Raw genomic sequence first — 57,671 nt, forward strand, 5'->3', positions numbered from 1 at the left:
CAACGAACATGGTCTAGATATTCCGCTGCTTTTATCAATAAAGGATGCAAAAGGAAATATTGACCGTTCAAAATTACCTGAAAGTTACGAAGAAAAGCCAAACGCATTTTGGATGAGTAAACACGTTGATATTTTGATACCTGCAGCAGTGGCAGATGTTATTACTATCGACAATGCGTCCAACGTGCAAGCACGTATGATTGTAGAAGGTGCCAACATACCGGTTACTACAGAAGCTGAAGAATACTTAAGTAAAAAAGGAATCTTTGTTATTCCCGATTTTATTGCAAACAGCGGAGGAGCTGCATTATTCACATCCATTTTATTCAACAGAATTTCGCCAGATGCAACCAGTATATTTTCGTTTTTGGACCAACAACTCTCAAAAACTATTGCGCAGTTATTAGAAATCGCAAAAGAAAAGAAGATTACGCCACGAGAGGCTGCTTATCTAACATTAGAAAAAGAAACCAGTCAAGTCAATTGATAGGGTTGTTCAATTTGAGTGGTGAATCGAGGGTACTTCAAAAATATCAAGATAAAACCTTGTTGTATAATCGAGTTTGAAATGTCAATCTTAGAACATATACGGTAGTTTTAAAATAGATTTTTAGTTTAACTTGAATTTGTAAAAGACACATTCTTAGAAGTTCACAAGAATAAGTACTGGTTTTTCTTGTCAAAACATACTTCCATGATCCACTTAGAAAATCAGGGTATCTTACACCCAAATTTTCTAAGTGGATTTAAGCTTATTAAATCATAATGATAATAGGGAGAATCATTGGTCTTCTTTTTGTACGCGTGTATATATATTGTCCTACTGCTTTTTTTATATTCTGCTTCATAACATTCCATTTGTGTATGTTCTCTTCTTGCAAATCGGTAACTGTTCTTTTGGTAAGACGATTCACTTCTTTAAGAAGAGTATCCGATTCCTTAGCAAACACAAAACCACGAGAAATAGTATCCGGTCCTGACACAATCTTACCCTCTGTTTTATTAATTGTAATAACAATCACCAGCATTCCATCTTCAGCAAGCTGCTTTCGGTCACGTAATACAATCTCTCCGACATCTCCAACACTTGTCCCGTCAACATACGTATCTCCTGAAGGAACCTTTCGTGTTTGATAGGCAACTGAGTTTTCTATATCGACGACATCTCCATTTCGAAGGATGAACGTGTTTCCTTTCTCTATTCCGACTGATTCAGCTAACAAGCGGTGATGGTGCAGCATTCTATATTCACCGTGAATGGGAATAAAATATGTAGGCTTCATTAATGTCAGCATGAGCTTTAAGTCTTCCTGATAGCCATGTCCAGAAACATGCATTCCTGTTGTACTTCCGGAACCATAAATCACCTTGGCTCCTAGTTGAAATAAGTTATCTATAATACGTGAAACATCTCTTTCATTCCCAGGAATTGGAGATGCTGCCAAAATAACAGTATCACCAGGTAATATGGCTACATCTCGATGGTTTGCACTAGCTAGTCGGGCAAGAGCAGCCATGGGCTCACCTTGGCTTCCAGTACACAAAATAGCTACCTTCTCAGGCTCCATTTGATCGACTTCATGCGCCTCGATGATCATTCCCTCCGGAATCGTGAGATAACCACGTTCGATAGCAACCGATACAACATTCACCATGCTTCGGCCAAGTAACGCGAGCTTTCGATTTGTCTTCACTGCAGCATCGACCACTTGCTGTACACGATTAACATTAGAGGCGAAGGTAGAGACGATAACTTTCCCTTGCGCTTTTATGAAGGCTTCATCCATATGATTCCCTACCATGCGCTCTGTTGGTGTTAACCCCGTACGTTCTGCATTCGTACTTTCAGATAATAAAACTAACACACCTTGACTACCAATTTCGGCCATTTTATGAATATCGGAATATTGATTATTCACGGGTGTTAAATCAAATTTGAAATCCCCCGTATGGACGACATTCCCTTCAGGTGTATGGAAGACTATACCTAAACAATCAGGAATGCTGTGGCTCGTTCTAAAGAAGGATACCTGCATTTCACCTAGCTCAAGCTTGGAATCTGAGTCAACCTGAATGAGTGTCGTATCTCTGTTCAATTTATGCTCTTCTAATTTCAATTCAATCAAACCTAATGTAAAACGTGTAGCGTAAATAGGTACATTTAATTTTTTTAAGAAGTAAGGAATTCCGCCTATATGATCCTCATGCCCGTGTGTCACAAGTAAAGCGCGGATGTGATCTTGATTCTTTTCTAAGTAGGTAATATCCGGAATAATTAAATCAATTCCTAATAAACTCTCATCTGGAAACTTCCCGCCACAGTCAATGATAACGATGTCATTGGAATATTGAACCGCATACATGTTTTTACCGATTTCATTTATGCCGCCTAGGGCGAAAATGGATAATGTATTTTCATTGGCTCTCAATATTATATCCTCCCAAATACAAGTAGATATTGTTAGTATTCCCTTTTGAAATTTCTTTATTTAGATGAAGCCTTTGGACAGTGAACAGGCGGAACCAGAAATATGTTATATCATACATACTTCCTAATAATTACTTGTACAAAAAATATGTTTGTGAATAAATAGTGTCAATCAATAATTCCTTTCATTTTTTATGTTACAATCTTTTGGTGAAGTTATTGTATAAGCTCCTTATCATGTAAATAAAAGGCTGTTAAGGTTTCATATATATGTTAGAAAGAAGACAGGGGATGAAATTTGACTGCTATCTATGATGTCCTTTTGATAGGAGTCGTGTGATATCGAATGAGAGTGTCAGTAGTAAGATCAAATCATCATTTTATATAGTATATTCAGTTTAAAATGTAACGGAGTTGATGAAATATGACATGGGAAGTCTTGGTTCCTATGATTCTGATAAGCATTGTTAAAATATTGATGACCTCTCTTCCAAACAGCACTGTGAGGTGGCTAATCAGTAAATTTGAAATTCATTCGAAGCTTAGAGACGAGGATACCATCGTCACTTTTGAAGGAAAGCACTTGGAAGGTGAAGACAAAATTCAAGTCATGAATTATTTTAATGAAGCGATATTTTTAAAACGATATTATATTTTTTCAGGGAATGAGCACCTATATTTGCAGCCAGAAAACAGTGGCACTCCATTAATCATAGATACTAAAAGAGAGAAAAAGGTTGTTAGGTTATTTGTGTTTATTTACAATGATCATGTCGATGTAGTTAAACAATGTAAGAAGAAAGTAGTCGCATATAAGTTGCTTTCCGACAACCTTCAAAAAACAAGCTATGTATGTAAAAGGGATTTAGCTTAAAAGGTTCATACTTGATTATGAACCTTTGTGAAGATGTAAAATGGGTCTAGATATTTCTAAATCTCCTTCACAACAATAGAAATTCTATGCCCAACAGTGCATTTTTTTGTTTGAAAATGGAATGGAAGCATGCTATTTCTGATGTAGTAAAATTATTTACCTATAAAAAACAGGCTCTTCAAGAAAGAAGAGCCTGTTTTCGTTAACTGCGCAATTGTTGTTCTGCCATTGCAACGAGACGTTTGGTCATTTCTCCTCCAACTGAACCGTTGGCGCGAGCCGTCGCATCAGCACCCAAATGAACACCAAATTCTTGCGCGATTTCAGCCTTCATTTGATCTAACGCAGATGCAGCACCAGGAACCACTAATTTGTTACGGTTTACCATGATAGTTCACCTCGTTGTTAGATTCAGCCGAATGGCTGTACTCCTAGTATGCCCTCAAATTTAAAATAAATATAATGGTATTTATGAGATTCAGCATGTAATAATTACCAATTATAATTTTATTCATTTATTGATGAGTGGTACAGCGAATTAAAAAATAAAAACCCTGTAAAAGGACAGTCAAATGAGGTAGCCGATGGGGTTCGTGTATTGAGTGTGGCGGATCCTGATGGGAATCAACTTCGTTTTATCAGTAATACAGAAAAATAGTAAATGCAGGAAACCTTCAATGTTATAGTATCCTATCGTCGAATGAATTCTTTTTGTATAAAAGAGAAGCTCCACCTTTGGAGATAACAAGCAAAAATAACTCAGAAGAAACTACATTTTTAAATCAAAGGCTAAATTCCTAATTCGTTAGAAATTTAGCCTTTTTCATTTCATAATTTTAACTCATCCTCATAACATTTTCCCACTCGTGAGAGAAGAGAGTGTTGATATACAGGATACAACTTAATAGCCTTTTGTTTCTCTTTTCACATCCGAGGAGAAAAACTAGTTCCGATTGCGAATCGCAGCAATTACTATTGCGATGGTTACAATTGCTATAGCTGCTGTAACAATAAAAGCCAATGTTACCATAGCAAGCCCTCCTTTTTTTGCCCTTGTTTCACCATATACAAGGGGGTTATTTGGTATGCATAAAATTGAAACTAATTCCAATGATTCAAATAAAATTGTTCAGTGTTGCTTATATATTGCATTAAGCAAGTAGCCTTCAACTTTTTCTCAAATCGAAAAACTTCGTTAAAACTAGGCTTCAGAGTGAGAGGAATTGAATGCGTGAGTGAAACAGATGATACTAAAGTAAATAACTTGCCAATACGATAAGAAATGAAAGAGAAACGCTAAAAGAGCTTCAATGATTGTAAGCGCTGTATTAACAATGAAATAATAGATAGAATTATGAAGGGATTTACATTATAATTATTCGGTATGTGATTTTAATCAACATATGGGGAATGAGACAAAGCAGTAATTAGAGGCTTTTACATGTACAGCATATGTAGAAAGCTTGAGACTCATTTGCCACTATAAAAGTTATGCAATAAATCGATTAAATTCGTGTAAACCAAAGTTTCCAAAGAAAAGAAGCTATTTTATTTGAGGTGAAAGAGAACATGGTAAGAGTGTTAGGTGATATTTTCGAAAAAGAGGCAGCTCATATCGCAATGATATATAAGGATAAAAAAATCAATTATGCTGAGCTTCAAAAGAACGTAGATAAATATGCCGTTTATTTGAAACAATTAGGAGTAAGAAAAGGAGATTGTGTAGCACTGAGTTGTCAGAACTCACCTGAGTTTGTATATAGCTATTTTGGTGTAACTCAAGCAGGAGCTACAGTCATTCCGATGAACTTAATGCTCACTCTAAAAGAAATTGAATATATCTTTAGTGATGCAAAGGTGAAAACATGGATTATTCATCGAAACATTTTTGAGAAAATCAACATTCCTGAAGAAAAAGTGATAGCAGCTCTAGATTTAGAAACCTTAATAGTGGTTGATGAAGAGTTTACAGACTCCATCGCGTCAAACAAACAAGCTTTAGAAGTTCAAATGTATGAAGATGATGTATGTACCATTCTTTATACTTCTGGAACAACTGGCAAACCAAAAGGAGTTATGCTTACACATAAGAACCTACTATCCAATGCAGATTCTCTTATTGAGCTATTCCACGTAAATCAGGAAGACAAATTCTTGTGCGTCCTTCCTTTTTTTCATACATTCGGATTTACAGTAACGATTCTAGCACCACTACTTGCAGGTGCTACACTGGTGATTTCAGAAACATTTAACCCTAAAGAAGTGATAAATAATCTAAATGAAGAAAAAATCACGATATTTAGTGGTGTGCCTTCGATGTATGTCTTACTCTGCAAGCACATTCAAAAGCATAAGCTGAAATTTCCACACATTCGTCACGGGGTATCCGCGGGTGCTTCTCTTCCAATGGAGATAGGGAGAGCGTTTTTAGATATTTTCCCTATAGCAGAAGGATATGGGTTGACTGAAACTGCTCCTACTGTCACTGTTAATTGTTCAAATGATGTAAATAAGCTAGGCTCTGTCGGTTTGCCTATCCCTGGTGTAGAAGTGAAAATTGTGGATGATAGGGGAAAGGCGCTACCTACTGGAATCGTAGGTGAACTTGTCGTCAAAGGCCCTAATGTGATGAAAGGATATCTAAATCAACCAGAAGCTACAGAAGAAGCGCTCGTGAATGGTTGGCTGTATACAGGAGATTTAGCTAGAGTAGATAAGGATGGTTTCATCTACATTGTAGATCGTAAAAAGGATTTAATTATTACAAGTGGGTTAAATGTCTATCCAAGAGAAGTAGAAGAAGTAATCTACGAACATCCTGATGTATTTGAATGTGCAGTTGTCGGTGTTGATGAAGGGACTAGAGGAGAAGTTGTGAAAGCGTTTATCGTCCCGAAGGAAGAAAAAACGATTACAAAAGAAGACATGTTAGGTTTCTTAAAAGACAAGCTAGCAAGCTATAAAGTTCCAAGAATCATTGAGTTTACGGATTCACTTCCTAAAAACGCAACAGGAAAAATTTTAAAACGTAAAATTAAAGATGTTGGATAATTGAGGATAATACCAACCCGTTCCTGAGCGCATAAATGCGGGGAGCGGGTTGGTATTTTTGTTTGCTATCGTTAGTCACGTCATATAAAGATACAATAGTCATCATGAATAAAACGGATGGTTTTTAAGAAACTAAACAAAGAAAAATCAGCTTTTTCGTATTAAAATCAGATCAGACAAGGAGAATTCTGTCTGTAGGTGCTTGAAAATAAATTCAAATTGCAGTAATATTATTTATATACGAATATTAATTTTAAAAACTTCGTAAACATTCGTTTTTTCTTGGAGGTATTTATTTTGGATAATGTATTTGACTATGAAGATATTCAACTTATTCCCGCTAAATGTGTGGTGAGCAGCCGTTCTGAGTGCGACACAACTGTAGCGCTTGGAAATCATACATTTAAATTACCGGTAGTTCCTGCTAACATGCAGACAATCATAGATGAAAAAATCGCGGTTTATCTAGCTGAAAATAACTATTTTTATATTATGCATCGTTTCGAACCAGAAACAAGAATTGCTTTTATTAAAATGATGCAAGAGCGTAATTTGATAGCTTCTATTAGCGTAGGGGTAAAAGATGAAGAATATGATTTCGTAAAGGAATTAGCAAACGAAGGACTTTTACCTGAATTCATCACCATTGATATTGCACACGGCCATTCTAACGCTGTCATCAAGATGATCCAGCATATTAAGGCACATCTACCATCCAGTTTTGTGATCGCTGGGAATGTAGGCACACCAGAAGCGGTAAGAGAGTTAGAAAATGCAGGTGCTGATGCTACTAAAGTAGGAATTGGTCCTGGTAAAGTATGTATTACTAAAATCAAAACCGGATTCGGTACAGGAGGTTGGCAGCTAGCAGCTCTACGTTGGTGTGCAAAGGCAGCAAGCAAGCCTGTTATCGCTGACGGCGGTATTCGTACTCATGGTGATATTGCTAAATCGATTCGTTTTGGAGCTACTATGGTAATGGTTGGCTCATTATTTGCGGGTCACGAGGAATCACCTGGAGTAACTGTACATAAAGACGGTAAGCTCTACAAAGAGTATTTCGGCTCTGCTTCAGAATTTCAAAAGGGCGAAAAGAAAAACGTAGAAGGTAAGAAAATGTTTGTAGAGTATAAAGGGTCTCTGCAAGACACGTTGACTGAAATGGAACAAGACCTGCAATCTTCTATTTCCTATGCAGGAGGAACTAATTTAGGAGCTATTCGCCACGTTGATTATGTTATTGTTAAAAACTCCATCTTTAACGGCGATAAAGTATATTAATAAGTAAAAGAAAAGGTGAGTGAGTTGCTTAAATGTAACCGCTCACTTTTTCGTTTAGGAGCAGTGCAATAAACCTACCCTCAGTTACTACGGTTAAAATTGGATATACTTTAACAACATAGATAACAGTAGTGGTCATGAAATTAAATGAATAAGGAGAGAATAATGCATCACAAATATTTTGAAAATATAGAAACAAATCGATTACAATTACGACAATTCCATATAGAAGATATTCATTCATTTTTCGCTTATCGATCTAACCCAGAAGTAGCAAAATATCAATCTTGGGAGAATTATCGATACGAACAAGCTGTTTCCTTCGTTGAAGATATGTCTAAAAGTTCACCTAACATTTCTGGATCTTGGTTTCAAATAGCAGTAGCATTAAAAGAAAGTAATGTTTTGATTGGTGATTGTGCAATTCATACATTACATTCGGAACCGCGGATTGTCGAAATAGGATACACTTTTGCCACAGAATATCAGGGTAAAGGTTATGCTTTTGAAGCAGTAAACGAAATTCTTTATTACATATTTTCAATACTAAACAAACATAAAGTAATGGCTTACACAGATGTCAGAAATATATCTTCAATTAACTTATTAGAAAAATTAGGTATGAGAAGAGAGGGACATTTACTTCAAAATTTTATGTCAAAAGGTAAATGGGTAGATGAATATCAATACGCACTTTTGAAGAGTGAATGGGATACAAGAAAGTAATTAACTATCATACAAAAGCAAGCCTGATGTCTAAGGGGGTTTGCTTTATTTTTATGAATATAAAAAACAGGAAGTGACGATATGTATATTATTTAGGAACGTAAATCACTCTACGGATCATTTGTTGTGACCAAAAAAATCCAGCAGACATGGGAAGGTATATGTGACTTTGAAGTATGTATGAAGAATAATTATTTTCACTTGAACATATAAGGTGAATTCATCAGAGGCTTTAATTGAGACTGGTTTTTAAATAGTGAATTTTAAAAGAATAATAATAATGAAGTTACACCAAAGCGATATCAGAATTAAGTTTAAAGGATTTTGTAACCTTAGTAATTTATAGGAAATAGAGCTCATAATTATTATACTAAGGGTTGACCGTATGCAAATAAATTTTTAGCGTGCATAGTGTTCGATTTTATTTTCAATATTATGATTTAAAAATATAACGATTCTTCCTTTAATGATAGTTATAATTCAGCTATCATTAAACATTTTTTACGAAACAAATAATAAAAGGAGTCTTAATTCTATGAAAAAAACTTCACTTCGTGTTCATAATCCTTCTGGCTGGGCAATGTTTATCTTTGGATTCCTAGCATTTTTTCTCGGAATAGTCGGTCTGATCTTTCCCGAATTTCTGTTGACTCTACTTGGTTTCACCGTAGTAAAACCTGGTGCACGTGTTCATGGTGACTACACAATTGTTTTTATGATAGCTTCCTCCATGGCTTCCTTTAACATGGGGGCATATTATATACTAGCCGCATTAAAAAATTTAAAAACCTTCTACTATTGGACTGTTCCTTTCAGAATGGCCACATTTATTATCTTTACATTAGCGGCACTCAATCATGTCGCTCCAATGCGTTTCATCGGAGTGGGAGCATGGGAGGGTCTAGGGGCTCTCGCAACAGGAATAGCCTTGTATATTGAATCAAGTAGAGGAAAATCTATGAGTGTAGAATAGTAATAAAAAAGAGAACCTGTTATTGATAGGTTCTCTTTTTTAATTATTATCATAACAACTAAGATGAATAGATAATTTAGTTAGGGTTGTTTAGTGTTCAACAAAGGAAAAAAGCATGGAAAAAGAAGGGATGCCGCATAATAAAAATAATTTGGAATGAAAGAAGGAAAAACTATGAAGAGTAGGCTAGTGATTTTATGTTGGGTTTTATTCTTGGTATCCAACCGTGTATCAGCTGAAGAGCCAACATTGCAGAAACAAACGCTCGTAGTGGGTAACGAAAAAGAGGAGGTATTCCTATACGCTACTCCGAACAAAAGAGAGGGAATATTTACAAATTTTACAGTTAAAATCAAGGATGAATTGATTGAAACATATGGCTGGGAAGTTGAAATGAGGGAAGAGAGACAGCCTGAATTACATGTGATTGATCTCAATAATGATGGAGAAAAGGAAATTGTAGTCATTCTGACGATAGGAACAGGTACATGGATTATACAAAAACAAGCACATATCCTCCAGAAGGTGGAAACACCAAATGGTCTGGCCTACGAAGAAATGGATATTGACAACCCTGTTCACACGATAGAGCGCGACTACGAAATAACAGCTACTAACAATATAATAAAGGTAGAGGGACGCGGGCATTCATGGAAAACGATTAATACATGCGGGAAAACGCTTTATCGTCACCGTTTTCCGCTCTCTCAATCAGTAGATTGGAAAGTGGATGACAATAATCTTGTGTCAGAAGTAGGTTTGACTATTACTTACAACTGTGTACCAGCCAGTTTCGTCCTCCGATACAAACAAAACGGAGAAATCTATATAGCCAAGCAGGTTAAAGTGAATTTATGAAAGGTGTGAATTCAATTACCAAGAGAATATTACATATTGGAGAGGGGGAGCCTTCTCCTAATTAAGTTTCTTTTTAGTTTACATAATATATATTATAGGAAGTTACGAAGAGATCAACGGAACATGTCTCAAACAAAAAGTAAACTATAGTTTTTGAGATAATAAAAATAATGTGAATCGATCCTGAATATTTTTATATACATAAATTGTACATTTCATCTAGATATTTTAAAATTGCCGTTAGAGCACTCGAATCTTTCTAAATTTCCTTGCATGTTGCTTATTAAATTGGCGCTTGTCCATTTTATCAATTGTCTGTTTGGAATGTTCTCATCCTTGTGACTCTCTTTTTATTTCATAATGTTAATTAATTTACTTTGAGTTCTTGCTCACAATATGCCGCAATCTGTATGTGACAATTTTCGACATGCGCTAAAAAGCTATCCACTCTCTGTGAATAGCTTTAAAATACTCCGGTAAATTGCAGTGTTAGGATAAGGAATCCCAGTCCCCACACGTAGTATGCAAATATTTTAAGGGAATGCTTTTTTAGATAATTAATCATCCAAGAGACAGCAATGTAGCCAAAGAACGCGGACGACAGTGTCCCTATGATTAATGCTCCAGTTGAAATATTCTCTGTGTTCCCCCCTACTAAATCGAAACATTGCAAAACAACTGCACCGGCAATAGCGGGTGTAGAAAGTAAAAAGGAAAAATAAGCTGCTGTACTACGGTCTAATTTACGAAACAAACCAGCGACTATGGTCATGCCAGAGCGCGATATCGCCGGAAAAATGGCCACTGCTTGAAACGAACCGATTACAAATGCATCTGTATATGTAATATTCTCCATCCGTTTACTTCCTGCCTTGATCGATTCTGCTATATAGAGAAAGAAGCCTGTAATTAAAAATTCCCATCCAATCGTCACTCCAGTTTTTGATATTTCCTCAAAATAATCTTTAAATAATAATCCGATGACCACTGCCGGAATTGTACCTACGATCAATAAAAATGTCAGCTTACTAAATGGTTTTTTTAATATTTTTATAAATTCTTCCTTATAGTAAATAAACACTGCCAGGAGTGTTCCAATATGCAGCATCGTATCTAAAAATAAACCTGCCTCATCTAACCCAAATAAATGTCTTCCTAAATATAGGTGACCGGTACTGCTAATTGGCAAAAACTCGGTTAATCCTTGGATAATACCTAAAATAAATGCTTCAAGCCAATTCATTTCTTTCCTCCCCCCTTCTGCTTGTACCCATTATATGCTTCAACGTTCTCTAATATTTTTTCTATGAATATGAAATTCATTTTACTTTATTTTTCTAGAGAGTTTTGAGCGAAAGAGGTACCTGTATGAAAAGGATTTTCTTCTCCCTCTGCTGAATTGTATGTGTAACATGCATGCGAGGAGGATGAGAAAAATTGCAATTGTCTTTCGATAACCAGACATTTCCATACGACGAAACAAATCTTGGTTATACCGAACTGCAGCCCCAGTTTCGAGTGGATTTACGTAAGTATAATGAGAAAGAAATCAATAAATTCGTAACGTTAGACATAATACGTGATTGGGCTGGTTTACAGTGGAAAGATATCGGCAAACCCTATGAAGTCAAAGTTAATTCTAAGGAACGGGTGGATTGGGAACAAAAACACAAACAAGAAATGGATGTAAAAACCTCCTGGACATATTTCAATAAAGCCTTTCACCAGTGGTTTATGAAAGATGTACCTGCTGAGTTGCAAGATGGGAAAAAAGAACTGTTTCAACATTTCAAACACTTTGAAGTAAAGGAAGTGAAAACAACGTTAGGAGATATGCTGCGGCTCAATCTATGGAATTATGCACACCGTATAGAAGACGGGATTTGGGATCCGCGTGGAAAACGTACCTTGTTTGCAGGATTAGATGTAACCAAACCACGCATTCTTTTTTTAGGTGCTGCGGAAGGCTATGAAGCTATGCAGTTATCTGCTATGTATCCTGGTGGTGAAGCGGTGTTAGTGGATTATGACGAATATTGCCGGGATACGAGATTCGCAGAATTCCCTGAGCATTATCCATTTTTAGGGAGCAATGCAAATACTGGTAGCGATCGAGTGTGGTACAAGGATGAAATGAACCTGCAATACATTGTAGAGGATATTCGTAAGCTTCCATTTGGTGCGGAATTTGATATTGTGATTAGCGTGGGGCTGCTGGAGCATTTCCCTGATGAATATAAGCCAGAAGTAATGGAATGGCACCGTAAGTTTTTAAAGCCTGGAGGATACGCTATTTTAACTACACCACGCAGTCAATGGAAATCAAAATTATATTATACCGTTATGGCGGACATCATGAATCATACATATCGGGAATTGATGACCATACAGCAAATGGGCCTATACGTGTATGAGAACGGATTTAATATATTACGTCATGGCTACATTAAAGTTCATAATGCTATAGTGGCACAAGTTAAATAAAAATGGAAAGGAGTTTGTATGACTCAAAATTCTAATACTGTTATTCACAAATTTACAGGAGAAACCATTACATTTTTAAAGAAAACGAATCAAGAATTATTGATCGAAGTAATCCTCCCCCCTAATACGATAGGTCCCCCTCTCCATTTTCATGATCGTTTTACAGAACAATTCACAGTGATTAAAGGAGAGCTCACCGTTATACATAATAAAGAACGTCACATTCTTATTCCGGGTGAAACGATTTTTGTTCCCTTAAAAGAAGCTCATACTTTTCGCAATGAATCTCACGAACCTGTTCGATTCACTGTAAAGTTAACACCTGGTGAAGGCTTTGAAGAATCAGTACGGATTCATTATGGATTAATGGAAGATGGCTTAACAAATGATAAGGGCAATCCGAAAAATCTTTTTTACACCTTATATATCCTATATCTTCAGAATACCTTAGTATCTGGTATCCCGATTTGGATTCAAAGAGTTTTATTTACCATCATTCCAATTGGAAAACGGATAGGTACTTATCAGTCATTAAATAAATACATCAGAAAATAAATAGCTATTCACTCTAAAGATTTTTGTGGAAAGATCTGTAAAACAAAACACTAGCATCTTTATAGAATGCTAGCGTTTTGTTTTAGTATTAAACTGGATATACTGGATGTTTACGATCTGTAAACACTTGATACTTGCTTGTATATAGCTCAAATCGTTGAATGAGTTCTTGACGAAGTTTATTCGGATGAATTATACCATCAATCACCATTTCTGAAGCTAAGTGATAGATGTCGATATCCTTTTTATACTCTTCACGTTTTTGTGCAATAAACGCCGCTCGCTCTTCTTCAGGAAGTGCTGCGATTTTATTCGCATATACTGCATTTACTGCTGCTTCTGGTCCCATAACAGCTATAGAAGCAGTTGGAAGTGCTAAACAGCAATCTGGTTCAAATGCAGGACCAGCCATCGCATATAACCCCGCTCCATATGCTTTACGTACAATAATAGATACCTTTGGTACTGTTGCTTCACTCATAGCTGAAATCATTTTTGCACCGTGACGAATAATGCCCGCTCGTTCTACTTTAGTACCGATCATAAAGCCAGGTACGTCTGTTAAGAAGAGAAGCGGAATATGATATGCGTCACAAAGCGTGATAAATTTCGCTGCTTTGTCCGCTGAATCATGGAATAGCACGCCGCCTTTCATGCGCGGTTGGTTTGCAATGATTCCAACTGCCTGCCCATTAATTCGTGCCAATCCTGTTATTAATTCTTGTGCAAATAGTTTTTTGATTTCAAAGAATGAATTTTCATCAACCACACGGTTAATTAAATCCATCATATTGAACGGTGCATTTTGATTTTCTGGAATGATTTGTTCTAGCGATTTATCAAACGACTTTGGTTCAATAGGAGTCGCAACAGCTGGTTTTTCTAAATAATTGTTTGGAAAATAAGAGAGATACTTGCGAGCAAGAAGTAACGCTTCTTCTTCTGTTTTACACAGAACGTCACCGCATCCAGAAACTGAACAATGCATTCTTGCACCGCCCATTTCTTCAAGGGTTACTTTTTCTCCAATTACCATTTCTGCCATGCGTGGAGATCCAAGATACATAGAAGCATTACCTTCTACCATCATTACTACATCACAAAATGCCGGAATATATGCTCCACCTGCAGCAGAAGGTCCAAACAACAAGCAGATTTGCGGAATTTTACCAGACAATTTCACTTGATTGTAGAAAATACGGCCTGCACCTCGGCGACCTGGGAACATTTCTACTTGATCGGTAATACGAGCCCCAGCAGAATCTACTAAGTAAAAGAGAGGCACTCGTAGTTTTTCTGCCGTTTCTTGAATACGTAAAATCTTTTCTACTGTACGAGCTCCCCAAGAACCTGCTTTTACAGTAGAGTCATTTGCCATAACACATACCGTACGGCCATGAACTTTTCCGATTGCAGTGACCACACCGTCTGCCGGCAAATCAGATTGTTCACAATTTGCAAATAAAGCATCTTCTGCAAAATCTGCGTCATCAAACAATAAAGCCAAACGCTCGCGAACAAATAACTTGCCTTTTTCTTTATTTTGTTCGTGATACTTTGGCGCACCGCCTTGGTGAATAGTTTCTACTCGTTCTTCAAATGTTGCATTTGTTTCTTTAGCTTGCTGGTCTAGCATGGCTATTCCCCCTTATATTCAGGCTTGCGTTTTTCCTTGAAAGCTTGCAGCCCTTCTAAACGGTCTTTCGTATGGATGACTTGTTCATAAGATTCTTTTTCTATTTCGAGTCCAGCTTGCAGGTCTGTTTCAATCCCGTGGCTAATTGCTCGTTTGGCTTGACGCACGGCAATCGGACCATTAGCTGCAATGCGTTCACACACTGCAAGAGCTGTAGGGACTAATTCTGCAAAAGGAACGACATATTCTACTAATCCGTACTCTTGAGCTTCAGAAGCAGAAATACGACGAGCAGTATAAATAAGTTCTTTTGCTCGGCCTACACCGATTAAACGAGGTAATCGCTGCGTTCCTCCTGCACCTGGAATAATTCCTAATGAGGTTTCTGTTAATCCTAACGTCGCCGTATCGGCAGCGATACGAATATCGCAAGCTAGACTGAGTTCCGTACCTCCTCCAAGTGCCACCCCGTTAATAGCAGCAATTACCGGAAATGGAAGTGCCTCTACGTTATTAATAGAAGAACGGATTAACGATACTGCGTGACGCACTTGCTCTTCATTCATTCCTACCCGTTCTTTTAAATCAGCTCCCGCACAAAACGCTTTTTCTCCTGCTCCTGTCAGCAAAACAGCACGGATATCTCGATCTTCTCGTAAATCAGCTAATACGGCTTGCAGTTCCTCTAATAGAGAAAGTGAAAGTGCATTTGCCTGCTGTGGACGATTTAATATCACTTTCGCAATATGAGGGTTCACTTTTTCTACTACAACATGCTGCAAAAGAAGCATATTCTCACCTGCTCACTGTTTTGTTTTGTAAAGCTTGAAATACTTGACTTGGCAATGGACGTGCCAGTTGATGCTGCATAAATTGACTGGCACTTTGTAACGTGTCTTCTTGAATGGATGTTTGTATTCCCATTTTATGAAGCATATGCACTAAGTCATTTGTCGCAACATTGCCGGAAGCACCGGGAGCGTATGGACACCCTCCTAGTCCTCCACAAGCACTATCAAATGTGGTAATACCCATCTCTAATGCTTTCACCACGTTAGCTAACGCCATGCCATATGTATTGTGAAAATGCATGGCTAGCATATGAGACGAAAAGGAGCGCAGCAGCACTTCTAATACGTGTTCTACCTGTTTTGGATTAGCGACACCAATCGTGTCTCCTAAGGAAATTTCATAGATTCCAAGTGATAACAATTCCTCACATAAATTCTGTACTGAGCGAATGCTCACTTCTCCTTCATACGGACATCCAAATACAGTGGAAACATACCCCCGTACACGTTTTCCAGCAAATGCACTTTGTTTTGTGAGCTCCTTTATAACCTGTAAGCCTTCTGTTATAGACTTATTCGTATTCTTTTTGTTATGCGTTTCACTTGCAGAAATGAATACGTTCACTTCATCCACATTTGCTTCCAATGCTCGCTCTAGTCCATTCATATTAGGGACAAGAGCGGCATAGGTTACTCCTTCTCGCCTTGTGATACCAGAAAATACATCCTTGGCATCTGCTAAGGCCGGAATCCATTTAGGATGAACAAAGGAAGATACTTCGATATAAGGTACCCCTGTATCAGAAAGCATATCAATCCATTTGATTTTATCAGCCGTGGAAATGATGTGCTTTTCATTTTGCAACCCATCCCGCGGCCCGACTTCCTTAATTGTTACTATTTGTGGAAGCTTCATCTTGTCGTGGCCTCCTTTATTCTAACTCTAGTAATAGGTCTCCTTCGTTAACAAAGTCCCCTTCATTGACGAATATTTCTTTTACCACACCGGAGGCTTCAACCGCAATAGGTATCTCCATCTTCATCGATTCTAAAATGACTACATCTTGTCCTTCTTCTATGCTTTCCCCTACTTTTGCTACAATTTTCCATACGTTTCCTGCCATGTTTGAGTATACTTTTTCCATACGGATAGCCTCCTTGAATGTCTATTTTTTAATAAGCTGCTGCTGTACAAATGAAGTTGTGTACACACCGCTTTGGAATGTTTCATCCTCTAATACAGACAGCAACATAGAAATATTTGTTTTGATTCCTTCTATTTTCGTTTCCTGTAATGCCTGTTGAAGCTTTGCAATTGCGTCTTCTCGAGTTGCGCCATGAACGATAACTTTGGCAATCATCGGATCATAGAATGGAGTAATTGTAATTCCCTCTTCGAGACAATGATCGATGCGAACATGCTCCGGTAAATCCAATGTATGAATTTTACCTGGTGAAGGGAAAAACGTTTTTGGATCTTCTGCATATATACGTGCTTCGAGTGCATGCCCGTTTCGAGCAATCTCAGCTTGTGTAAACGATAATGGATGACCCTCAGCTATTCGAATCTGCTGTTCTACTAAATCTAACCCTGTAATTTCTTCCGTAACGGGATGCTCTACCTGAAGGCGTGTATTCATCTCTAAAAAATAAAAGTTTTTCTCGTGATCTACTAAAAACTCAATCGTTCCTGCATTGACGTATCCTAAGGATTTCGCAGCTTTTACTGCTACTTCTCCCATAGCATGTCGCGTTGCTTCGTCTAAAAACGGTGAAGAAGCTTCTTCGATCACTTTTTGATTGCGACGCTGCACCGAACATTCACGTTCCCAAAGGTAGACGGTATTCCCATGCGCGTCTGCTAATACTTGAATTTCAATATGATGAGCATCTGTGATCAACTTTTCAATATACATTTCTCCGTTACCGAAAAAGTTTTTTGCACGAGTTTGATTGCTTTCAAATGCCTGAACGAGCGTTTGTTCAGTATCGACAACTTGCATACCAATGCCGCCTCCGCCAGAGGATGCTTTTAGCATAACAGGGTAACCGATTTGATTCGCAATAGCTATTGCTTCTTCAACTGTTGGAATTGCAGTAGTAATTCCCGGTACAACAGGTACTCCCGCTTCCATCATCGCTTTTCGAGATTCAATTTTACTTCCCATTTTAGTAATAACCTCTTTTGAAGGACCAATAAATACAATCCCTTCTTCTTCACAACGAGCAGCAAAAGAGGTGTTTTCTGACAGTAAGCCATATCCTGGATGGATGGCATCTGCTTTTGCTTCTTTGGCAACCTGCATAATTTTTTCTAAGTTCAAATAACTTTCATGTACACGCGGGCCGCCAATATAATATGCTTCGTCAGCAAGCTTGACATGAGGAGAATGCTCATCTGCTTCCGAATACACAGCAACCGTTTGAATACCTAGCTTTTTACATGTTTTCATAATACGAACGGCAATTTCACCGCGGTTTGCAATAAGAATTTTTGAGAACATACACAAGCTCCCTTCTTTATCTGCACCCTAATTGTCTAGCGATAACAAGACGCTGAATTTCAGATGTTCCTTCACCAATTTCCAATAATTTTGCATCGCGAATGTGACGCTCTACTTCGTATTCGTGCATATAACCGTATCCGCCGTGAATTTGTACTGCTTGATTCGCAACGCGGCTAGCCATTTCGGATGCGAAAAGCTTCGCGTATGCAGATTCTTTCGTGAACGGTTTATTGTTGTCTTTAAGCCATGCCGCTTTATGTACCATGTTACGAGCCAGTTCAATTTCCATAGCCATATCCGCTAATTTAAATTGAATTGCCTGGAAAGAAGAGATACTTTGACCAAATTGCTTGCGCTCTTTCGAATATGCCAGCGCTTTTTCAAATGCCGATTGTGCAATTCCAACTGCCAATGCTGCAATTGAAATACGACCACCGTCTAATGTGTATAAAAATTGGCCAAACCCTTTGTTTTCGTCTCCTAAAATATTTTCTCTCGGTACACGTACGTTATCTAAAATGATTTCGCATGTATTAGAAGCACGAACACCCATTTTTTCATATGGGCTAGTAATTTTTAACCCTTCACTGTTTGTATGTACAATAAACGCAGAAATACGTTTTTTTCCTTTTTCATCCACACCGTTGACAGCGGTTACAATAATGGTGTTCGCATATTCTGCGTTTGTAATCCAACACTTCTCACCATTAATGACATACTCGTCTCCATCTAAAACGGCCTTTGTTTGCGTTCCGCCTGCATCAGAGCCAGCATTTGGTTCAGTAAGTCCAAATGAACCCAACGTTTCTCCTTTTGCCATTGGAACTAAATATTTTTGTTTTTGTTCTTCTGTTCCAAAATAATAAATAGGAGATGCTCCTAATGATATCGTTGCTGCGTAACTTAAACCAGTTCCTCCGCATGCACGGCCGATTTCTTCAACTGCCACTGCATATGATATAGTATCTCCTCCAGAACCGCCGTACTGCTCTGGAAATGGAATACCAAGCAATCCCAATTCGCCTAATTTTTTAAACGTTTCATACGGAAATTCTGCTGTGCGATCGTAGTAACTAGCTTTTGGTGCGATCTCTTTTTCAGCAAAGCTGCGTACCATTTCTTTCATCATTTGCGTTTCTCTTGTTAGAGTAAATTCCATACGAACACCCCTTTTTACTGTTTGGCAGACCTGCTAGAGCAGATACAAGATAAATTTGTATGATTATTTTAATAATTCTGCCATCATTATTATTGTAAAACATCTTTTGTTGTTACGGAGCAAAAAAAATCCTACATTGTTCTACAACAATGTAGGATTTTTTGTCGAATTTTGATTAATAATCTCTACCTTTTCCTGAATCTGTAATGTCTATTAGCGCTTCTGGATAGGGCTCAAAATAGGTTTGCCGTTTTAAATATCCTTCTTGAAATCGAAGGGTCCATGATTTCAGGAGTGATAAAATACAGCTTAGTGGGATTTTCTTATCTTTATATTTGGTAAGAAGTGCATGAAAGTCCTCTTTTTCATCCTTGTTTAATTGCTGTTTAAAATAACCGAAAATATGCTGGCAAACATTGATATGAGAGGTATAGCGAGCGGTTCGTTGAAAAAGCTCATATAGTACCGTTTCATATTCATGGCATACTTCATGTACATCTTTTTTGTCATGGTTTGCAGTAATGCGTCCCAATGCCTTTTGCTTTGTTTGATTATAGGCCATAAATAAGTATTTGTTATCAGAATGAAAGGAGATAAGCTGCTCCATTTCAGGATTTTTCTTGAGGTTTTGAAATGCAGCAATCGTAAATAGTTTCGTAAAAAAATGTTCCCGAATTGTAAAATTTTTCAACCGTCCCTCTTCTTCAATAGCCAGATGACCATAGCGCTCTACTACTTCTTTCCCAAAAAAACCGCTGCTTTTTGCGGTAACAGGTGCCTTGCTGCTGCCGGCATATACTTTTACATCACGAGTGCCGCAGCTTGGGGATCTATTTTTCAAAATAAATCCGTGTATCTCTGGTAAAGAAGAGAGATAATTACGGGAAAACTCCCGCATGTGTTCCGATACATCTCTTCCTGTACTTGGTTGAATAAGCTTATGGCTACCAGATTCCTCTACAATTCGAATGGTTTCTCTCGGAGTGCCCAGTCCAATTTCTACTTCGGGACAAACGGGAATAAAATTCACATACGGTACTAGGTTTTGAATTGTTATGTCATGAATCACATCTCCATTGTAACGACATGCAGCAAATTCTAAACATTTGCTGACAACGACAGTTGGTTTTACAAATGGTCTCATACATTCCTCCGCCTTATTTCACTGTAAAATATCATAGGAACTGTTCATGTTCCGCAATCAATAATGAAACCTATCGCATAGTGTTCTCTGAGCTTTTTCCAGCAAAGAATTTTACTAGTTTCACCTATTTTACAAAGTTACCTGTAGAAATAGAATCACATTTATAAATAAAAAGGAGGTGCTTTCACATCCTCTCTTTGTAAATCTACTACCTCGTCTTTTATGACCTCCACATCTGCTGCAACACTTTCTCTATAAGGATATAGATAACTTATCCTTCTGATTGGGGAGCACGTTCTGCCAAATAAATATTTTCCGTTATAGCAAAATTTACTTCAAGTAAATCCTGCTGTTGCATGAGCTCTTCTATGCTGCAATCTTCTTTATTTGAATTCATAATAATATCTTTATGTTCTTTATTCTTCAAAATCACCACTCCTTTTTTATAATGTGAACTATTTTTTGCAAATTATTGATACTCTGTTCATTTTTATTAGTGCTTCTATATCTTTCCTCCTATTCTAACGAAAAAGCTCCTTTACTTAGCAAAGGAGCTGAACTCATACACATACCTATTTCTATTTACTTTAGTATAAACTTCGTCTTGCTGCAGCCATTTTTCTGTTTTTTCACTTCCAATACGGCTGGCATTGCATTTTTTAATTCTTGTACGTGTGAGATAACGCCGATAAGTCGGCCAGACTTCTGTAACTCGATTAAAGTGTCAACAGCCTTTGTTAATGACTCTTCATCTAACGATCCGAATCCCTCATCGATAAACATCGTTTCAATGGATACACCGCCTTCGTAGGCTTGAATCACATCTGCCATTCCTAATGCGAGACATAACGAAGCATTAAACTTTTCTCCACCGGATAATGTTTTTACATCACGTGTTTGCCCCGTGTAAACATCATATACATCCAGCCCTAATCCGCTTTGGCGATTTCGTTTTTCTACTCGCTCACTTCGTTTCAAATAAAATTGTCCGTTCGAGAGTTTCATTAGACGAGTATTAGCCGCTTGTACAATCTGTTCTAAATATTCAAGTAAAATATAACGTTCGAAAGAAAGACGGCTTTCGTTATCTCCCTTTATCACTTCATATAAATCTACTAATTGCTCATAACCTTTTTCTTGCCCTTGAATACGTTCCTCAATGTTTATAATATTGCGTTCTAGCTCTGCAATACGTTCTATGGACAATTTCATTTTCTGTTTTTGTTCTTTTTGTAGGTCAAGCAGCCTATTTAATTGATTGAGTTCTTCTTGGAGCTGCTGCAAATTCGCCCATTGTTTACCTTGTAGTAAAGTATGAAGCTCTGTTACTCTTTCTTCCAAAATGTGAAGAGAGGTATAATATTGTTGAATCTGTTCTTGATATGCTTCATATTCTGTTCGTGGTAATTTAGCTTTTTGGTATTCTTGTTCTGTTTCAAATTCCGCTTGCTTCATTGCAGCTAGAAACTGTTGTTTCGCTCGTTCAGCTTGTCCTGCTGCTTCTTGCTGTTCAGCATGGGCGTGCTCATACGATGTTTGTTCTCGAATAGATGCTTCTACCGCTTCTTGATACCGTACTTGAATGACACGCCAAGCCTCTTCTAGCGCTGAAAGATCCTGCTCCGCTGCAAGACATTCCTGTTGCCATACAGAAAGAGACGAGAGGTCCTCTGGTATTTGTTTTTTGTCATGTTTATAGGAAGTTAGAAGTTTCGTTAGTTCCAGTGTTATAGTTTGCAGTTTATGCTCTAGGTTGTCCTTTTGAGATTGTTGTTTCTCTAGATTTGTCTCAAGTGTAAGGAGTTTCTGCTGTACGACAGAACGTGTTTCCTGCTTTTGTTTTAACAAGTCTACTTCCGCTCTTAGTTGTTTGCCCTCGATAAGTAATTTTTCTTTATGAACAGGTGCTTGAGCGGTCGAATATCCCCGTTGTTGCATTTGAAGTGCATACTCTGTACATAACTGCAAACGAGATTTATAGGCCTCTTCTATTTGATAAGATTCACGTTCAGTGGTGTCACGCTTTTCCTTTAAACTCAGCAATTCTTTTTTATCTATTTCATAAACCTGTACCGCTTTGTTAGGATGGTGCATACTACCGCATACAGGACAGGACGTTCCATCCTGTAAATGAAGAGCAAGCATGCCAGCCTGTCCTTCTAGCCAAGCTTGCTCTAATTGCTCATACTGCGTTCGAATTCCCTGTAAATCAGCTTGTTTCTTTTGTAACTGCAGACGATACGATTCGCTTTGCTCCCAGCTCCTGCAATATTCCTGTAATAGCTTGTAGTCTTCTTGCATGGTGCGTAAGGCATCCGTTTTCTCTAAATAGATACGTGTGCTTTGGTCTAAGCTTTGCCAATCATCTTGTAAAGATCTGCGTTCTGCTTTACTTTGCTCAATCGATTCTATTAAAAGGTGCAATTCGTCTTTTTTTTGTTTTTCATCTGTCTGCAGCAAAGTCATTCTTCTTTCTTGTTCATGCAAGCGCTCAAAAATACCTTGCATATCCTGCAACATTCGCAGTTTTTGCTTACCTTTCTCACGCTCTGTTTCTTTTGCTGTTTCTGCTTCATGCTCATGCTTGATTTGCTGCAGTTCCACTTTCATTTTCTCTATCTGGACAAGTTTTTGGTCTGCAAGTTGCTGCCTTTGAATCAGAAGCTGCTGTGCCTGTTCATAATACTCCTCTGCACCAACGATCTCATTTGCCTTATCTGCCAATCGCAACTGCAATTCGTTATGTTGTATGATCGGTAATTGCTGTTTGAGTTTTAGTTTGCTTTCTTCCTTATGCTGCAGTTCAGTCAGCCTTTCATTAGTAGCTTTCGCATGATGAAAGGCTGACTCCTTCTCATTGCGCTGTTGTTCGTCCGTTTGAATTTTAGTTTCTATTTCATGGAACTCATTTTTGTAATAAGTAAGCTCTTCAGCGAGCGCCTGAAGCATTTGGTAACTGTTTTGCTTTTCTTGACTTGTCAATTGTTCTAAGGCTGTGCCAGGCCTGTTCGGTAACTGAAGGACATTCCGAAAATATATATCACGTTCTGTTACTTTTTCCTGTAATTCGGATTTTAACACTTTACGGCGCTGATCCAGTATCTCTTGCATCCATTTGTACCGATCCGTTTTAAATATGCGTCGTAAAATTTCTTCTTTATTTTCAGTTTCTGAGGTTAAAAGCTTTCGAAATTCTCCTTGGGGAAGCATGACGATTTGGCTGAATTGATGTTTGGTCAGTCCCAGAAGAACTTCCACTCTTTTGTTTACATCTGTCACATGAAATCGATCCACACAAGGTATTTCTTCTGTTTCAGCTTGCACAAAAAATTCAACGGCTGCGCCTGTTACTGTTTTATTTCCAGCTTTTCGATGTCCCATTTGACGAAAAATACGATAGATTTTCCCGCGTAATTTAAAAGTCAGTTCCACGCTTGTATACAAATCGTCTGCCGCAAAGTGGCTTCTTAGCACTTGCGGATCATTTCGTTCTTCTCCGCTTGCCTCCCCAAACAAAGCATAGCAAATAGCATCAAAAATAGTGGTTTTACCTGCCCCTGTATTTCCTGTAACGGCAAATAATCGATGTTCTCCCAGTTCCTGAAAGTCAATGACCTCCTTGTTTTTATACGGGCCAAATGCTGTCATAATAAGCTGCAACGGTCTCATTGCATCCCCTCCCTTCTTCCCACTTCACCTAAAACGTCTAGAAAGAGCGTTTGCTTTTCTTCAGACAGCTCTGTTCCTTTCATTTCTTTATAAAAGGCCTTCAACAGGGTCAAATCATCCATCTTATGACGTTCCAAAGCAGGAGAAGGATTCTCTTCATCAATCCGATAAATTGTACGTCCTACATGCATTGCATTTGGATATACAGATCGCACTTTTTCCATCGGATGAAGTATAGGGGTTTCATCGAGCAGCTTAACAAATACATAGTCTTCACAATAGGAATGCTGCAAAATATCGTCTATCTTTCCTTCTAGGGTCCTCATATCACGCAGTGGAGTAAGAAGTCGCTTTTCAAGTGTAATATGTCCGGACGCATCCATATCGACTATATAAAATCCTTTTTTATGATGTTCTTCTGAGATGGAATATTTCATTGGTGAACCCGCATACCGAACTTGTTCATTTCCTACATGATGTGCTTGATGCAAGTGCCCAAGCGCTGTATAGTGGAAATGGTTAAAATAATGACTATTCACATACTCCGCACCTCCGATGGAAAGCGGACGTTCTGCATCACTCGTGTTGTCTTTTGCCTCACCAGCTTGCGTAACAAATGCATGTCCAACAAAGACATGACGGGCATGTGGATCCAGGGTAGGTACAAGGGAATCCATCAAGATTTTCATTGCATCATCATGACTGCGAATGTCTTCATTTTGGAGCACATAGCGAATAACACCAGGATCTGCATAGGGAATAAGATGAAAATAAACCTCTCCATGTTCATCACGCAGCACAGCTGCTTCATGAGGAAATGTAAATTGACCGGCAATATGTAATCCTTGTGCCTTCATAAGCTGACTTCCAAAATGAATACGATCCGGACTGTCATGATTTCCTGCAATGGCAATTACCGGTGTTTGTAAATCTACCACAATCTGCTTAAGTGTATCGTTTAATAACTCTACTGCTTCTGTGGGAGGAATCGCACGATCATATAGATCGCCAGCAATAACAACTGCATCTGGTCGTTCTTCTTCTACAGCTTGTACAAATTGCTTTAACACATATCGCTGATCCTCGGTCATATACACACCATGAATCAGCTTTCCTAAATGCCAATCGGCTGTATGGAAAAACTTCATCACAACTCTCCTTTCTTATTCTCCATTAATTGACTGAATGCAATGAAATCAGCTGATATAGGATTTCGGTATGCTCTTGTTTCCATGTAATAGCTTTTACTACAGCTGTTCCTGTTAATTCCTTTTCGGTTTTATACAAATTGAGAGGCTGTTCAATAGGGAATAAATGGTAACCTTGTAGTGTCAGTTCAAATTGATTGTGTTCTCCCTCCATTCGTATTTCCTTATCAAACGAAACAATGTTTGTATGCATCTCAAATTTCATGTTGCACATCTCCTTTTCAAAAAGTTCTTTCTTTAACTATTAAGCAAAATAGACATTTCGTCAATGCATTTTCATCCTGCAAACAGATGCTTACAGTGTATTCTGTTTCCTAATGGTAAGAGATGCATTTCCACTTGTCTAGAATTGAAACATACACCGGTCTTTTTTATTTTTTCACACGAATTAAAAATTTTTAACTGTACTTGTGCAAATGTTACGTAAAATTAGGCAATACCTTATATAATGAAAAGGTTCTTCTGAGAAAAAGCAAGGATATGTTACACTGATATACGGGTAGGTACTTATTTTAATAAAAGGCGGGTTAAAGATTGAGAATTAACAAATATATAAGTGAGTCAGGCATCGGCTCACGGCGACAAGCAGATCAATGGATTTCGGAAAAACGCGTTACAATCAATGGAATTGTAGCAGAACTAGGAAGTCAGGTTACACCAGGCGATGATGTACGAGTGGATGACAAACCAATTGACGCCAAACCAAGCTACGTATATATTGCATTAAATAAGCCAGTGGGGATTACTTCCACAACCGAAAGACATATTCAAGGAAATATTATAGATTTCGTGAATCATCCACTGCGTATTTTTCCCATCGGCAGACTTGATAAAGATTCCAATGGGTTAATTCTTTTGACTAACGATGGTGACATTGTGAACAAAATTTTACGCGCGGAACACAACCATGAAAAAGAATATATTGTCCGAGTAGATAAACCAATTACATCAGCATTTTTAAAAGGGATGGGAGAAGGAGTTTCCATTTTAGGAACAAAGACACTCCCGTGTAAAGTTAGTAAGGTTTCCAATTATGTCTTTCGAATTATTTTAACCCAAGGGTTGAACCGGCAAATACGGCGCATGTGTTCGGCACTAGGATATAGAGTGTTTAAGCTCCAACGCACCCGAATTATGAACATTCACTTGGGTGATTTAAAACTAGGCGAATGGCGCGATTTAACAGAGCAAGAGAAAAGAGAATTGTTTCAGTCGTTAAATTACACCCCTGATTTTCGTGCAGAACATCAGCATTAATATATATACTTTGAATGTTTGACACAATTGGCAAAAAGGCTTATAAAGAAATAGGAAAGAATTGGCTGTTTTATAGTCATAGTAAGTGCTTATAAAATGGCTGCAGTCTGTATAACTAAAGGAGAGGTACATAGTGAAGACCATTACGACAGAAAAAGAGTTTCGTGAAATTATTGCCGGAGAAAATCCTGTAGTTGTGAAATTTTATACAACTTGGTGTCCGGATTGTGTGAGAATGGACAATTTTATTGAGGATGTGATGGCAGAATACAATCACTTTCATTGGTATGAAATAAACAAAGATGAATTTCCTGAACTGGCAGAGCAATATCAGGTAATGGGGATTCCAAGCTTACTGTTATATAAAAATGGAGAAAAAATCGGTCATTTACATAGCGCAAATGCAAAAACAGAAGAACAAGTTACAGAGTTTTTACGTCAATATTAAAAAAGATGGACCACCTGGTCCATCTTTTTTTGACCTGTACCAACTCTATAGGCTTCAAGAAACATTGTTCTCCACCCCCTACAAATCTCCAGTACGCCAACAATGTTTGTATAGACTCACATGATGTTCATCTGATACTCTTAAAAAGGAATTTTTTCGTGAAGGTGTGAGAAAATGGAACAAATCAAACAGTATGAAGCGGACCGCGGAGCAATTGTCAGCATTATTGCGTATATCATCTTATCTGCCGCTAAAATTATTGTCAGTATGTATACAGATTCAAGTGCTTTGCAGGCAGATGGGTTAAATAATTTGACGGATATAGGTGCATCTGCCGCTGTTTTAATCGGTCTAAAAATCTCTAGAAAGCCGCGTGATCATGATCATCCATATGGACACTCCCGTGCAGAACAAATTTCCTCTTTAGTCGCGTCCTTTATTATGATGAGCGTAGGTCTGCAAGTTATGTTAAGTGGCATCTCTTCTGTTTTCTCAAATGAGCAGGATGTTCCAAATGTATTAGCAGCTTGGATAGCAGGAATTTCAGCGATTATTATGCTTGGTGTGTTCATGTATAATAACAACCTCGCACAACGAACACATAGCAAGGCATTAGAAGCAGCAGCAAAAGATAATTTATCTGATGCTCTAGTCAGTATAGGAACGGTTATAGGGGTACTAGGTTCACAATTCAATTTGCCACTGCTAGATAAAATTACGGCTGTAATTGTCGGAGGAATTATCTGCAAAACAGCATGGGATATTTTTAAAGAAGCCTCGCACATGCTAACAGACGGATATGATCCTCATAAAATAGAAAAATACAAAGAAACGATAGAATCCATATCGGGTGTAGAAGCATTAATAGACTTAAAAGCACGGAAATACGGCAATGCAACCTATGTTGATATCATTATTGAAGTAGATGCCGGAATGGATGTGGAGAGAAGTCATCAAATTACAGATGACATAGAAGAACAACTGCGAGCACGTCATTTTATTTACAATTCACATATCCATGTAGAACCAAATAAAAAATAAACGTTTCCGATTATGCAGGAGACGTCTATTTTTTATATTCTACAAACCGCTGATGCAGAAACACGCATAAAATAAGCCAACTTCCACCTGCAGCACAACCTGCCAAGACATCAGAAGGATAATGCACGCCTAAATACACACGGCTAATTACAATGGAAAGAATGAGAAAGGCTGTAACGATGATAAGCAATATTTTTTGCCAAAGCACTAAACGGTGTTCTGTAATGGTTAAATACGCAATAAATCCAATATAGGCAGTAGCATTCATCGCGTGACCACTCGGAAAGCTATAACCGGAAGCGGTTAGAAGTACGTTGATATCCGGACGCGGACGCTCATACCACAGCTTTAATCCATTGTTTACAAAACGGCTTCCCATTATACTGACAACTAGTAAAACAGATGCTTTCCAACGTTTCCGTAGAAGCATATAAACGATGAGTACAAATAATACTGGAAAATATATTTTCTTAGAGCCAACATAAGACATCGTTTGAAACCAAACTGTCAGTCTCTCTGTACGAAAGCTTTGAATAAAGCTGCTGATTGCTAAATCTATTTTATGCACAGTGGATTGTTCATAAGCAAACGATAAAATAACAAACAATAAGAAACAAGCAAGTAGCCATCCTAATAAAGGGTTCTTTCTTTTTTGTTTCATAGACTATACCTCAAAAGTAAATTGGAAGGGATTTTTATTGTTCCCTTCCTTTTTTATTTTATGTGTATAAATTAACTATATTTCGTCAGTAACGTTTGTAAATCGGAAGCAAATGAAGCAGCATTTTGAGATGTGACTGTCATTCGTACAATTGTTTCATCCATATCTAATGCTTCTGAAAATAAACCGGCAAGTCCCCGAGCTTTTCGATCAATCTCAATCACGAGGTCCACACTTGTTTCCGATACAGGAAACAAAAGGAATTCCAATTCATCCAGCTTGCGATAATACGGTCCTGATACAGGGATAAATTCTAATTGCTGGGCAAATGGATAGCGATTACGGTATCGGCGGGAAACTTCTTCGCACTCTACTTGTCGAAGGCGAAACCCCATTTGTTGTATATTATCTAATATAGAAGCAACAAGAGTTGAGGGTAATACTTGAATATAATCTGTATCTCCAGGATCTATGCTATTTTTAATATCAAGTCCTGTATCAATCCAGACTTTTTTCATTCCAAATGTAATAGGGGTGTCGATAGGTAACACAAATGAAAACGGTACTTCTTTTTTCTCACCTGGTTGGATATGAATAGGGTCTGTGATCTGGAATTGATCTAAAGTATACGAGGCAGTCACTTTTTTATCATCGGCTTCACGAGTATATGTAGTGGATAATCGTAAGTAAATACTATCAATTTGCTGTTCTATGTTTCCACCTGTAATGTTAACCAGTCCTTGTACTTTCTCTCCGGCTGTATACTGGTCTCTTTCTAATATAGTATCTACCTTTGCTCCGCCGATTCCCACACTTGCCAGCATTTTTTTAAACATTGACATACAATCATCCCCCTAAATGATTCGATTTATATCTTGTAGAATATCTTCTGCCTTAGCATAAGGCTGCTCGATTTGCAGCATTCGCTTCAAAATTAATTGACCTGCTGCAGAAAGTGATAATTCTTCGAACCATGGTCTCTCTTTTTTTGTTGTAGGAACATATCCAGAATACAATACAAACAAGAGAAAATGGCCCAATGCATAAAAATCGCTTCGAACGTGTACTTCACGCATCAATTGTTTTTCACCTTTGAAGGTGTGAGACCGTTCGTCCTGCTCGCCTATAAAACGAGCTAATCCGAAATCGAGTACACAATTCTTCTCATTATGTAAAATAATATTAGGAATACGCAAATCTCTATGAACAATACCTTGTCGATGAAAATACGAAACAGTAGTCAAGATATCCTGTACAATCAAAAAACCTTCTCGTTCTGAAAATGATTGTCCGTTTTGGAAAATAAGCTGTTCGTAATTCTTCCCTTCAATCAACTCCATAACAAGAAACCATAGATTATCCCACTGAAAAAAATCCATGCATTGGGGAATACACGGATGATGTAATTTCTGCAAAATCCGCCTCTCATATTGAAACGATAAGGCCCCCGTTTTCGCTATTTGTTTGCTTCGGCGAAGCTGTTTCAAAACTTTCATTTTCTGCTGCAGCAAATCCAGCACACAATAGGTGATCCCATAGCTGCCCATTCCTAGCACAGATTCAATTTTATAGCGCTCTGCTACAATCGTACCTGCTGCAAGCGGCCGTTCAAAAAAGCGTACCAATTGCTCTTTCAGCTTCATCAACTGCTGAAAAAGCTGGAAAAGAAACTGCCGCTTTTATGCTTCTTTTTATAATGCTGATGTCCATATTGATTATGGTGCGATTTGTACTTATGTTTTTTATAGTCGCTGCTGGAATAAGAATGATATTTATGCTGATGGCCAAGCAACGCTTTCAATAGTTTTTTTAACATCAACCTCACCTGCTTTTTTCTAATTATACTTATCATTATAGCAGTAACTCTTTAGGCTTTCATATTACAATTTTGTTAAGAGAAACGAAAAACGACGAGTATTTCCCGCCGTCTGTTTTCCTTTTATTCTTCCTCTTCCTCAAACACTTCGTCGATCATGCATTTGGCCAGTAAATAGTCAAATGTAATATCCGCTAATTCTTCCATTTCTTCAGGTTCAGGCACATATCCTCTTTGGACTAACTGATTGTAAAAGAATTCCGCAATCTCTTCCGTATCGATTACAACTTCAATTTCTTTCACACTCATCACCCCTTTACTTCTGTTTTATGAGATAAATAAAAATTTATGAGTAAAACTCAAAAACAAATTCTAACAGAATGTTTTTATGTAAGCGGCATAGACAGACTTTCCTATGCATACATATGTAGTACAAGCTGTCCAAAGGGGGAAAAACAAATGGAAAAACAAAATACGCAAGGTAATGGAATTGAGAAACTATTAGATATTTTCGTTAGTGAGGAGTTTGAAACGTATGCAAATATTGTGATACGAGGATTGTTTTTATTTTTAGTGATAGCGGGCATACCTTATGTGGCATATTTATTATATACACTTGTATCAGCTCTATAATAAGTATGTTCATTTTTTCTCTGTCAGCTTTGTTAAATAGTTTAATACGAGATCCATAACAATTTTATATTCTTCATCTTGAAATATAATGTACAGTTCGGAATAATCATTGTAGACATCTAATAAGCCGTCAATAATTTCTTTACGATTTGTTTTAATTCCAACCCGTTTTGTGTTGTTCACAGACTTTAATTTTTCTAAATCTAATTTATTAATGCCATTTTTATCATTTTTCAATTTTTTGAGAATCATATTTGCAGTTTGAGCGTTAGCAATCAATGTCAAATCTGCCTCATCTGCTTCTAACCATTCTCCGTCTGTAATACGGGAAAGTTCATAAATCGTGTCCTCCCATGCGTCATTTTTATACCGCCACACCTCTGTACGAAAGCCTACTACTCGGAATATATCTTTCTCATACCCTGTTACCTGTACTAAATCTCCAAATGTGAATTTATAGTTTAGTTCAATCCATTCTTTCTCTACATTTTTCCCTTCATACTCTGTGATTAATTGCAAGGTAGTTTCTACATATAATCCATCATGGTTGTTTACCTCGTATACATAGACTCCATCTAACATTTTTACATTTGTAATCTTTCCAACTGTTCCATACAACGTAATCACGACTATGTCGCCAATATTATATTTCGGTTGTTTTTTTCTCGACAATCTTGCCCTCTCCTTTATACGCCGTGATTTTTTAGAGTCTGCTGACGATAACAGTATATGCATTCATAAAAGAAAACGCTTATTGTATATGATTAGATATATAAGATTTTTCTGTAAAGCTCACCATGTTGATAAAAAATGAGTAAAGATTGGAAATGTACACCCACACAGCAAAGAAAAAGAAGCTAATCTTCCATATTTTGTAGGCGATTAGCTTCTTTTTCTCTTCAAATAGGTTTTTCATCCCTCGCTTTGCAGTGGCGTTTATACTTCTTCCTCAAAGCGTTCCCAAGCCTCATCGAATACGGACATATTGTCTAATATCCCGTTTAGCTCTAAATACGAGCTTACTTCGTGGTAATCGCTGGATTGCTTCGGAAAGCTGTGATCTTCATACATAGAAACAGCAAGCTGAGACATGTGTGTCTTTTCGTAGCTTGCCCTATATTTCATCATATAATGGTAAAAAGATTTTTTCATATTCTTCCTCCTCATATAAATGATACCATTGTTTTGCATAAGGAAAAACCAAGAAGTGAAACTCCTTGGGTAACTCGAAAAATCAAAGTAGATTCCTATACATATTGGAACCGCGTTTTTTATGATATCTATGATGGGTCAATTCTATAAAAATCAAACACATGCAGTACTTGAAATCCTACTCGTTCATAGACATGTAGTGCCTTCTCGTTTTCTATTTCTACGTCGAGATAAACGGAAGTGTAGCCCTCTTCTAGGAGCATGCGTAAAGCTTTTGTCAGTGCCTGGCTTCCAATACCTTGGTGCTGCCATTCAGGATGAATAGCTAAAGCTGTCACCATTGCTTGTTCAGCACGAATCAAGTTAATAGTCCCCACTATTACACCGCTAGCGCGGATAGTGTAAAACGTCCGTTTGGGATCATCAAGGGAGAGGTGAATAACTGCCGCGGCATCTTCCTCTGTATCACCAAAGCTTTTCATTAAAATGGAGAGTACGTGATAATAATCCGTTTCTTGATACGCATGTAGTTTTATTTCATCGACTGCAGACAACAGAGCTATATTCTCCAGCTTCATTTGTGCCTCTGACATTTGATAGTGTGCACCTGTGTGTAGCAGAAGCTCCTTTTCCAGTACCGCTTTTTGATCCAAAACGAAACTAATAGACTTTGGTTTATGGCTGAGGTACTGCGACAGCACAGCTTCGATTAAGAAACTACCTGCCTCTGCATTTTCACACCCAAATCCAACCTCTATATGGCCATTTTGTAAGATATCCGTAACAACTGCAACTGCTGTCCACTTTCCATCCTGCTCGGCTGTTAGAAGATAAGCCTGTGTCTCTCCTGCATTTGCTAGAAAAGGTACACTGATGATTGTTTCCACATTTATATTTCGAGTATTTTGCAGTTCAACCAACCACTTGGTCAGCTTTTGCTGTATTTCTAAGTTTAATGGAGGCTTGTGATATGTTATAGTTTTTTTCATTCTTTCATCCTTTCGTATCTGTCTGAGTGCAATACATTCATTTTTGAATAGTCATTATTTGGCCAAGATATCCATTATAATAGTACGGCCCTTTTCTCTAATTTACCTGCCTTTTATTCTATTATTTTTTTATGTTAAAGAACAATTGAACAATGGTATTAGTATCTTGATAAACTCATGAAAGCAATGATGCTTCTTGTAACTCAAATGCTTTCTTATAGATAGAAAAGAAACCAGCCGATTGACTGGTTTCATGATGTAAAGTCAAAGTAATTTCGTTTTAACAAGCGTGGCTTTTCCATCAGCTCCACATACGATAACTGCTTCTCTAGCTGTTTCGTATTAATAAGAAACAATTGGTCCTCAATCTCTTTTACTGTTTCTTCTGTCTGATACTCCATCCCGCAGGCATCACAGCATACACAAGGCGTATCCGTTATGCCGACCGTCTTCGTTCCATCTGGCAGCTCCCAAAATACAGTGTTGTTGCTGTATCTAGCATTCTCTGAATCGCACCATTCGCATGTAGGCATTTCTCACGCCTCCTTATCCAGACCTTCGTGCAGTTTATTCATCTGCGACTGGAATTTTTTCTCTTTCAGCAAGTCACGCTTCTCACGTTTATCCTTCAGGGAGGAGTGCTCTGGATTATTTTCATACTGCTTGCGGCGATCCAAGCGCTGCAGGCCTTCCGGCATCAAATTCGGTTTGACATCATTCATTAAACCGGCAATACCTACATTCGATTTCTTTTCTTCATAATGGGGATAGACTTCTTTAAAGTAACCTTCCGCTTGGCCTGGTACATAATTTTCCGGCTCCGGATACGTCGTAATAACACCCTCAAAGTTACGCAGCACCACTTTTTCAGGACTTTGGGAAATGAGGTAGTTTGGCTGTACTGCAATCTTTCCACCGCCTCCAGGTGCGTCAACTACAAAGGTAGGAACTGCATACCCAGATGTATGACCACGCAGGCCTTCAATAATCTCAAGTCCTTTAGAAACAGGGGCACGGAAATGGCTAATACCTTCTGATAAGTCACATTGATAAATATAATATGGGCGTACACGAATTTTTACTAGGTCATGCATCAGCTTTTTCATAATTGGTACACTGTCGTTAATGCCTGCCAGAATAACTGCTTGATTCCCAAGCGGTACACCTACATTTGCCAGCATTTCACAAGCGCGCTTGGATTCTTCAGTAATTTCAATCGAAGTGTTGAAATGTGTATTGAGCCAAATCGGGTGATATTTCTTTAAAATATTGCATAAGTTTTCAGTAATTCGCTGTGGAAATACGACTGGTGCTCTTGTACCAATTCGAATAATCTCTACATGAGGAATTGCACGTAAATTTTTCAAAATGTATTCGAGGATGGTATCATTAATCAGTAACCCGTCTCCTCCTGAAATCAGAACATCACGCACTTGCGGTGTGTTTTTGATATACGTAATGGCATCATCTAATTGTCTCTTAGGTACTCCCATCCCAATTTGCCCTGAAAACCGTCGTCTTGTGCAATAGCGGCAATACATTGAACATTGATTTGTTACGAGGAACAACACGCGGTCAGGATATCGATGCGTTAAGCCTGGAACCGGTGAATCCTCATCCTCGTGTAAAGGGTCTTCTAAGTCATACTTTGTCTTATATATCTCTTGAGAAATCGGTACAGATTGCATACGAATCGGACAGCGCGGGTCATCAGGATTCATTAATGATGCATAGTAGGGCGTAATATTTAACGGGATGGTTTTAGTAGAAATTTTCACTCCTTCTTCTTCATCTGGTGTTAGATGAATAACCTTTTTTAAGTCATCCAATGTTTTAATTGTGTTTGTCAGCTGCCAAATCCAATCGTTCCATTGCTCTTCTGTTACATCTTTCCACAGTTCAATATCTTTCCAATGCCGCTTTGGCATATATAAGTCATGCAACATGATTTTATTCCTCCCTTTAGACGGTGTTTCCCTTTTAAAAGCAAATTTTATGCCAAATCATTTTACTTTCCTAAGATGAATCTCTGTACTTTTATATATGTATCCTTGATTTACTTGGTGAAAATGGGGGAATTTGGACATATAAAAATAAGATCATAAAATGTTAACAACTTTCTTTATATAAAACTGGAATCATACTGACGTGTTCTGAGTAAAAAACGCCGAAAAACGAGCGTTTATTGGCCCGTTTTTCGGCGTTTTTGTTCAATTATATATCCGATTCATATTCATTTAGGGGAAAAACGAAGCAAAAAATTGGTATGAAATGAATAATGAACAGCAGGGTCATTTGCAGTCATAATACTGGCATGATTTTTGAATGGAGGAGTTGCTTCAGGATCTATGAACTTTTAATCCATTGAAGTGTTGAAAACAATCTTTCCTTGTTACCCTTCTCTACTACAGCCTCAGACGTATTTATGCGTAATCGAATATCTACTTGATTTGTGCTCATTTTTAAGCGGTGCTGCTTTACAACCTGAACCAGTCTTATAGAACCCTCTGATCATTCAGTTCAATTCCTTTTATCATATATATCTATTATTCAATCCCTTTAAAAAAGATTGTGTTCGCATGGATTGTTGCTCTTATGGACATACAGTACAATAGAGGTAGATGATACGATTAAGGAGCGGCAAATATGAGTTGGAAAGATGCACATATGTAAACCAACTTCCTTTAAAGGAGCAAAAGAAACTGTACTTCGCATTAGGACATGATTTTGAAGAGTTGAAACTATCAAAAGGGATATGCAGACTTACAACAATAAGAAATTTCCATATAAAAAGCCCAATTTGTCAGCATTAAACTGAGAAATTGGGCTTTTTTCATTGCTTCATTAATGCGCCCGACTGTTGAACAGCCACTGATTTTTACTTGTCAGCAATCTTCAAATTATGTTAACATCTTACGTGTTTGCGTTTGAAACCCAGCATCCCTCTATCTAGATTCTTTTGAATATTGTCATAAGCGTGCAGGATACTGCTTTTTTTCTTATCCAGGTTGATTTCGACTGGGCCTACTTTCTTTGCAGTTTCAACCGCTTTATCATGGAGCGGCAAATATGAAATTCCAACAGTGTAGATAAAATTATTCATAGCGGATTTTGTTCGATCAGGAGAATCATGAATCGTATTTTCCGCTTGATTAAGCATACTAGCAAGCTTGCTTACGCTAAATTCACTGTCGGGGCGATTACCCAAAAGCCAGCAGTAACAGCTCCAGCCTGCCGACATTCTAAGTTCTTCACCACTTGTGATCCATTTATCGGCAACAGCTTGTGCAAAATCGGTTTCTGCCAAAGTTACTGCAACCACATAATCGGATAGCATATAAAAATAAGCTCCATCTATCCAACGCTCAAAATCCGCCTCAGTCATTACCATGGGGTCCGCAATGATACCGGCAAAATACATGGCATCGTAGTTCCCGGTTGCGTAAAGCTGCTCGGCCAAAGGCTGATTTCTCTTGATTTTTTTTACGAGCGACTTCATTGCACCCGTAGCCACGCCAAAAAGCGGTTCGTCTGCGCCATTACTCATGTAAGTCCTTTTAGTCCGTTCCTTGCCGAGCACTTCCAGTTCCTTCATAACCATGTCGAAATCCATCGCTTTGCACTTCCTTCCTTTATAATCATACTTACTGAATTGTAACCATCTGCCCGATATTTTTTGTCAAGACGTGTATTAACTCGATGTAAAAGGTCAAAAGTAGCTTGCTATCCCAAAGAACTTAGATCGAATACATTTTTCCTATGTGCTCTTGGTACATTTATACCTAAGATCAATAAAACCTCTTGAGGTTTTTGAAAGAATAAACGATATTCATTACCATTCATGCTTAAAATATGTAATCGCAATTAAGAATATATGTTCTATTTTAAATTATCATATACTTGAAGTCAATTATGTATAATTGCGCTAATGTTTACTGAAATCCCTATTTTAGGCTTTTTGCTGTCTATAAGTAGATCAGGTGAATTCACTTTTCTAAAAGTTCTTTTATCGTATTTAGTAACATTTTAGCTTCAAAACCTCTAATAGCAACAAACTTTGAGAACATAGCCTTTAAAAAAGAAAAAACCGATTAACATGTTGTTAATCGGCACATAGTTTGTAGTGGTTGACGCTCTAGTCTGCCTTATCGAATCCAAGAAGCTCCGATGATAATTAAAAGAATAAATAACACAACGATTAACGCAAAACCTGAACCGTAGCCGTAGCCACCACCGCCATAACCATAACATCCATAACCAGGATATCCGTACATAGTTTTCACTCCTTACATTAGTAATAATTGGTTTACACTGTCACAATATGTAGGACAATCTAGGAGATGTATGTGTGTTTGCCTAGTTCGTAAAAAAAAAATCTCTGTATAAACAGAGATTTTTTTTATTTAGTGATTTCCAACATCATAGCTTGCTTTTTTTGTTTTCGTTTATCTAAATAAATGGACTGCAACGCCATAAATGTATTACCTGCTACCCAATATAAACCGATAGCCGCCGCTAATTTAAAGGACATCATAAAAATCATAATTGGCATAAAATACAACATCATCTTCATTTGTTGACTTTGCGGAGTAGGATTTTGCTGAGAACGCTTGTACATAACAAAGTATTGTACGAATGTAGCTAGCGCAGCTAAAAGCGGTAATATATGGAGTGGATCAGCTGTTCCTAAATCAAACCATAAAAAGGTATGGGTACTAATCGCTTTTGTTCGCACAATTGCGTTATACAAAGCCATTAATATAAACATTTGCGCAATCACTGGCAAACATCCCATCGCAGGATTGATTTTATGCTCTTGATATAGTTTCATCATTTCTTGGTTTAATTTCTTTTGAGTTTCTGCATCTTTACTCGCATATGTTTCTCGTAATCGTTTCATTTCCGGTTGCAGCTGCTGCATTTTTAATTGATTATCATTTAAAGAAATCACAATTGGAGACAGGACTAATCGAATGAGGATTGTAATTACAATAATACTAAGCCCATAATCATCTCCCATCACATGCGCAATAAACTGAATGATATAGGAAATTGGAAATACAAAATAATGATTCCAAAATCCTGTACTTTCTGGAGTGATTGGCGCTCTGGAACTGCACCCAGATAAGAATGAGATTATAAAAATAAACGGGACTAACCCTAATAATTTACGTTTCAATGAAGTTCCTCCTTATTTTCTGTTGTAATTTACGACAGAAATAAGGAAGCCTCTTCATCATCACCTGGTCCTTCCCTCAACTTAATGAGTCGAAGCAAATATCTTCGTATATTGAATGTATATTGTGATATCGTTGCTTGCTGAGAGCTGGTAGGAACAGAATGGATGTGGCGCTGTTGTGATTGTTCATATACGCAAGGAAGCTCAGAGTACAGTTGAAATGATATCTTTGCTGTGATAAAGATATATAATAATGTGAACATGATAACGGTGTCTATGCTGTCAATCAGTATACTTTCCATGATTTCTATACTCCTCGCCCCCTTTCTTATTCGTCCCTATTCATTGTCATGGATGAATGGTAAAAAGTCAAACAGAAATATGTGTAAATGTTGTAACGTCAAACAAACCAATGTCTGTAATTTTAAGTTTCGGTATTACAGGCAAAGATAAGAAGGAAAGGGTAAGAAACGCATTGAATTCTGTTGCTGCTCCGACGGTAATTAAAGCCTCATTCAGCCTTTGAATATCCTTATAGACTTCTGTATAATGCAGTGGCGACATTAATCCTGCAATTGGCAGGGAAAGTGAAGCAATGACTTGCTCATTTTGTATCACCGCCAGTCCCCCTTGCATCTCAGTAATAGTGTGAATCGCTTTCAGAATATCCTCATCTGACGTGCCTGCAACCACAATATTATGAGAATCGTGAGCGACAGTCGATGCAATCGCTCCTGATTGGATTTGAAACCCTTTTACGACTCCTATACCTATGTTCCCAGTCTTTTTATGGCGTTCTACGACTACAATTTTTAATTGATCATTAGCTGTAGAAGGGGCAAAAAACCCATTTTGCACATTCACTTTTTCTATTAAATGATTAGTAATAAGACTATTTGGATTTATTTCGATAATATGGGCTTCTTCTGTTACAATAGGTAATTGTAGTGATTCTTTTGTAATATCAGGAACTGATACAGTGCGACTGACTTCATCTATACGAGGAATGTCTTGATTCTCTAGCAAATATTGTCCATTTTCAGCAACTAAGAGACCTTTTTTAAATACTTTAGATATTTTGACCGATTCTAGGTCTGAGAGAAATAAGAGATCAGCTTCATACCCAGGTGCAACGGCACCTTTTGTACGCAGACCATAACATTCCGCAGCATTTAACGTGGCCATCATGATGGCTGTGATAGGAGAAATTCCTGCTTGAATAGCGGCACGAACGTTATAATCGATACTGCCTTCATCAATCAAATCGTCCAAGTGTTTGTCGTCTGTGCAAAATATGCATCGTCTAGCATTTTGTTCCGTTACACCTTGCAGTAATGCTTTTACGTTTTTGGCAACAGATCCTTCCCGCAATTGGACATACATCCCTCGTCGCAGGCGATCAATCATTTCTTCTTGTGATACTGCTTCATGATCAGTTGTAATACCTGCTGTACGATAGACATTGATTTCTTCCACTCCCAAACCCGCCATATGTCCATCAATGTGTTTCCTACTCTTGTGGGCTAGTTGCAGCTTTTTCATCATGTCTTCTTTTGCATTTAATACGGATGGATAATCCATAACTTCGGCAATACCCAATACACGTGGATGAGGTAGAAATGGTTCTAATGCAGCGGCATCTAAGATTGCACCTGCATTTTCAAAAGGTGTGGCAGGAACACAAGAAGGCAGCATCACATTGACGTCAAGAGGAATATTTTCAGAGGCATCCAACATAAATTGAATCCCTTTTACACCACATACATTCGCGATTTCATGAGGATCAGCGATCACAGTGGTTACACCATGCGGTAATACAACTTGAGAAAACTCTGATGGTGTAACCATCGAGGATTCGATATGTACATGCGTATCAATAAATCCGGGGCATATGTATTGGCCGTTGGCATCAATAACATTTTCTCCTTTGAACTCGCCTATACCTACAATCATGCCATTGTGAATTGCGATATCTTCTTCTATTATTTCCTGCGTAAATACATTAATAATCTTGCCATTCTTAATGATTAGATCTGCTGGCTTCTGTTTATTTGCAACTTCAATATTTTGCACTAAGGTATTTTCCACTAAACACACGCCCCTTGTCACATTAATCTTTCATTCTTTATAAGAATAAACAAACACATATAAAAGTATAATTTACGGTAGTCTGCTAGAAACTTATAGATCATATTTCCAAAATTATATGAGTATTTTTGGCTGTTATGTTAATGTTCTATGCAATAATAATTGTATCTTTATTAACAATAATAATATAACTTTCACGTTTTACACAGGTCCAGTATTATAAAATGAAACACTAGGAGATGAACTATATGCATGTATAAGTGATTTACTATAATCAAATTCAACAATGGGTGTTGTATAAGATAAAATCTTATATTATTATTCATAATTTTTTTCTTCTCTTGCATATAGTGTAACGATTATGAGGAGGTGGGAAAGGCGTGTTTGAAAGAAATATAAATCAATATGCACAGGAAGCAGCAATGTATAAACAACTTGCTTGTTATTATAAATATTCTAATTCGCAAAAATATAGAGAGTTTTATTTAAAGCATATAGAGTCTATGCAAAAGCTTGTTAACGTTTATCATCAAACTAGATCGGTACAACAGCCTCAGCCGCCACAAGTATATCCTGCTAAAGTACGTTTACTGCATGTAGCGCCTAACGTCGAAGCCTTGGATATCTATTTAAATAATCAGCGCGTCTTACAAAACATTTCGTTTAAGCAATATAGTGATTACATTTCAGTGCCGCAAGGACAGTATAGAGTAGATATATATCCAACAGGCATTATGGAATCCCCTATTTTTTCCTCTATTATTCCCATAATGAGTCGAATGGCTTACACAATTGCAGTTGGAGGAGACAGTTCTAGATTACAAGTCATGTCATTTATGGATTCTACTTATTTGCCTTACGGAAAAGCAAAGGTTCGATTTACACATGTATCACCTGATGCTCCGACTGTGGATCTTGTAATTCAAGGTAACGATGTCATGTTTCCAAGTGTGAGCTTTAAGCAAGCGACAGAATATATAACCGTATCCCCTGGTATATTAGAGTTGGAAATACGAGAAACAGGAACTAATAATTCTCTTCTTCCATTATCCAGTACAAAGCTGGATTCGAATAAAGTCTATACTATCTATGCCGTAGGCTTTGCAAGCAAAGAGCCCAAATTAGAACCCCTATTTCTTACTAATTAAAGCCTACGAACAATCGCAGGCTTTAAAAACATATTATTTTACCTATCAATAATAGCGTCCTTTTGAATACGAATGATGAATTGAGTCCATTCTTCATTTGATTCACATGAAATGGTTCCACTATGCTTTTCAACAATTTTTTTGCAAACGTACAGTCCAATTCCTGTCCCCAGTTGTTTTGTGGTCACAAAGGGTTCAAAAATGGTTTCGATTTTATCAATCGGAATCATCGGACCGTTGTTTTTTATAATGACATGAATTGCCTCGTCGTCTTCGAATACATTCACGACAATTCTTCGATTGTAAACAACAGACTCTAACGCATCAATAGAATTCATAAGAATATTTAAAAATACTTGACGTAATTCACTTCGATAGCCTTCAAGTGAGACTGGTTGAAATAAATTTCGTTCGATGGAAACATTTGTATTTACTAAACTTGGATATAAAAAATGGATAATATCATGAAATAAATCATTTAATAAAAAATGTTCCTTTTGATCCCACATTTCTTTTCGAGAAACCAGCAAAAATTGTGAGATACGGAAGTTTAATTGATCTAATTCATGAGAAATAATATCTAAATACGGCAAATGAGGGTTGTCGGATTTTAATAATTTAACAAATCCCATAATAGACGTTAACGGATTACGAAACTCATGAACAAAACTTGCTGACATTTGACCAAGTATCGTTAAACGTTCTTTATGAGTTTCATTAATAAATTGTTGTTGTTTTTCTAAGCTTCCTGTAATAATTTCTGAATATTTTAATACGGTAAAATAAATAAACTGGTCAAACACTGTATTGATGATATTGATAACAGGCTGTAATTCTTCTAAGGTCAAATCAAACTTGTGCATTTCTTTAAATAATTCGCTTCTTCCTACATTTGCATTGTAAACAAAATCACCAATATTTACGTCTGCTTCTGCTCGTTCAATTGCAATTTTATGACACAACGGTTTTAAATCTTCAATCGCGATCTCACCGGATATGTATGAAATTAATAAATGAAGTATTTTTTCACCATTAACTATAATTTCTGCTTTGTATGGGTCTTTATTTGAGACAACAATTCTATTTTTCCAATTTTCTACAAACTGCTGACTGTTTTTTACTAAATAAGTACATAATTTTTGTTCTATTATGCCTTTGATGAGGATACCCTCCCGTCTATAACCATATTTTATGTTTACAGGTATATTTTGAATATTAACATAAAAAAAACTTTTCGTTAAGATGATTTTGTATATATAATTTTATTTTATAGAAAAAGAATATTTGGGTACATGAAATTTAAATCTTCCCATCTGTATGAATCCTTTTCATCTTACCTTATCCTTACCTAAGCCAATATCTGCTTCTTTTATATTCAATCATATTTTTAGAATATTGGTTACACTATACAAAAAAGAACAGGAGTGAATCATACATACCATGGCTCATAAAAATATTGATGACTACCTACAAGAAGGTATTCACGGGGGAAAAGATCTTAATCCTGAAGAAAAGAAATTGTTTTTAAGTACCTTTCGGGAACGAGTTGAATTAGCACTTACAATTGGTCAAGTTATGCAAGCTTCCCCTTATCCTGAAGTAGTGTCTGTGATGAAAACAAACAAAAACAGTAAATTGTTGTTAAACGGAACCATTGCTTACTCATTTCTTTCCAAATACATTTCTCTTGCAAATGATACTGCTATTCCTTTTTCTATCATTCAAAATCAAGAAGGTCACACACCTATAGGCTTAGTCGTCGCCAGCAGCGCTGCAGTCGACCGTCCAAATATTTATGTAAAAGATGAAATATGGGAAAAAGAAAGGCCTCAATGAACGTTTATGATTGTGTCTACGAACCATTCTCTATGATAATCCATCAGTAGATTAAAAATTCTTTTATTGATGGATGGTATTTAAATACGGTACGTGAAATTAAAATTATTAATAAAATAACCCTCATAACAAGGGTTATTTTATTAATATAGGTGATACATCCCATGAAACATAGACCGTCTTTCTTTTTGAAATAGGACTATATGTACCTGCAGCTTGTGTAATCATTATATCTTTATAATTAACCAATATTACAATAACCTTAACCATAGAACCTGCGAAAATCACTTCTTTTATCTTTCCTTCAATCGAACGCTTTTATTTCCTCTTAATTTTTAACTATTTGCTTTTGCACATTGTCTTTAATTTAAATAAAGTTAATATAACCTCTAGTCTTTGTATTCAACAGTGCATAACCTATTCATTTTTTCATAGAGATACAATTGTGGTTATTGCATAAAAAACCGCTGCACACTTGCAGCGGTTTTACAGTTATAATGTAAAACAAACTAATTTTAATTCCGTCATTTCTTCAATTGCATATTTTATCCCTTCTTTGCCTGTACCACTTTCTTTTACGCCCCCATAAGGCATATGATCCACCCGAAAGGTCGGAACATCATTGACCATGACGCCACCTACTTCTAGTTCCTCTACCGCTTTCATTGCCACAGATAAGTCATTTGTAAATATACCTGCTTGAAGGCCATATTTGGAATTATTCACCTCTTCTATGGCTTCTTCGATAGTAGAAAAAGAGTTTACCGATACAACTGGACCAAATACTTCTTTACATTGAACGAAGCAAGAAGTCGGGACATTAGCTAGTATAGTTGGAGCAAATACTCTATCATTTATTGCTTTTCCACCGTAAATTATACGAGCTCCTTTTTCTACAGCTTCTCCTATCCAATGCTCCATCCGAATAACTTCCTTCTTGGAAATTAATGCTGTAATATCTGTTTGTTCATCTAACGGATCTCCAATATGCAAGCTTCCGACAGCAGTGGAAAGTTTTTGAACAAATTCTTCATGTAAACTTTCATGAACAAAGATTCGCTGTACAGAAATACAAACTTGCCCGTTATATACAAATGCTCCCCATTTGCATCGTTCTATTAAATCACGAGAAAGCTTTGTGTGTTTATCTATAATTACAGCCGAATTAGAGCCTAATTCCAATGTAACGCGCTTTAGCCCTGCTTTACTTTTCATTGCAATACCAACTTCAGGACTGCCTGTAAATGTTATAGCTGCTACGCGTTCATCTTTTACTAACGCCTCCCCCACCAATGAGCCTTTTCCTGTTATGATATTAAAGGCTCCTTTAGGAAGGCCCGCTGTTTCCATAATTTCAGCTAAAACAAGAGCAGATAATGGCGTCTGACTTGCAGGCTTTAGTACTACTGTATTGCCTGAGGCAATTGCAGGTCCTACTTTATGAGCTACAAGATTCATAGGAAAGTTAAATGGGGTAATCGCTGCAATGACTCCGATTGGCTTACGAAGGGTGTAGGCTGTTCGATTTTGTGCTCCAGGTGCAGCATCGATAGGTACGATTGTTCCTGTAATTCGCTTTGCTTCCTCAGCAGCCACTTTATATGTTTGAATCGTTCGCTCCACTTCACCGCGTGCTGCTTTGAGCGGCTTTGCTGCTTCAAGTGCAATGATCCGCGTCAATTCCTCTTTCCGACGGCTTAACTCCTCCACAACTCTCTCCAATATAGCAGATCGTTCATATGAGGAAAGTGCTGCCATTGTTTTGGTCGCTTGTTTGGCAGCGGATACAGCTTCTTTGACATCTTCCAATGAGGCTTGTGCAATGTCTGCCAACTGTTCTCCCGAATAAGGCGCAACCAGCTTCTCATAATAATTTGTTTCCTTCCATGTACCGTTTATATATAAGTGCTTTTTCAATATACTTACTCTCCTTTCCAGCATTCCTCTCTGTATACCAGTTCCAACGCTTCTTGTATGATCTCTAATCCTTCCTCCAGTTCCTCATCTGAAATGACAAGCGGTGTGAGAAACCGCAACACATTACTATGCACCCCTGCGCTTAATACAATGACTCCCCTCTCATAGCAGGCTTTTGTAAGCTTTGCAGTGAATGATTTCAAGGGTTCTTTTGTTTTCGGATCTACAAGTTCAACAGCACACATCGCTCCTATTCCTCGTACATCATGAATGATGTCATATTTTGATTGTAAAGCTGCAAAATATTCTATTATCTTTTTTCCAATTGCTTGCGCGCGTCTTGGCATGTTTTCTCTCTCCATTTTCTCAATAACCGCTAATGCAGCTACACAGCCTAACGGACTTCCTCCATATGTACCGCCAATTTCACCTGGTGCAGGAGCATCCATAACCTCTGCTCTCCCCGTAACTGCACTGATGGGAACACCGGCTGCTATTGATTTAGAAAGAGTAATTATGTCTGGTTCAATATTATAATGAGTAGACGCAAACCATTCACCTGTGCGGCCAAAACCCGTTTGAATTTCATCGGCAATAAACAAAATACCGTGCTGCTTACAAATAGAAAACACTCCTTGTACAAATGACACAGGAGGTACTATAAACCCTCCTTCTCCTTGTACAGGCTCCATAATGACAGCAGCAATTTCTTCTGGCGCTACCTCTGTCAATAAAAACTCTTCAAACTGCCGCAAGCAAAAATCTGCATACGTTTTCTCGCACATGCCACTTGGACGATGAGCTACATTTGGAAAAGAAGCTTTGTAGATTGCTGGAGCAAATGGCCCCATTTTATATTTATACGGCTTGACCTTACTTGTCAACGACATCCCTAACAACGTACGTCCATGGAATCCTCTTGTAAACGAAACAATACCGGATCTCCCCGTATACTTTCGTGCAATCTTTACCGCATTCTCGACAGCTTCTGCTCCGCTGTTTAATAAAATGGTCTTTTTCAAAAAGGTACCTGGTGTGATTTCACTCAGCTTTTTTGCCAATTCTACATATGGCTTATACATGGCTACATGAAAGCATGTGTGGATAAATTCGTCTACTTGCCGTTTAATGGCATCTATCACTTCACTAGGGGAATGTCCCGCATTCAAGCTCCCTATAGCACCAGCAAAATCCAAAAATATATTTCCATCTATATCTTCTATTACAGCCCCCTTAGCTCGCTTAGCAAAAATCAGTGTATTGTTCCCAACTCCATTTGGAATATACTGTTGTCTTTTAGCAAGCCATTTTTTTGTTTGTTCACCGGGAATGTTTGTCCGAATAGAGACAAAGCGACGATTAGCACTCATGTTGTTCCCCTCCTTCTTTTGTATTAAAAATAGTCATCGCGTTTCTTTTATACACCAACACGATGACTATACCTTCTCTATACACTATGTCTATGCCGTCTGCTATAAACCAAATATTCTAGATTGAAAAAAAAAAAAAAACTGCTCAATGGCAGAGTTAACTAGAAGTAATCTGTTCTTTTAGAGAAACCAATGTAGTTTGAGAAATCACTTCCGCTTTCGAGCGCGGTTTAGTGACTTCAATACGTTTAATATAACGTCCTTCCATTTCTACTACTCTAAACTTAAGCCCTTCAATTTCGATACAATCCCCTTCTTTTATTTCAAAATATTCCGTCAAAAACCAACCTCCGATTGTATCAACATCCGTATCATCAATAGTCAAACAGAATAAATCATTAACTTCACTGACGAGTACTTTTCCTTCTAACAAGGTTTTATATTCATTAATTTCTTGAATTTCGGGCTGTTCATCTGTGTCGAATTCATCTTGTATTTCTCCTACAATCTGTTCAAGAATATCTTCCACAGTCACCAAACCCGATGTCCCGCCATATTCGTCCACCAAAATTGCCATATGTGTGCGCTCTTTTTGCATCTTGACAAACAGGTCATGGATGGAAATGGATTCAATAACTTGAATAATTGGACGAACAAACTCTTCTACTCTCTGATGTTTCGATTCTGGTCTCGTTATAAAGTCAGTAAATACATCTTTAAAGTTAATCATGCCTGCAATATGGTCTTTATCCCTATGGATCACGGGGTACCTCGTATATTTTTCCGTACTCATAACTTCCATAATCTCCGATAACAGTTTGTCTTTATCCACTGCCATCATTTCAGTTCGCGGAACCATAATTTCTTTGGCCACTCGTTCGTCGAATTCAAAAATTTTATTTACGTATTTATATTCAGATTGATTAATTTCTCCACTTTTATAACTCTCTGATACTAAAAAGCGCAATTCTTCCTCTGAGTGTGCCTCTTCCCGCTCTGACGCCGGGTATAAACCAAACAATCCAGTAATCAATCTCGCCGAGGAATTCAATATCCAAATAAAAGGGAATTGTAATTGGTAAAATAAAATAAGAGGTCTTGCTACAAAAAGAATAATCGCTTCTGCTTTTTGAATAGCAATTGTTTTAGTCACCAATTTTCCCAATACCACATGAAAAAAAGTGATCAGTATAAAAGCTGTAAGGAATGACAAAGCTGTCAAAATCGAGGGAGGCACATCCGTTCGTAATAAAATCGTGTGGAGCAAGTGTTGAATCGTAGGTATTCCCAACACTCCCAACCCGAGTGCTGTAATAGTAATTCCTAGCTTACATGCAGACAAATACTCATCCAAGTTAGAAATTATTGTTTTTACAGAGATTGCACGTTTATTTCCTTCTGCAACTAAAAAATCAATACGTGAGCTTCTTGCTTTCACAATCGCAAATTCGGATGCCACAAAAAATGCAGTCAAGGCAATTAGAACGGCAATCATACTCAAATTAAATATGTCCAAATACTTTTCCTTACTTAAGGTATAAGTAAGGAAGCCACCTCCTACAAGTTTTATTCATATTTTATGAGCGGATAGCAAATTTTCATTCTTATAATATGAAAATTTTCTGCGTGTAGTATCACTTTTCTATTTAAAACCTTATTGAAGAGACATTGTTTGTATTATTATTACAAAAAACGCATAAATCTTTGATATGTATAGCTATATCATATCCAAAGATGCTTTTTTCGTCAATCTAATTGATCTAACAAAACCTTCGACAAACCTCTGTTTCTACTTACAAAAACACCAAGAATCTTCCTTTCAACACTCGTTTTTTTGTTTTTTTTACAAATCACCTTAAAAAAATAGTATATCTTTTCTTTCTTTGCCGATTCACCACTTCTTTTGTCACTCAAAAAGGAAGTTAATGTTGCTGTAACGAACAAGTACAACAAGAGAATGAAGGAGGGATTTATAATGGAATATAAAACTCCGATGGTCGCTCAAAAGTTAGGTGTGAGCTCTAAAGTCATACTCCGTATTGTTCAACAACTTGATTTAAATTTACAAAAAAATAAATTTGGCCACTACTTATTTTCACAAAAGGATATAGATCAAATCCTTGCGTATCATGAGGTTAGTCAAGGGATTACCGAGTCGGCAGCAACAGAATCCATAGCAGACGAAGAAGAAATAGAAGCGCCGCCAGTTCATAAATCACCAGATACCGAGTTGTTATTCCAACAACAACTCGAAGAATTGTCCCGCCGGGTTGATAGAAATGAAGAAAGCATTGGTGAGAAAGCAAGCGATATTGTTGCTTATCAGGTATTACAGCATCGAAATGAAATAGAGGAATTGATGGGACAAATAAAAGAATTAACAGAGCGAATTTCCGTTTTAGAAAGAAGAAAAAACAACGTGCATGATCTTCCTTCCGCGTATAAAATAGAAAAACCAAAAAGAAAAAGAATGCTCCTAAGTATTTTCGGACTATAAATGCAAGCGAAGCATATGTTTCGCTTGCATTTTTGTTGTTTTTAAACAATAGCTCACTTGGTATAAATTTTTTGTCATCATTCATACTAATACCTAGTAATGGAAAAATATCCATTCCATCTGAAACACCGAAGTATTGTACTTACTATTTAGGAGGTCGCATCATGAAGACAAAGATTTCTGCTCTTCTTTCGCTGTTGCTAGCTTTTACTGTCTTCTTCTCAGCATGTTCCGGCAAAAAAGAAGAAGAAAAGAAAGAGACTGCTACAGGCAAAAAACAAGTGTTAAACCTGATAGAATCATCCGAGATTCCATCTATGGATTCAACATTAGCAACAGATGCTGTATCTTTTAGCGTCATGAATAACGTTATGGAAGGATTATATACACTTGGTGAAGGGGATAAGCCTGTTCCAGGTGTAGCTGAATCCTATGAAGCAAGTGAAGATGGCAAAACATATACATTCAAGCTGCGTAAAGATGCTAAGTGGTCTAACGGAGATCCTGTAACGGCAAATGACTTTGTATATTCTTGGAAACGTGCAGTAGACCCTGCAACAGCAGCAGAATATGCATACATCATGTTTGATGTGAAAAACGCTCAAAAAATTAACAATAAAGAAGTGTCAGTAGACGAACTTGGAGTAAAAGCAACTGATGACTATACGTTGGAAGTAGAGCTTGAAACTCCGGTTCCATATTTCTTAAGCTTAACTTCGTTCCCTACGTTCTACCCGTTAAATGAAAAGTATATAAAAGAGCAAGGCGATAAGTTCGGTTTAGAAGCAAATACTACTATCTATAACGGCCCATTCGTATTAAGTGAATGGAAGCATGAACAAAGCTTCCAGTTAAAGAAAAATGAAAATTACTGGGACAAGGGCACAGTCAAGCTTGAAGAAATTAACTACAACATCGTAAAAGACGTAGCAACAGGTGTTAACTTATATGACACAGGAGATGTAGACCGTACGTCTTTAAGCGCAGAGTTTGTAGATAAGTATAAGTCTTCTCCAGACTTTAAAACCATGTTAGAGCCAACCTTGTTCTTCCTTCGTCTAAATGAAAAGAATAAATTTTTGGGTAATGTAAATATCCGTAAAGCAATTTCTATGTCCTTTGACAAAGAAGGCATTGCAAACGTAATTTTAAATAATGGTTCTATGGGAGCCTATGGTTTAGTACCGCAAGACTTTGTACAAGGTCCTGACAAAAAGGACTTCCGCAAGAATAACGGAAAATTAGCAAAAACCGATGTCAATGAAGCCCAAGCGATGTGGGAAACTGGAAAAAAAGAATTAGGTGTTGATACAGTTGATTTGGAGTTATTGAATTTTGATAGTGAAAGTGCGAAGAAAATTGGTGAATATTTAAAAGAACAGATGGAGAAAAACCTGCCAGGCTTATCTGTAACAATCAAACAGCAGCCATTTGCTCAAAAATTAGATTTAGAATCTAAAGGAGATTATGCTATGTCCTTTGCCGGTTGGGGACCTGACTACCCGGATCCAATGACATTCTTGGATATGTTTGTCACAGGTGGTTCTCATAACCAAATGGCATATTCTAATGCTAAATATGATGAATTGATTGAAAAAGCAAAAACAGACATGTCCGATTTACAAGCTCGTTGGGATAACCTACTGGAAGCTGAAAAAATCTTATTTGACGATGCTGCAATTGCGCCAGTATACCAACGTGGTGCCGCTTATGTACAAAAAGACTATGTGAAAGGTGTATTAGAACATAGCTTCGGCGGTGACTTTAGCTTTAAGTGGGCATATATTGAGTAAGAAAATAACACATGAAATAATTTTAGATTTGAACAAGAATTACTACAAAACCTTGTTTTTGTAGTAATTTTCTTAATACAGTACATGAAATTTTAGAAACAACTAATCATCCTAATTTTACGTTACAACTTAGTTATAGGTCTTAGCTTGATTTTAAAACCAAGATTGAATCAGAATAAAAAGAGAGACAATTACCTCTCTCTTTTTATTTTGATTATTCTATTTCTCATCGTAATAATAACTTCCTTTTTCATTTAACAATTTATCATGAACCGTCACATTCATCCCTACATCATTCTTCTGATGTCATTTCTATTAAGTTGACATAATATTTTTATAGTTCTCTTTTAGCAACATTTGAGCATGTAGGGATACTTTAATAACATCTCTAAACTCTTTTAACATCAGCATTTGACTAATCCCTTGCTTTACATCAATTCGAACAGGAATGAGCGTTAACCGTTCCTGTACAGGTATATCTTCATCTACTGGCTGAATACTAAATCCGAGTGAACGTAAATATAAAAACATACGCTTTGTTACTACTGCAATATACCAATCAGCCTTATTTTCAAGTGCATGTATTAAAACAATTAGAGCTAGATGTTTAAAATGTCCTCGTCCCCTATATTGCTTTTTTATGCTTAATTTTCCTGTTTCGTATACATGTAATCCACTTAACTCCTGTATATATTGATTTTCTGAGAAAGGATAAAAATACTCTGCATTAGACGACTGCCCTTTCCTATACGATGCAAATTCAATCGTTCCTATACATTTTTCCCCTTCTCCTCTTAGTAAGTATCTAACTGGCTTTACCCCTCGGTCCACAAATGCAAGTTGCCGCTCCTCACAAAAATCTCCCCATAATTGCTCAAAAATCACATGATCCTCTTTTTTATTTACAATGCTAAACAATAGCTCCCCGTCCTTTGTATAAAAATCGCTACATTTTTCCATTACCATTATTATACAAGAATAAACTTTACTTTTGATAGCGTTTTCATAATATCATCATTAATTCTTCTAATTTCCTTGTTCACACTATTCAATGTTTCAATACTTTTCTATCTGTATGTCATAATCTATATTTTATTCCATAAAAAAAGCGACTTTCCCAGTCACTCTTCATTTTTTAGCAACCAATCCGTAAAAATATGAATCAGCTCTTTTTTTCCTATGAGTATCAGCTGATCCTGCTTTGTTTTATAAGGATACAATTGCAGAAAAATCCCGCATCCTGCCTCTATTTTTTTTGCATGAACAGAACTGCCAGGATAAACACATAGTACTTCATAAATAATCCTTCGCTTATACTGTAATCTTCCTTCTAGCTCATCCACTCGTTTAATGGCCCAATATTTATACATCTGTTCGGCTGCCTTTGTATTGCCGACAGGTTGATAAATATTGTACATCGGACTGTATTTGACTTCTATTATGAGAGACGATTGATATGTGTAGCAGTCATTTTCAAATTGATAATAATCGATTCGAATATCGGGTTTTTTTGTGTCCTCACCATTATAAAAGTGACAACCTTTACTAAGAGCAACTGTAGGATGCGTCTCAATGAGCTCATTGAACACAATATGAACCTGTTTCCCGTCCTTCTCTAAAATAACCGCTGTACCATCCTGCAGTCCATCCAAATAAAAATAAGACTGAATTTGCTCTCTGACACTTATTTCCGATGTAAAACCCATTTCTTCTAGTAAATGAATAACTGTAATGTACGCATAGTACTCATAAATTAAATAGGTGGGTTTATATACAAATAAAAAAGCAGAATCAATAGTTTCTACCTTCATTTTATCCTTCGTTTCATTAAATAAGCGAAGTAACCACTGATAAGGTGGATATAACATAACAGGAGGCTGCTTCGTCTCTTCAGAAACAGAACTCCAAAAGGGAGAGGAGAGAGTTTGCTCAAAAAATCCATTTAAATGGTGTAAAAGCACTTGGAGTACTTTATACTCTTGTATCTTCACACTATATTTTTTTATGTCAGTCTCCTTTAAAATACTTGCATTTCGATACTTTTGCTTATCTCGGTCTGTAACTGATCCGTTCTTTTCGATGCTTTTTAAAATTTGCAAGATGGACTGCCGCTCATTTCGAGTGACTTGTTCTAATACTTTTAGTTTTGCAATATCAGACTCTAAAGATTGAGATAGTTCTCGAAGATAGCAGCTAAACTCTTTCAGCTTCCACCTCATAAATTGATTTTGCTGATTATCTCTATCTTCTTTAACTTGTTTATTATAAAATTTGACTCGATTTGCTTTTGTATTTTTTTGAAGACTTTTACGATCTTGTTTCCCAAGATACGTTTGTAAACTATACTCCCTTTTCAAGGTACGTTTACTTTCATGTTCAATTATCATGCATACTTTTTTTATAGTTTCTGCTTGTTGTGTTAGCCATCGAATGATTTGCATGTAAGAATGGTCTTCTGCATCCTGAAAGGAAGTGAATGTTTTTTTGTAGTAGCCTCGATCTAGTATTAGCCCTTTGACGACGGACTGTACGGTATTTTGAATTAATGCTAGCTGGTCGTCAAAAAAATTTTTAGGGGTGATTTGAAACGCTCCGTAGTATACGTCTTCTCCTAGCTGTACTTCAAAATGATACAACCCGCAACGCCATGGATACAAAAAATCGGTTTTTCCATGCTCATATAACAAAGCAACCTGCTTATTTGGATGAAAAGTATACATCCATTCTTTCATTTGTCTTTTCCCCTCATATACTTTATTCCATAAAAACACTATTGGCTGAGATTCTTTTGTATGGAGCTGCAGTCGAAGCGGCTTTAATTCTTGAAAGGAGTATATACAACGCCAAATTTCTTTTGGGGATCTACATAATTGTGTAATAGGAACAAAGTCTCCTCTTTCTTCCGAACCTACTGTTAAAATGAATTGAAACGGAAGCACCTCATCCTCATCAACAACTGCCGTCTCATAGAAATCATTTGGCATACCCATACAACTCCAATTCCCTTATTTTTTGGTGAATACAGCCTATGGAATACGCAAAAGAAGATACCTCTTGTGCAAGCGGCGACTCTAGCAGCTGCAGCAATGTTTTGGTTTTTGTCTTATTGTTCGCTAACAATGAGGCAACAGCTGACTCTAATCCACGCAGTTTTGTTAATACACGCTGCTTAATTTGCAAATCAAAAGCTTCTTCCCTTGACAATATAGGGTTTCCTTCTTCTAATTGCGGAATATTATCAATAAATTTTGCTATTGAAAGTGCAATACGGTACGAAATACCTTTACTTGGGTCATACGAATATAACAGGGTATGCAACGAATCGAGCAATTCTACTTCTTCTTCTGTTAAAGCAGCAAGCCCATTGTCTTGATTGACCCATTTCGTACGAAAATCTTCTGTAGTTATATGTGGTAATGCGGGTAGAGATATATTTCCTTTTTCATGTAAGGTCATTGCTTCACGAAAAGTCATTTTTTGCAGTGTAATCATATTTATACGGTCCAGCAGCCTGTCAGATAAAGGACGTGTCGTTTCATCAAAGTTGACAGTTCCTACAAAAATAACATTTTTTCCTACTCGAATCCGTTCCTTATATAAAGTCTCTTCTGTCTGCCCTTTCTTTTGATACAGCGACAGGTAACGATACTCCTCTTCAAGTTCTAACAATGATAAGAAAGGACTAAACCAATGCTCGGCTTGTGATAAATTCATTTCATCAAACACAATCATATAAAGTTGGTCTGGATGCTGCTCTGCTTCATGTAGCAACCTTACTAGCCCTGTTTGACTTTCTATATACTCTCCCGTGGAGGGATTCATGTATCCTAAAATATCTTCGGGTTCCTGATATGATGGTGAAACAGGAATAAAGAGAAGCTCTTTCCCCCATTGCAGTCCTAATGCTTCACCGTATAATCGTACGAATTGGGATTTCCCTGTACCTGACATCCCGCCTATCACAGTAATTAGATTCGTTTTGACACAGGTATGAAAATTGCCAATATCACATTCTTCGATATAAATTTTTTTGTTATTTGCTAGAGCTTTTACCTTTTCTAAAAATCTCATTTCTATGTCTGCTTCTTTTTTTTGTACCCCTACAATCGGTTTTTTCTCTCTTATACTCGTTGGTTGAAAAAGGTCAGAAAGCCGTTCTGCTTTCTCTTGGAACAAACTTCGAATCTTCTCATAGTTTGCACCGTTAATGAAGTACAGACTGTTATCAAACACAATATCAATCCATTGTTCCCACTGCTTTTCAACCTCTATATAAAATACATTTTTTTCGCGTTCTAAAAATGTGATGGCGTTCATCATGGACTTTAAGGACAGTTTTCCGTATACTCTTCCTTCATAATATAAAAATTCCGGACTTCCCCATTCACTAGAATACTTTGGGAGTAAAAATGACGATGCACCTTTTACAAGCTTTCGTTCAAAATCTGATCGCGTTTGTCCTCTTACCATTTGAGGTGCTGGAATAATATGATACAACTCTTTAGCTTGTTTTCGTTCATGTTTGATAATTTCTGCATACAAATAGGAATTAACGTATCTTAAAGAAAATAAAAAAAGAAAATCCTGTTCGTTATCTCCATTATCTAAAATAGGTGCCAGCCATTTTCTATTTTGCTTTGCATTTACATCCCCTGAGAAAATAAGGGAATGATCCGTTAAAAGTTCAATTACTTTTTGGGGAAAGGGGGAAAGGCATTTTATATAAAATCGTTTCTGTTGTTTCTCCGCCTCGTACGACTGTGGGAGGTTTTGTTCTGATACAAGCAAGCCAACAAAGGTTAATTGCTGAAGTTTTTTGATCATTTTTGGAGTGAGTGCCTGTTTTACTTTCATTCTATCAACCTCCTTTCATCATCCTCTTACCATTTATATGAACTCCCTACTTTAAACATGAAAAAACCTGACACAGTTGTCAGGTTTATGCTAATTCTTGGGTTTCTTTTTCCTTTTTTAGATATTCCGCATGAACTGCATTACGAGCAATTCTCATTTTTGAAACCGAGTATCGTAATGTATCAGTTACATTTTGATCTTCTTCTAATTGAATTTTAGTAAGTGCCGCCACTGTATTGGCTAAATGCTCCACAGAATCGCGCAGATGAGAATCTTTATTAAAAAATGCTTCTTGCAGTAAGGTTTGTACAATGTCTTGAGCTAGCATATTAATACGAGCTAACTTCTCTTTTTGATTTTCCATCCTGCTCCCCCTTTTTCTCACGCTACAACACATTTCAATTCATTTAGAACTTGCACATATATTTTAATTCTTGCCAAACCGCCAAAACCCTTGTATTTCTAGCTTGAAATTTCATCTATATACTTCTTATACATAGCTGTACTGCCTACCATGTACTATATGCCTTTTTCCCTGGAATATTTACTGAGTTGTAGCTTTAATGAGTAAGAATAAAGGGAAGCATGAAGATTCCCTCATGCTTCCCTTATTCTTATTGTTGTTTTAACGCTTCTACATTCGGTTCTGTTTTAAACCATTTTTTATAAATGTCAGCATACGTGCCGTTTGCTATAACTTCTTGTACTGCTGCATCCATTTTTTTGCGAAGCTTATTCCCTTTTTTGAACATAAGTCCGTAATATTCCGGCTCAAAATTGTCCTTATCTGAAATAGCAACCAATTTGTTTTCTGGGTTATTTTTCACATACTCTTCTACCACTGTATTATCTGCTACAACAGCATCAACTTCCCCATTTTGCAAGGCCATGATTGCTAAAACGTTGCTCTCATATTTTGCAATTTTCTCGTTTTTTTCTCCTAATATTTGCTCTGCAGCTGCTTGTCCAGTTGTACCATTTTGCACTCCAACTTTTAATCCTTTTAAATCTGTTGCGTTTTTAACTGGTGAACCTTCCTTTACCATGATCATTTGTGTTGATTCAAAATACGGTGAACTAAAGTCATATGTTTTCTTGCGATCATCATTAATGGTAATCGCTGATATACCCATATCAATTTCTCCTGTATTTAAAGAGGCAAACAATGGATCCCATCCTGTATTTTTCAGCTTGTACTTGATGCCTGCTTCTTCCATAACAGCAGCTAAAAAGTCAGCATCAAATCCTACCACTTTTCCTTTTTCTAAATATTCAAACGGGGCATAAGCAGCATCTGTACCAACTGTTATGACTTTATCTTCATTTGTACTGGCGGAACTGCTGCAACCTGCGAATGATGCTGCTAATAATAGTGTAGACACAATAGAAACAATTTTGGATTTCAACTTCATCTTCTTTTCTCCCCTTTTGTATGTAATAAAAACTCTCCTTGTAATAAAAGTAAACTAATTATTAAAAAAATTCAATCTATTTTGTCATATTATAGTCTTATTTATAAAAAAAAACACACAAAGCATTCCATTCTTTGTGTGTTTTCTCTATTTATTAGTCTTATTTATATGATACTGTTGAAATTTATTTCATTGTTGCACCATTGAAAAAACCTTTTGCGCGACAATGCGGAGGT

55 protein-coding genes and 1 riboswitch (1 of these 56 running past the window's edge) are annotated in these 57,671 nt (G+C 37.1%); of the genes, 17 read left to right on the plus strand and 38 right to left on the minus strand.

The window, feature by feature from the left end; translation table 11 throughout:
- Positions 1–487 carry the 3' end of a Glu/Leu/Phe/Val dehydrogenase dimerization domain-containing protein gene (locus J7Q84_RS06085; protein ID WP_209093639.1) on the plus strand. Its footprint begins 650 nt before the window's first position, so the window shows 487 of its 1,137 coding nt (coding positions 651–1,137); its start codon lies beyond the left edge, outside the window; the stop codon is at positions 485–487.
- A 268-nt stretch (positions 488–755) separates the two neighbouring features.
- Here J7Q84_RS06085 and J7Q84_RS06090 read toward each other — a convergent pair whose 3' ends face one another.
- Positions 756–2,429: a ribonuclease J gene (locus tag J7Q84_RS06090; protein ID WP_209093640.1), complete on the minus strand. Its 1,674-nt coding sequence runs from the start codon at positions 2,427–2,429 to the stop codon at positions 756–758.
- A 423-nt stretch (positions 2,430–2,852) separates the two neighbouring features.
- Between J7Q84_RS06090 and J7Q84_RS06095 the strand changes: the two genes are divergently transcribed.
- Positions 2,853–3,302, plus strand: a complete 450-nt coding sequence (locus tag J7Q84_RS06095) for a YfmQ family protein (protein ID WP_209093641.1) — start codon at positions 2,853–2,855, stop codon at positions 3,300–3,302.
- Positions 3,303–3,504: 202 nt separating this feature from the next.
- On the opposite strand, the gene J7Q84_RS06100 is transcribed toward J7Q84_RS06095, so the two are convergent.
- A complete protein-coding gene (locus tag J7Q84_RS06100; RefSeq protein ID WP_209093642.1) occupies positions 3,505–3,690 on the minus strand; it encodes an alpha/beta-type small acid-soluble spore protein in 186 nt (61 codons plus the stop codon).
- Between the two features lie 1,181 nt (positions 3,691–4,871).
- Here J7Q84_RS06100 and menE point away from each other — a divergent pair.
- The 5 genes from menE to J7Q84_RS06125 all read left to right on the plus strand — a co-directional run bounded on the left by menE (position 4,872) and on the right by J7Q84_RS06125 (position 10,191).
- Complete coding sequence (gene menE / locus J7Q84_RS06105; protein WP_209093643.1) at positions 4,872–6,353, plus strand: o-succinylbenzoate--CoA ligase; 1,482 nt, start codon at positions 4,872–4,874, stop codon at positions 6,351–6,353.
- Positions 6,354–6,650: 297 nt separating this feature from the next.
- Positions 6,651–7,634, plus strand: coding sequence for a GMP reductase (gene guaC / locus J7Q84_RS06110; RefSeq protein WP_209093644.1), 984 nt, complete (start codon positions 6,651–6,653; stop codon positions 7,632–7,634).
- A 165-nt stretch (positions 7,635–7,799) separates the two neighbouring features.
- A complete protein-coding gene (locus tag J7Q84_RS06115; protein WP_209093645.1) occupies positions 7,800–8,360 on the plus strand; it encodes a GNAT family N-acetyltransferase in 561 nt (186 codons plus the stop codon).
- Between the two features lie 535 nt (positions 8,361–8,895).
- Positions 8,896–9,333: a hypothetical protein gene (locus J7Q84_RS06120; protein ID WP_209093646.1), complete on the plus strand. Its 438-nt coding sequence runs from the start codon at positions 8,896–8,898 to the stop codon at positions 9,331–9,333.
- 174 nt (positions 9,334–9,507) lie between these two features.
- Positions 9,508–10,191: a hypothetical protein gene (locus J7Q84_RS06125; RefSeq protein WP_209093647.1), complete on the plus strand. Its 684-nt coding sequence runs from the start codon at positions 9,508–9,510 to the stop codon at positions 10,189–10,191.
- A 463-nt stretch (positions 10,192–10,654) separates the two neighbouring features.
- Here the strand turns inward: J7Q84_RS06125 and J7Q84_RS06130 are convergent, their stop codons facing one another.
- On the minus strand, positions 10,655–11,434 hold the full coding sequence (locus tag J7Q84_RS06130; protein ID WP_209093648.1) for an undecaprenyl-diphosphate phosphatase: 780 nt from the start codon (positions 11,432–11,434) through the stop codon (positions 10,655–10,657).
- A 194-nt stretch (positions 11,435–11,628) separates the two neighbouring features.
- Between J7Q84_RS06130 and J7Q84_RS06135 the strand changes: the two genes are divergently transcribed.
- Positions 11,629–12,675: a class I SAM-dependent methyltransferase gene (locus J7Q84_RS06135; protein WP_209093649.1), complete on the plus strand. Its 1,047-nt coding sequence runs from the start codon at positions 11,629–11,631 to the stop codon at positions 12,673–12,675.
- Positions 12,676–12,693: 18 nt separating this feature from the next.
- Positions 12,694–13,230: a cupin domain-containing protein gene (locus tag J7Q84_RS06140; RefSeq protein ID WP_209093650.1), complete on the plus strand. Its 537-nt coding sequence runs from the start codon at positions 12,694–12,696 to the stop codon at positions 13,228–13,230.
- Between the two features lie 88 nt (positions 13,231–13,318).
- Here J7Q84_RS06140 and J7Q84_RS06145 read toward each other — a convergent pair whose 3' ends face one another.
- The 11 genes from J7Q84_RS06145 to J7Q84_RS06195 all read right to left on the minus strand — a co-directional run bounded on the left by J7Q84_RS06145 (position 13,319) and on the right by J7Q84_RS06195 (position 25,549).
- Positions 13,319–14,866, minus strand: a complete 1,548-nt coding sequence (locus J7Q84_RS06145) for an acyl-CoA carboxylase subunit beta (RefSeq protein WP_209093651.1) — start codon at positions 14,864–14,866, stop codon at positions 13,319–13,321.
- A gap of 2 nt (positions 14,867–14,868) precedes the next feature.
- Positions 14,869–15,657: an enoyl-CoA hydratase gene (locus J7Q84_RS06150; protein WP_209093652.1), complete on the minus strand. Its 789-nt coding sequence runs from the start codon at positions 15,655–15,657 to the stop codon at positions 14,869–14,871.
- A gap of 4 nt (positions 15,658–15,661) precedes the next feature.
- Positions 15,662–16,573 (minus strand): hydroxymethylglutaryl-CoA lyase, encoded by a 912-nt coding sequence (locus J7Q84_RS06155; RefSeq protein WP_209093653.1) that lies wholly within the window; start codon positions 16,571–16,573, stop codon positions 15,662–15,664.
- A gap of 16 nt (positions 16,574–16,589) precedes the next feature.
- Positions 16,590–16,802 (minus strand): acetyl-CoA carboxylase biotin carboxyl carrier protein subunit, encoded by a 213-nt coding sequence (locus tag J7Q84_RS06160; RefSeq protein WP_209093654.1) that lies wholly within the window; start codon positions 16,800–16,802, stop codon positions 16,590–16,592.
- A 21-nt stretch (positions 16,803–16,823) separates the two neighbouring features.
- Positions 16,824–18,161: an acetyl-CoA carboxylase biotin carboxylase subunit gene (locus J7Q84_RS06165; protein ID WP_209093655.1), complete on the minus strand. Its 1,338-nt coding sequence runs from the start codon at positions 18,159–18,161 to the stop codon at positions 16,824–16,826.
- A 16-nt stretch (positions 18,162–18,177) separates the two neighbouring features.
- On the minus strand, positions 18,178–19,323 hold the full coding sequence (locus tag J7Q84_RS06170; RefSeq protein ID WP_209093656.1) for an acyl-CoA dehydrogenase: 1,146 nt from the start codon (positions 19,321–19,323) through the stop codon (positions 18,178–18,180).
- Between the two features lie 175 nt (positions 19,324–19,498).
- Positions 19,499–20,467: a YbgA family protein gene (locus J7Q84_RS06175; protein WP_209093657.1), complete on the minus strand. Its 969-nt coding sequence runs from the start codon at positions 20,465–20,467 to the stop codon at positions 19,499–19,501.
- A gap of 271 nt (positions 20,468–20,738) precedes the next feature.
- Positions 20,739–20,894, minus strand: coding sequence for a hypothetical protein (locus J7Q84_RS06180; protein ID WP_209093658.1), 156 nt, complete (start codon positions 20,892–20,894; stop codon positions 20,739–20,741).
- Positions 20,895–21,049: 155 nt separating this feature from the next.
- The gene (locus J7Q84_RS06185) at positions 21,050–24,136 is read right to left on the minus strand and encodes an AAA family ATPase (RefSeq protein ID WP_209093659.1); all 3,087 of its coding nucleotides are present in this window, start codon (positions 24,134–24,136) and stop codon (positions 21,050–21,052) included.
- Entirely contained in the window at positions 24,133–25,284 is a 1,152-nt protein-coding gene (locus J7Q84_RS06190) for an exonuclease SbcCD subunit D (RefSeq protein WP_209093660.1), read from the minus strand. Before J7Q84_RS06190 ends, J7Q84_RS06185 begins: the two co-directional genes overlap by 4 nt.
- Positions 25,285–25,309: 25 nt before the next feature.
- Positions 25,310–25,549 (minus strand): DUF2584 family protein, encoded by a 240-nt coding sequence (locus J7Q84_RS06195; protein ID WP_209093661.1) that lies wholly within the window; start codon positions 25,547–25,549, stop codon positions 25,310–25,312.
- A gap of 329 nt (positions 25,550–25,878) precedes the next feature.
- Between J7Q84_RS06195 and rluF the strand changes: the two genes are divergently transcribed.
- From rluF to J7Q84_RS06210, 3 genes are all read left to right on the plus strand, one after another.
- Positions 25,879–26,601 (plus strand): 23S rRNA pseudouridine(2604) synthase RluF, encoded by a 723-nt coding sequence (gene rluF / locus J7Q84_RS06200; protein WP_209093662.1) that lies wholly within the window; start codon positions 25,879–25,881, stop codon positions 26,599–26,601.
- 133 nt (positions 26,602–26,734) lie between these two features.
- Positions 26,735–27,049, plus strand: a complete 315-nt coding sequence (locus J7Q84_RS06205) for a thioredoxin family protein (RefSeq protein ID WP_209093663.1) — start codon at positions 26,735–26,737, stop codon at positions 27,047–27,049.
- Between the two features lie 174 nt (positions 27,050–27,223).
- Positions 27,224–28,090, plus strand: coding sequence for a cation diffusion facilitator family transporter (locus J7Q84_RS06210; RefSeq protein ID WP_209093664.1), 867 nt, complete (start codon positions 27,224–27,226; stop codon positions 28,088–28,090).
- A gap of 25 nt (positions 28,091–28,115) precedes the next feature.
- Here the strand turns inward: J7Q84_RS06210 and J7Q84_RS06215 are convergent, their stop codons facing one another.
- The 5 genes from J7Q84_RS06215 to J7Q84_RS06235 form a co-directional block, all read right to left on the minus strand.
- Positions 28,116–28,751: a phosphatase PAP2 family protein gene (locus J7Q84_RS06215; protein ID WP_209093665.1), complete on the minus strand. Its 636-nt coding sequence runs from the start codon at positions 28,749–28,751 to the stop codon at positions 28,116–28,118.
- 71 nt (positions 28,752–28,822) lie between these two features.
- A complete protein-coding gene (locus tag J7Q84_RS06220; protein WP_209093903.1) occupies positions 28,823–29,587 on the minus strand; it encodes a sporulation protein in 765 nt (254 codons plus the stop codon).
- A gap of 18 nt (positions 29,588–29,605) precedes the next feature.
- Positions 29,606–30,394 (minus strand): serine/threonine protein kinase, encoded by a 789-nt coding sequence (locus J7Q84_RS06225; RefSeq protein WP_209093666.1) that lies wholly within the window; start codon positions 30,392–30,394, stop codon positions 29,606–29,608.
- Positions 30,394–30,567, minus strand: coding sequence for a hypothetical protein (locus tag J7Q84_RS06230; RefSeq protein ID WP_209093667.1), 174 nt, complete (start codon positions 30,565–30,567; stop codon positions 30,394–30,396). Before J7Q84_RS06230 ends, J7Q84_RS06225 begins: the two co-directional genes overlap by 1 nt.
- A 123-nt stretch (positions 30,568–30,690) precedes the next feature.
- Positions 30,691–30,870: a YozD family protein gene (locus tag J7Q84_RS06235; RefSeq protein WP_209093668.1), complete on the minus strand. Its 180-nt coding sequence runs from the start codon at positions 30,868–30,870 to the stop codon at positions 30,691–30,693.
- A gap of 156 nt (positions 30,871–31,026) precedes the next feature.
- Here J7Q84_RS06235 and J7Q84_RS06240 point away from each other — a divergent pair, with 156 nt between their 5' ends.
- Positions 31,027–31,200: a DUF3930 family protein gene (locus J7Q84_RS06240; protein WP_209093669.1), complete on the plus strand. Its 174-nt coding sequence runs from the start codon at positions 31,027–31,029 to the stop codon at positions 31,198–31,200.
- A gap of 9 nt (positions 31,201–31,209) precedes the next feature.
- On the opposite strand, the gene J7Q84_RS06245 is transcribed toward J7Q84_RS06240, so the two are convergent.
- From J7Q84_RS06245 to ade, 10 genes are all read right to left on the minus strand, one after another.
- Positions 31,210–31,872 carry a hypothetical protein gene (locus tag J7Q84_RS06245; RefSeq protein ID WP_209093670.1) on the minus strand — a complete coding sequence of 221 codons (663 nt, stop codon included), beginning with the start codon at positions 31,870–31,872 and terminating at the stop codon, positions 31,210–31,212.
- A 264-nt stretch (positions 31,873–32,136) separates the two neighbouring features.
- On the minus strand, positions 32,137–32,352 hold the full coding sequence (locus tag J7Q84_RS06250; protein WP_209093671.1) for a YozE family protein: 216 nt from the start codon (positions 32,350–32,352) through the stop codon (positions 32,137–32,139).
- A 128-nt stretch (positions 32,353–32,480) separates the two neighbouring features.
- A complete protein-coding gene (locus J7Q84_RS06255; RefSeq protein WP_209093672.1) occupies positions 32,481–33,341 on the minus strand; it encodes a GNAT family N-acetyltransferase in 861 nt (286 codons plus the stop codon).
- Between the two features lie 251 nt (positions 33,342–33,592).
- Positions 33,593–33,874, minus strand: coding sequence for a YokU family protein (locus tag J7Q84_RS06260; protein WP_209093673.1), 282 nt, complete (start codon positions 33,872–33,874; stop codon positions 33,593–33,595).
- A gap of 3 nt (positions 33,875–33,877) precedes the next feature.
- A complete protein-coding gene (gene kamA / locus J7Q84_RS06265) occupies positions 33,878–35,287 on the minus strand; it encodes a lysine 2,3-aminomutase (RefSeq protein ID WP_209093674.1) in 1,410 nt (469 codons plus the stop codon).
- A 959-nt stretch (positions 35,288–36,246) separates the two neighbouring features.
- Entirely contained in the window at positions 36,247–36,954 is a 708-nt protein-coding gene (locus J7Q84_RS06270; protein ID WP_209093675.1) for a DNA alkylation repair protein, read from the minus strand.
- Between the two features lie 532 nt (positions 36,955–37,486).
- A complete protein-coding gene (locus J7Q84_RS06275; protein ID WP_209093676.1) occupies positions 37,487–37,615 on the minus strand; it encodes a YjcZ family sporulation protein in 129 nt (42 codons plus the stop codon).
- A gap of 125 nt (positions 37,616–37,740) precedes the next feature.
- Positions 37,741–38,520 carry a membrane protein insertase YidC gene (yidC, locus tag J7Q84_RS06280; protein ID WP_209093677.1) on the minus strand — a complete coding sequence of 260 codons (780 nt, stop codon included), beginning with the start codon at positions 38,518–38,520 and terminating at the stop codon, positions 37,741–37,743.
- 29 nt (positions 38,521–38,549) lie between these two features.
- A complete protein-coding gene (locus tag J7Q84_RS06285) occupies positions 38,550–38,822 on the minus strand; it encodes a hypothetical protein (protein ID WP_209093678.1) in 273 nt (90 codons plus the stop codon).
- A gap of 67 nt (positions 38,823–38,889) precedes the next feature.
- A complete protein-coding gene (ade, locus tag J7Q84_RS06290) occupies positions 38,890–40,617 on the minus strand; it encodes an adenine deaminase (RefSeq protein ID WP_209093679.1) in 1,728 nt (575 codons plus the stop codon).
- A 29-nt stretch (positions 40,618–40,646) separates the two neighbouring features.
- A riboswitch (purine riboswitch) is annotated at positions 40,647–40,750 on the minus strand.
- A gap of 238 nt (positions 40,751–40,988) precedes the next feature.
- Between ade and J7Q84_RS06295 the strand changes: the two genes are divergently transcribed.
- Entirely contained in the window at positions 40,989–41,756 is a 768-nt protein-coding gene (locus tag J7Q84_RS06295) for a DUF4397 domain-containing protein (RefSeq protein ID WP_348519827.1), read from the plus strand.
- A gap of 38 nt (positions 41,757–41,794) precedes the next feature.
- On the opposite strand, the gene J7Q84_RS06300 is transcribed toward J7Q84_RS06295, so the two are convergent.
- Entirely contained in the window at positions 41,795–42,916 is a 1,122-nt protein-coding gene (locus J7Q84_RS06300) for a histidine kinase N-terminal domain-containing protein (RefSeq protein ID WP_481747536.1), read from the minus strand.
- 280 nt (positions 42,917–43,196) lie between these two features.
- Between J7Q84_RS06300 and J7Q84_RS06305 the strand changes: the two genes are divergently transcribed.
- Positions 43,197–43,592: a YueI family protein gene (locus tag J7Q84_RS06305; protein WP_209093680.1), complete on the plus strand. Its 396-nt coding sequence runs from the start codon at positions 43,197–43,199 to the stop codon at positions 43,590–43,592.
- A gap of 492 nt (positions 43,593–44,084) precedes the next feature.
- Here the strand turns inward: J7Q84_RS06305 and J7Q84_RS06315 are convergent, their stop codons facing one another.
- From J7Q84_RS06315 to J7Q84_RS06325, 3 genes are all read right to left on the minus strand, one after another.
- Positions 44,085–45,509 carry an aldehyde dehydrogenase family protein gene (locus J7Q84_RS06315; RefSeq protein WP_209093682.1) on the minus strand — a complete coding sequence of 475 codons (1,425 nt, stop codon included), beginning with the start codon at positions 45,507–45,509 and terminating at the stop codon, positions 44,085–44,087.
- 5 nt (positions 45,510–45,514) lie between these two features.
- The gene (gene gabT, locus J7Q84_RS06320) at positions 45,515–46,879 is read right to left on the minus strand and encodes a 4-aminobutyrate--2-oxoglutarate transaminase (protein WP_209093683.1); all 1,365 of its coding nucleotides are present in this window, start codon (positions 46,877–46,879) and stop codon (positions 45,515–45,517) included.
- Positions 46,880–47,036: 157 nt separating this feature from the next.
- Positions 47,037–48,395 (minus strand): hemolysin family protein, encoded by a 1,359-nt coding sequence (locus J7Q84_RS06325; protein ID WP_247739112.1) that lies wholly within the window; start codon positions 48,393–48,395, stop codon positions 47,037–47,039.
- A gap of 459 nt (positions 48,396–48,854) precedes the next feature.
- Here J7Q84_RS06325 and J7Q84_RS06330 point away from each other — a divergent pair, with 459 nt between their 5' ends.
- Together J7Q84_RS06330 and J7Q84_RS06335 are read left to right on the plus strand one after the other, a co-directional pair.
- The gene (locus tag J7Q84_RS06330; protein ID WP_209093684.1) at positions 48,855–49,376 is read left to right on the plus strand and encodes a chromosome segregation protein; all 522 of its coding nucleotides are present in this window, start codon (positions 48,855–48,857) and stop codon (positions 49,374–49,376) included.
- Between the two features lie 164 nt (positions 49,377–49,540).
- Positions 49,541–51,169 (plus strand): peptide ABC transporter substrate-binding protein, encoded by a 1,629-nt coding sequence (locus J7Q84_RS06335; protein ID WP_209093685.1) that lies wholly within the window; start codon positions 49,541–49,543, stop codon positions 51,167–51,169.
- Between the two features lie 315 nt (positions 51,170–51,484).
- Here J7Q84_RS06335 and J7Q84_RS06340 read toward each other — a convergent pair whose 3' ends face one another.
- The 5 genes from J7Q84_RS06340 to J7Q84_RS06360 all read right to left on the minus strand — a co-directional run bounded on the left by J7Q84_RS06340 (position 51,485) and on the right by J7Q84_RS06360 (position 57,435).
- Positions 51,485–52,087: a hypothetical protein gene (locus J7Q84_RS06340; protein ID WP_209093686.1), complete on the minus strand. Its 603-nt coding sequence runs from the start codon at positions 52,085–52,087 to the stop codon at positions 51,485–51,487.
- Between the two features lie 203 nt (positions 52,088–52,290).
- Positions 52,291–54,153 (minus strand): hypothetical protein, encoded by a 1,863-nt coding sequence (locus tag J7Q84_RS06345; RefSeq protein ID WP_209093687.1) that lies wholly within the window; start codon positions 54,151–54,153, stop codon positions 52,291–52,293.
- Positions 54,143–56,023, minus strand: coding sequence for an AAA family ATPase (locus tag J7Q84_RS06350; protein WP_209093688.1), 1,881 nt, complete (start codon positions 56,021–56,023; stop codon positions 54,143–54,145). The genes J7Q84_RS06345 and J7Q84_RS06350 overlap by 11 nt, the downstream gene beginning before the upstream one ends.
- A gap of 85 nt (positions 56,024–56,108) precedes the next feature.
- A complete protein-coding gene (locus J7Q84_RS06355) occupies positions 56,109–56,387 on the minus strand; it encodes a LemA domain protein (RefSeq protein ID WP_209093689.1) in 279 nt (92 codons plus the stop codon).
- 250 nt (positions 56,388–56,637) lie between these two features.
- Positions 56,638–57,435, minus strand: coding sequence for a basic amino acid ABC transporter substrate-binding protein (locus J7Q84_RS06360; RefSeq protein ID WP_209093690.1), 798 nt, complete (start codon positions 57,433–57,435; stop codon positions 56,638–56,640).
- Positions 57,436–57,671: the final 236 nt, after the last annotated feature.

The sequence above is a fragment of the Bacillus sp. 165 genome (assembly GCF_017742235.1).
Taxonomy (GTDB): Bacteria; Bacillota; Bacilli; order Bacillales; family Bacillaceae_G; genus JAGHKQ01.

Bases quoted from the DNA above. Each gene is read 5' to 3' on its own strand.
- J7Q84_RS06215 (WP_209093665.1), bottom strand. From the start codon at position 28,751: ATGAAACAAAAAAGAAAGAACCCTTTATTAGGATGGCTACTTGCTTGT.
- J7Q84_RS06220 (WP_209093903.1), bottom strand. From the start codon at position 29,587: ATGTTTAAAAAAATGCTGGCAAGTGTGGGAATCGGCGGAGCAAAGGTA.
- J7Q84_RS06190 (WP_209093660.1), bottom strand. From the start codon at position 25,284: ATGAAGTTTTTCCATACAGCCGATTGGCATTTAGGAAAGCTGATTCAT.
- J7Q84_RS06285 (WP_209093678.1), bottom strand. From the start codon at position 38,822: ATGGAAAGTATACTGATTGACAGCATAGACACCGTTATCATGTTCACA.
- J7Q84_RS06255 (WP_209093672.1), bottom strand. From the start codon at position 33,341: ATGAAAAAAACTATAACATATCACAAGCCTCCATTAAACTTAGAAATA.
- J7Q84_RS06140 (WP_209093650.1), top strand. From the start codon at position 12,694: ATGACTCAAAATTCTAATACTGTTATTCACAAATTTACAGGAGAAACC.
- J7Q84_RS06345 (WP_209093687.1), bottom strand. From the start codon at position 54,153: ATGCCAAATGATTTCTATGAGACGGCAGTTGTTGATGAGGATGAGGTG.
- J7Q84_RS06100 (WP_209093642.1), bottom strand. From the start codon at position 3,690: ATGGTAAACCGTAACAAATTAGTGGTTCCTGGTGCTGCATCTGCGTTA.
- J7Q84_RS06250 (WP_209093671.1), bottom strand. From the start codon at position 32,352: ATGAAAAAATCTTTTTACCATTATATGATGAAATATAGGGCAAGCTAC.
- J7Q84_RS06130 (WP_209093648.1), bottom strand. From the start codon at position 11,434: ATGAATTGGCTTGAAGCATTTATTTTAGGTATTATCCAAGGATTAACC.
- J7Q84_RS06355 (WP_209093689.1), bottom strand. From the start codon at position 56,387: ATGGAAAATCAAAAAGAGAAGTTAGCTCGTATTAATATGCTAGCTCAA.
- J7Q84_RS06155 (WP_209093653.1), bottom strand. From the start codon at position 16,573: ATGAAGCTTCCACAAATAGTAACAATTAAGGAAGTCGGGCCGCGGGAT.
- J7Q84_RS06095 (WP_209093641.1), top strand. From the start codon at position 2,853: ATGACATGGGAAGTCTTGGTTCCTATGATTCTGATAAGCATTGTTAAA.
- J7Q84_RS06225 (WP_209093666.1), bottom strand. From the start codon at position 30,394: ATGAAGCTGAAAGAGCAATTGGTACGCTTTTTTGAACGGCCGCTTGCA.
- menE (WP_209093643.1), top strand. From the start codon at position 4,872: ATGGTAAGAGTGTTAGGTGATATTTTCGAAAAAGAGGCAGCTCATATC.
- J7Q84_RS06210 (WP_209093664.1), top strand. From the start codon at position 27,224: ATGGAACAAATCAAACAGTATGAAGCGGACCGCGGAGCAATTGTCAGC.
- J7Q84_RS06360 (WP_209093690.1), bottom strand. From the start codon at position 57,435: ATGAAGTTGAAATCCAAAATTGTTTCTATTGTGTCTACACTATTATTA.
- J7Q84_RS06115 (WP_209093645.1), top strand. From the start codon at position 7,800: ATGCATCACAAATATTTTGAAAATATAGAAACAAATCGATTACAATTA.
- J7Q84_RS06145 (WP_209093651.1), bottom strand. From the start codon at position 14,866: ATGCTAGACCAGCAAGCTAAAGAAACAAATGCAACATTTGAAGAACGA.
- J7Q84_RS06330 (WP_209093684.1), top strand. From the start codon at position 48,855: ATGGAATATAAAACTCCGATGGTCGCTCAAAAGTTAGGTGTGAGCTCT.
- J7Q84_RS06120 (WP_209093646.1), top strand. From the start codon at position 8,896: ATGAAAAAAACTTCACTTCGTGTTCATAATCCTTCTGGCTGGGCAATG.
- J7Q84_RS06150 (WP_209093652.1), bottom strand. From the start codon at position 15,657: ATGCTTCTTTTGCAGCATGTTGTAGTAGAAAAAGTGAACCCTCATATT.
- J7Q84_RS06270 (WP_209093675.1), bottom strand. From the start codon at position 36,954: ATGGATTTCGACATGGTTATGAAGGAACTGGAAGTGCTCGGCAAGGAA.
- J7Q84_RS06165 (WP_209093655.1), bottom strand. From the start codon at position 18,161: ATGTTCTCAAAAATTCTTATTGCAAACCGCGGTGAAATTGCCGTTCGT.
- gabT (WP_209093683.1), bottom strand. From the start codon at position 46,879: ATGAGTGCTAATCGTCGCTTTGTCTCTATTCGGACAAACATTCCCGGT.
- J7Q84_RS06195 (WP_209093661.1), bottom strand. From the start codon at position 25,549: ATGAAATTTGAGATGCATACAAACATTGTTTCGTTTGATAAGGAAATA.
- J7Q84_RS06260 (WP_209093673.1), bottom strand. From the start codon at position 33,874: ATGCCTACATGCGAATGGTGCGATTCAGAGAATGCTAGATACAGCAAC.
- J7Q84_RS06185 (WP_209093659.1), bottom strand. From the start codon at position 24,136: ATGAGACCGTTGCAGCTTATTATGACAGCATTTGGCCCGTATAAAAAC.
- kamA (WP_209093674.1), bottom strand. From the start codon at position 35,287: ATGTTGCATGACTTATATATGCCAAAGCGGCATTGGAAAGATATTGAA.
- J7Q84_RS06125 (WP_209093647.1), top strand. From the start codon at position 9,508: ATGAAGAGTAGGCTAGTGATTTTATGTTGGGTTTTATTCTTGGTATCC.
- J7Q84_RS06350 (WP_209093688.1), bottom strand. From the start codon at position 56,023: ATGAAAGTAAAACAGGCACTCACTCCAAAAATGATCAAAAAACTTCAG.
- J7Q84_RS06230 (WP_209093667.1), bottom strand. From the start codon at position 30,567: ATGTTAAAAAAACTATTGAAAGCGTTGCTTGGCCATCAGCATAAATAT.
- J7Q84_RS06160 (WP_209093654.1), bottom strand. From the start codon at position 16,802: ATGGAAAAAGTATACTCAAACATGGCAGGAAACGTATGGAAAATTGTA.
- J7Q84_RS06335 (WP_209093685.1), top strand. From the start codon at position 49,541: ATGAAGACAAAGATTTCTGCTCTTCTTTCGCTGTTGCTAGCTTTTACT.
- J7Q84_RS06240 (WP_209093669.1), top strand. From the start codon at position 31,027: ATGGAAAAACAAAATACGCAAGGTAATGGAATTGAGAAACTATTAGAT.
- J7Q84_RS06275 (WP_209093676.1), bottom strand. From the start codon at position 37,615: ATGTACGGATATCCTGGTTATGGATGTTATGGTTATGGCGGTGGTGGC.
- J7Q84_RS06175 (WP_209093657.1), bottom strand. From the start codon at position 20,467: ATGAGACCATTTGTAAAACCAACTGTCGTTGTCAGCAAATGTTTAGAA.
- J7Q84_RS06305 (WP_209093680.1), top strand. From the start codon at position 43,197: ATGGCTCATAAAAATATTGATGACTACCTACAAGAAGGTATTCACGGG.
- J7Q84_RS06170 (WP_209093656.1), bottom strand. From the start codon at position 19,323: ATGGAATTTACTCTAACAAGAGAAACGCAAATGATGAAAGAAATGGTA.